48 protein-coding genes, 1 tRNA gene and 1 rRNA gene are annotated in these 51,866 nt (G+C 39.9%); 32 read left to right on the top strand and 18 right to left on the bottom strand.

Going from position 1 to position 51,866, the window contains the following annotated elements; genetic code table 11:
- The 4 genes from rrf to FFM67_RS09255 form a co-directional block, all read left to right on the top strand.
- A 5S ribosomal RNA gene (rrf, locus tag FFM67_RS12605) occupies positions 1–77 on the top strand; the annotation flags it as partial.
- A 231-nt stretch (positions 78–308) separates the two neighbouring features.
- Complete coding sequence (gene rsxC / locus FFM67_RS09265; RefSeq protein ID WP_137614288.1) at positions 309–1,625, top strand: electron transport complex subunit RsxC; 1,317 nt, start codon at positions 309–311, stop codon at positions 1,623–1,625.
- Complete coding sequence (locus tag FFM67_RS09260) at positions 1,625–2,614, top strand: RnfABCDGE type electron transport complex subunit D (protein WP_137614287.1); 990 nt, start codon at positions 1,625–1,627, stop codon at positions 2,612–2,614. Before rsxC ends, FFM67_RS09260 begins: the two co-directional genes overlap by 1 nt.
- Before the next feature lie 156 nt (positions 2,615–2,770).
- Positions 2,771–3,331 carry a histidine phosphatase family protein gene (locus FFM67_RS09255; protein ID WP_137614286.1) on the top strand — a complete coding sequence of 187 codons (561 nt, stop codon included), beginning with the start codon at positions 2,771–2,773 and terminating at the stop codon, positions 3,329–3,331.
- 28 nt (positions 3,332–3,359) lie between these two features.
- Here the strand turns inward: FFM67_RS09255 and FFM67_RS09250 are convergent, their stop codons facing one another.
- From FFM67_RS09250 to FFM67_RS09240, 3 genes are all read right to left on the bottom strand, one after another.
- Positions 3,360–4,265, bottom strand: coding sequence for an L-lactate dehydrogenase (locus FFM67_RS09250; protein WP_137614285.1), 906 nt, complete (start codon positions 4,263–4,265; stop codon positions 3,360–3,362).
- 68 nt (positions 4,266–4,333) lie between these two features.
- Positions 4,334–4,783 carry a class Ib ribonucleoside-diphosphate reductase assembly flavoprotein NrdI gene (nrdI, locus tag FFM67_RS09245; RefSeq protein ID WP_137614284.1) on the bottom strand — a complete coding sequence of 150 codons (450 nt, stop codon included), beginning with the start codon at positions 4,781–4,783 and terminating at the stop codon, positions 4,334–4,336.
- A 511-nt stretch (positions 4,784–5,294) separates the two neighbouring features.
- On the bottom strand, positions 5,295–6,446 hold the full coding sequence (locus FFM67_RS09240) for a hydroxymethylglutaryl-CoA synthase (protein ID WP_137614283.1): 1,152 nt from the start codon (positions 6,444–6,446) through the stop codon (positions 5,295–5,297).
- A gap of 218 nt (positions 6,447–6,664) precedes the next feature.
- Here FFM67_RS09240 and FFM67_RS09235 point away from each other — a divergent pair, with 218 nt between their 5' ends.
- Positions 6,665–9,082, top strand: coding sequence for a hydroxymethylglutaryl-CoA reductase, degradative (locus tag FFM67_RS09235; protein WP_137614282.1), 2,418 nt, complete (start codon positions 6,665–6,667; stop codon positions 9,080–9,082).
- Between the two features lie 92 nt (positions 9,083–9,174).
- Here FFM67_RS09235 and FFM67_RS09230 read toward each other — a convergent pair whose 3' ends face one another.
- Entirely contained in the window at positions 9,175–10,242 is a 1,068-nt protein-coding gene (locus FFM67_RS09230; RefSeq protein ID WP_137614281.1) for an endonuclease/exonuclease/phosphatase family protein, read from the bottom strand.
- Positions 10,243–10,370: 128 nt separating this feature from the next.
- Here FFM67_RS09230 and FFM67_RS09225 point away from each other — a divergent pair, with 128 nt between their 5' ends.
- The gene (locus tag FFM67_RS09225) at positions 10,371–10,952 is read left to right on the top strand and encodes a GNAT family N-acetyltransferase (RefSeq protein WP_137614280.1); all 582 of its coding nucleotides are present in this window, start codon (positions 10,371–10,373) and stop codon (positions 10,950–10,952) included.
- A gap of 46 nt (positions 10,953–10,998) precedes the next feature.
- Here FFM67_RS09225 and FFM67_RS09220 read toward each other — a convergent pair whose 3' ends face one another.
- Entirely contained in the window at positions 10,999–11,520 is a 522-nt protein-coding gene (locus FFM67_RS09220; RefSeq protein ID WP_137614279.1) for an LURP-one-related/scramblase family protein, read from the bottom strand.
- 22 nt (positions 11,521–11,542) lie between these two features.
- Positions 11,543–12,406, bottom strand: a complete 864-nt coding sequence (locus FFM67_RS09215; RefSeq protein ID WP_137614278.1) for a Cof-type HAD-IIB family hydrolase — start codon at positions 12,404–12,406, stop codon at positions 11,543–11,545.
- Positions 12,407–12,557: 151 nt separating this feature from the next.
- Between FFM67_RS09215 and FFM67_RS09210 the strand changes: the two genes are divergently transcribed.
- From FFM67_RS09210 to FFM67_RS09195, 4 genes are all read left to right on the top strand, one after another.
- Positions 12,558–13,238 (top strand): uracil-DNA glycosylase, encoded by a 681-nt coding sequence (locus FFM67_RS09210; protein ID WP_137614277.1) that lies wholly within the window; start codon positions 12,558–12,560, stop codon positions 13,236–13,238.
- Positions 13,239–13,396: 158 nt separating this feature from the next.
- Complete coding sequence (pta, locus tag FFM67_RS09205) at positions 13,397–14,377, top strand: phosphate acetyltransferase (protein WP_137614276.1); 981 nt, start codon at positions 13,397–13,399, stop codon at positions 14,375–14,377.
- Between the two features lie 141 nt (positions 14,378–14,518).
- Positions 14,519–14,986, top strand: a complete 468-nt coding sequence (gene tsaE / locus FFM67_RS09200; protein ID WP_246042969.1) for a tRNA (adenosine(37)-N6)-threonylcarbamoyltransferase complex ATPase subunit type 1 TsaE — start codon at positions 14,519–14,521, stop codon at positions 14,984–14,986.
- Positions 14,983–15,504, top strand: a complete 522-nt coding sequence (locus FFM67_RS09195; protein WP_137614274.1) for a GNAT family N-acetyltransferase — start codon at positions 14,983–14,985, stop codon at positions 15,502–15,504. Before tsaE ends, FFM67_RS09195 begins: the two co-directional genes overlap by 4 nt.
- An 85-nt stretch (positions 15,505–15,589) precedes the next feature.
- On the opposite strand, the gene FFM67_RS09190 is transcribed toward FFM67_RS09195, so the two are convergent.
- Both FFM67_RS09190 and FFM67_RS09185 read right to left on the bottom strand, forming a co-directional pair.
- The gene (locus FFM67_RS09190) at positions 15,590–16,123 is read right to left on the bottom strand and encodes a 3'-5' exonuclease (RefSeq protein ID WP_137614273.1); all 534 of its coding nucleotides are present in this window, start codon (positions 16,121–16,123) and stop codon (positions 15,590–15,592) included.
- Positions 16,124–16,198: 75 nt separating this feature from the next.
- Complete coding sequence (locus FFM67_RS09185; protein WP_137614272.1) at positions 16,199–16,954, bottom strand: exodeoxyribonuclease III; 756 nt, start codon at positions 16,952–16,954, stop codon at positions 16,199–16,201.
- A 119-nt stretch (positions 16,955–17,073) separates the two neighbouring features.
- On the opposite strand from FFM67_RS09185, the gene FFM67_RS09180 reads away from it, so the two are divergent.
- Positions 17,074–17,985, top strand: a complete 912-nt coding sequence (locus FFM67_RS09180) for a Gfo/Idh/MocA family protein (RefSeq protein ID WP_137614271.1) — start codon at positions 17,074–17,076, stop codon at positions 17,983–17,985.
- Between the two features lie 92 nt (positions 17,986–18,077).
- Positions 18,078–18,974 (top strand): UDP-N-acetylmuramate dehydrogenase, encoded by an 897-nt coding sequence (murB, locus tag FFM67_RS09175; protein ID WP_137614289.1) that lies wholly within the window; start codon positions 18,078–18,080, stop codon positions 18,972–18,974.
- A 44-nt stretch (positions 18,975–19,018) separates the two neighbouring features.
- Here the strand turns inward: murB and FFM67_RS09170 are convergent, their stop codons facing one another.
- The 4 genes from FFM67_RS09170 to FFM67_RS09155 form a co-directional block, all read right to left on the bottom strand.
- Positions 19,019–19,642 carry an ECF transporter S component gene (locus FFM67_RS09170; RefSeq protein ID WP_137614270.1) on the bottom strand — a complete coding sequence of 208 codons (624 nt, stop codon included), beginning with the start codon at positions 19,640–19,642 and terminating at the stop codon, positions 19,019–19,021.
- Between the two features lie 2 nt (positions 19,643–19,644).
- Positions 19,645–20,187, bottom strand: a complete 543-nt coding sequence (coaC, locus tag FFM67_RS09165; RefSeq protein WP_137614269.1) for a phosphopantothenoylcysteine decarboxylase — start codon at positions 20,185–20,187, stop codon at positions 19,645–19,647.
- Positions 20,184–20,909, bottom strand: coding sequence for a phosphopantothenate--cysteine ligase (locus FFM67_RS09160; protein WP_137614268.1), 726 nt, complete (start codon positions 20,907–20,909; stop codon positions 20,184–20,186). The genes coaC and FFM67_RS09160 overlap by 4 nt, the downstream gene beginning before the upstream one ends.
- 78 nt (positions 20,910–20,987) lie before the next feature.
- On the bottom strand, positions 20,988–21,974 hold the full coding sequence (locus FFM67_RS09155; RefSeq protein ID WP_137614267.1) for a YhdH/YhfP family quinone oxidoreductase: 987 nt from the start codon (positions 21,972–21,974) through the stop codon (positions 20,988–20,990).
- Positions 21,975–22,318: 344 nt separating this feature from the next.
- Here FFM67_RS09155 and FFM67_RS09150 point away from each other — a divergent pair, with 344 nt between their 5' ends.
- The 5 genes from FFM67_RS09150 to FFM67_RS09130 are packed head-to-tail and all read left to right on the top strand — an operon-like array spanning position 22,319 to position 26,701.
- Complete coding sequence (locus FFM67_RS09150) at positions 22,319–22,861, top strand: helix-turn-helix domain-containing protein (RefSeq protein WP_137614266.1); 543 nt, start codon at positions 22,319–22,321, stop codon at positions 22,859–22,861.
- 17 nt (positions 22,862–22,878) lie between these two features.
- Entirely contained in the window at positions 22,879–23,967 is a 1,089-nt protein-coding gene (locus FFM67_RS09145) for an ABC transporter ATP-binding protein (RefSeq protein ID WP_137614265.1), read from the top strand.
- A 15-nt stretch (positions 23,968–23,982) separates the two neighbouring features.
- On the top strand, positions 23,983–24,792 hold the full coding sequence (locus FFM67_RS09140) for an ABC transporter permease (RefSeq protein WP_137614264.1): 810 nt from the start codon (positions 23,983–23,985) through the stop codon (positions 24,790–24,792).
- Positions 24,789–25,634 (top strand): ABC transporter permease, encoded by an 846-nt coding sequence (locus FFM67_RS09135; RefSeq protein ID WP_137614263.1) that lies wholly within the window; start codon positions 24,789–24,791, stop codon positions 25,632–25,634. The genes FFM67_RS09140 and FFM67_RS09135 overlap by 4 nt, the downstream gene beginning before the upstream one ends.
- The gene (locus FFM67_RS09130; RefSeq protein ID WP_137614262.1) at positions 25,631–26,701 is read left to right on the top strand and encodes an ABC transporter substrate-binding protein; all 1,071 of its coding nucleotides are present in this window, start codon (positions 25,631–25,633) and stop codon (positions 26,699–26,701) included. Before FFM67_RS09135 ends, FFM67_RS09130 begins: the two co-directional genes overlap by 4 nt.
- A gap of 854 nt (positions 26,702–27,555) precedes the next feature.
- On the opposite strand, the gene FFM67_RS09125 is transcribed toward FFM67_RS09130, so the two are convergent.
- Entirely contained in the window at positions 27,556–28,392 is an 837-nt protein-coding gene (locus FFM67_RS09125) for an AraC family transcriptional regulator (protein WP_137614261.1), read from the bottom strand.
- A gap of 130 nt (positions 28,393–28,522) precedes the next feature.
- Here FFM67_RS09125 and FFM67_RS09120 point away from each other — a divergent pair, with 130 nt between their 5' ends.
- The 4 genes from FFM67_RS09120 (at position 28,523) to FFM67_RS09105 (ending at position 35,929) form a co-directional block, all read left to right on the top strand.
- Positions 28,523–30,013 (top strand): amino acid permease, encoded by a 1,491-nt coding sequence (locus tag FFM67_RS09120; protein WP_137614260.1) that lies wholly within the window; start codon positions 28,523–28,525, stop codon positions 30,011–30,013.
- Positions 30,010–33,075 carry a beta-galactosidase subunit alpha gene (gene ebgA, locus FFM67_RS09115; protein WP_137614259.1) on the top strand — a complete coding sequence of 1,022 codons (3,066 nt, stop codon included), beginning with the start codon at positions 30,010–30,012 and terminating at the stop codon, positions 33,073–33,075. The genes FFM67_RS09120 and ebgA overlap by 4 nt, the downstream gene beginning before the upstream one ends.
- Positions 33,076–33,574: 499 nt before the next feature.
- A complete protein-coding gene (locus FFM67_RS09110) occupies positions 33,575–34,336 on the top strand; it encodes a DeoR/GlpR family DNA-binding transcription regulator (RefSeq protein ID WP_137614258.1) in 762 nt (253 codons plus the stop codon).
- A gap of 210 nt (positions 34,337–34,546) precedes the next feature.
- Positions 34,547–35,929 carry a M24 family metallopeptidase gene (locus FFM67_RS09105; RefSeq protein ID WP_137614257.1) on the top strand — a complete coding sequence of 461 codons (1,383 nt, stop codon included), beginning with the start codon at positions 34,547–34,549 and terminating at the stop codon, positions 35,927–35,929.
- Between the two features lie 257 nt (positions 35,930–36,186).
- On the opposite strand, the gene FFM67_RS09100 is transcribed toward FFM67_RS09105, so the two are convergent.
- Positions 36,187–37,038 (bottom strand): MurR/RpiR family transcriptional regulator, encoded by an 852-nt coding sequence (locus tag FFM67_RS09100; RefSeq protein ID WP_137614256.1) that lies wholly within the window; start codon positions 37,036–37,038, stop codon positions 36,187–36,189.
- Between the two features lie 288 nt (positions 37,039–37,326).
- On the opposite strand from FFM67_RS09100, the gene FFM67_RS09095 reads away from it, so the two are divergent.
- The 9 genes from FFM67_RS09095 to FFM67_RS09055 are packed head-to-tail and all read left to right on the top strand — an operon-like array spanning position 37,327 to position 44,876.
- Positions 37,327–38,325, top strand: coding sequence for a D-isomer specific 2-hydroxyacid dehydrogenase family protein (locus FFM67_RS09095; protein WP_137614255.1), 999 nt, complete (start codon positions 37,327–37,329; stop codon positions 38,323–38,325).
- Between the two features lie 39 nt (positions 38,326–38,364).
- Positions 38,365–39,468 (top strand): iron-containing alcohol dehydrogenase family protein, encoded by a 1,104-nt coding sequence (locus FFM67_RS09090; protein WP_137614254.1) that lies wholly within the window; start codon positions 38,365–38,367, stop codon positions 39,466–39,468.
- Positions 39,469–39,480: 12 nt separating this feature from the next.
- Positions 39,481–40,329, top strand: coding sequence for a PTS mannose/fructose/sorbose/N-acetylgalactosamine transporter subunit IIC (locus FFM67_RS09085; RefSeq protein WP_137614253.1), 849 nt, complete (start codon positions 39,481–39,483; stop codon positions 40,327–40,329).
- Positions 40,330–40,359: 30 nt separating this feature from the next.
- Entirely contained in the window at positions 40,360–41,232 is an 873-nt protein-coding gene (locus FFM67_RS09080) for a PTS system mannose/fructose/sorbose family transporter subunit IID (RefSeq protein WP_137614252.1), read from the top strand.
- 22 nt (positions 41,233–41,254) lie between these two features.
- The gene (locus FFM67_RS09075; RefSeq protein ID WP_137614251.1) at positions 41,255–41,761 is read left to right on the top strand and encodes a PTS sugar transporter subunit IIB; all 507 of its coding nucleotides are present in this window, start codon (positions 41,255–41,257) and stop codon (positions 41,759–41,761) included.
- A 41-nt stretch (positions 41,762–41,802) separates the two neighbouring features.
- Positions 41,803–42,675 carry a hypothetical protein gene (locus FFM67_RS09070; protein WP_137614250.1) on the top strand — a complete coding sequence of 291 codons (873 nt, stop codon included), beginning with the start codon at positions 41,803–41,805 and terminating at the stop codon, positions 42,673–42,675.
- 18 nt (positions 42,676–42,693) lie between these two features.
- The gene (locus tag FFM67_RS09065; RefSeq protein WP_137614249.1) at positions 42,694–43,140 is read left to right on the top strand and encodes a PTS sugar transporter subunit IIA; all 447 of its coding nucleotides are present in this window, start codon (positions 42,694–42,696) and stop codon (positions 43,138–43,140) included.
- 20 nt (positions 43,141–43,160) lie between these two features.
- Positions 43,161–44,234: a mannonate dehydratase gene (gene uxuA, locus FFM67_RS09060; RefSeq protein ID WP_137614248.1), complete on the top strand. Its 1,074-nt coding sequence runs from the start codon at positions 43,161–43,163 to the stop codon at positions 44,232–44,234.
- Between the two features lie 9 nt (positions 44,235–44,243).
- Positions 44,244–44,876 (top strand): bifunctional 4-hydroxy-2-oxoglutarate aldolase/2-dehydro-3-deoxy-phosphogluconate aldolase, encoded by a 633-nt coding sequence (locus FFM67_RS09055; RefSeq protein ID WP_137614247.1) that lies wholly within the window; start codon positions 44,244–44,246, stop codon positions 44,874–44,876.
- 53 nt (positions 44,877–44,929) lie between these two features.
- Here FFM67_RS09055 and FFM67_RS09050 read toward each other — a convergent pair whose 3' ends face one another.
- The 3 genes from FFM67_RS09050 to FFM67_RS09040 form a co-directional block, all read right to left on the bottom strand.
- Complete coding sequence (locus tag FFM67_RS09050; protein WP_137614246.1) at positions 44,930–47,296, bottom strand: phosphoketolase family protein; 2,367 nt, start codon at positions 47,294–47,296, stop codon at positions 44,930–44,932.
- 416 nt (positions 47,297–47,712) lie between these two features.
- Positions 47,713–48,375: a C39 family peptidase gene (locus FFM67_RS09045; protein ID WP_137614245.1), complete on the bottom strand. Its 663-nt coding sequence runs from the start codon at positions 48,373–48,375 to the stop codon at positions 47,713–47,715.
- A 68-nt stretch (positions 48,376–48,443) separates the two neighbouring features.
- Positions 48,444–50,363, bottom strand: a complete 1,920-nt coding sequence (locus FFM67_RS09040; RefSeq protein WP_137614244.1) for an ABC-F family ATP-binding cassette domain-containing protein — start codon at positions 50,361–50,363, stop codon at positions 48,444–48,446.
- 202 nt (positions 50,364–50,565) lie between these two features.
- Here FFM67_RS09040 and FFM67_RS09035 point away from each other — a divergent pair, with 202 nt between their 5' ends.
- Positions 50,566–51,204 carry a redox-sensing transcriptional repressor Rex gene (locus FFM67_RS09035; RefSeq protein WP_137614243.1) on the top strand — a complete coding sequence of 213 codons (639 nt, stop codon included), beginning with the start codon at positions 50,566–50,568 and terminating at the stop codon, positions 51,202–51,204.
- 41 nt (positions 51,205–51,245) lie between these two features.
- Here the strand turns inward: FFM67_RS09035 and FFM67_RS09030 are convergent, their stop codons facing one another.
- On the bottom strand, positions 51,246–51,584 hold the full coding sequence (locus FFM67_RS09030; protein ID WP_137614242.1) for a thioredoxin family protein: 339 nt from the start codon (positions 51,582–51,584) through the stop codon (positions 51,246–51,248).
- Between the two features lie 145 nt (positions 51,585–51,729).
- Here FFM67_RS09030 and FFM67_RS09025 point away from each other — a divergent pair.
- A tRNA-Gly gene (locus FFM67_RS09025) sits at positions 51,730–51,800 on the top strand.
- Positions 51,801–51,866 lie beyond the last annotated feature (66 nt).

Below are 51,866 nucleotides of genomic sequence, written 5' to 3'. Positions count from 1 at the left end.
TCGAACACAGAAGTTAAGCTTCTTAGCGCCGATTGTAGTGAGGGGTTGCCCCTTGTGAGATTAGGACGTCGCCACGCAGTTAAGACTATTCAGAATATGGATAGTCTTTTTTTGTTGTTTTAACTTTGCCTAGCTGTGAATACGAATCACGGATAGCTGAATGTGTGGCTTGTATGATAAAGTCACTTAGATTCAATCATCCAATAATTTTTTTACTAAATAGTCCTTTGCTTCAAAGATAAGATATTATTTTTAGCTAGAAAATGTTCATGTTATACTAAAAATAAGAAAAAAAATGGAGGATTTTGATGATGAATCGGACGTTTAAAGGTGGGATTGATCTTCATCAGGATCAAGCTTTGCACCTAAGAGGAATTAATAATTATAAAAGGGTAGAACGTATTTATCCTAAAAAAGTTTATATTCCAATCCAGCAGCATATTGGTGATCCAGCAGAGGTGACTGTTTCAGTTGGTGAGAAGGTTTTTTTAGGTCAAATGATTGCCAAAATGGGTGAGGGGTTGGGAGCTAATATTCATGCCAGTGTTTCGGGGAGGATTGTTGGCATTGAAGAGATCGATCAAGGTCAAGGAGATGAAATGACTTGTATCGTGATCGAAAATGATTTTCAAGAACAACCTGAAAAAATTTATCATGATAAAATTGAAAAATTGGCGCCAGAAACAATTGTTGAAAAAGTGGAAGCTGCAGGAGTAGTCGGTTTAGGTGGAGCGACTTTTCCCAGCCACGTAAAGCTTAATCCCAAAGAGGCTATTCATACGTGTATTTTCAATGGCGCAGAGTGTGAGCCATTGCTTATGGCGGATGCCGCCTTAATGGTAAATCAGGGAGATCAACTAATTAAAGGCTGCAAGCTTGTATTAAAAGCTGTAGGAGCCAATGAGGGAATCATAGCGATTGAAGATGATAAACAAGAGGCAATTGAGGTTATGAAGGAATTATGTAAAGATATTCCAACTCTTTCAGTTATTGAAGTTCCTTCTATATACCCACAAGGAAGCACAGAAATGTTGTTTAAAACAATTACCGGAAAAGAAGGGCCTGCGGGTGGATCAACAAGAGATTTAGGTTACTTGGTCATTAACGTTGCTACAACGGTCGCTGTTTCTGAAGCAATTGATCCAGGCATTCCGTTAAGCTATCGTATTTGTTCTGTGGTAGGAGATGTGATGCAGCAAAAAAATGTTTACTTTCCAATTGGGACTTCGATTCAGGATATGATCGATTTTTGCGGTGGATTTGATGGGGCACCTTCAAAAATTATTACTGGTGGCTTTATGATGGGAAAAACAGTGGATACATTGGCAGCTTCACTAACAAAATCAGCGAATGGCCTGATCGTGATCAATGAAAAGCATGACCAAGATAGTACGCCTAGTCCGTGTATTCTATGCGCTCGCTGTGTAGAAGTTTGCCCAGTAGGTCTGCTACCTCACCAACTTGAAAAAAATTATTTAAAGAAAAATTGGAAGCGGCTGGAAAAGTTATATGTTGAAAGCTGTATTAATTGTGGTTGTTGCACATACATATGCCCGGCTCGTCGTCACTTAGCGGAACATATTGTAGCGGGGCAACAAGAGCTGAAAGAGAGGCGGAAATCGTAATGGAGAAAAGACCGGTGTTTGAAGAAATACGCAGCTCTCGTTATCCTATGATGGAAGCCTCACCCCATTTATTATATCGAGAAAAAACGGATCGCTTGATGAAGTGGGTGCTAATTGCTTTGCTGCCCAGTGTCTTAGCTTCGATTATTTTCTTTGGCTTGCGCTCATTGCTGCTGTATTTAATTTCTGTCGCAACATGCTTAATTGTTGAGCTATTGTGGTTCAAGTTGCGGAAAAATTCTCTGCCAAAAGATTATTCGGTAGTCGTGACAGGTGTATTGTTAGCGATGAGTTTACCAGCGAGTGTTCCCTTGTGGTATCCGATTTTAGGGGGGACAATTGGGATTCTTGTAGCGAAAGAACTATTTGGCGGAATTGGCAGAAACTTATTAAATCCGGCGCTAACTGGGCGTGCCATACTACGTCTAGTGTTTGTAAAAGAGATGTCTGAAAATATTCAACCACGTCCGTTATTTTCCCTCGATGGTTTAGAGGTTGTATCCTCGGCGACGCCCTTAATGGATGCGAAAGCGGGGATAGGACTTTCGGGAGAGCAAATGCTCGACAGCCTGACCGGGTTGATTGCGGGTAAAAATGCAGAGACAGCTGCTATCTTATTGCTTCTAGGCGGAGTATTTTTACTTTACAAAAAGGTCATTACTTGGCAGATTCCCTTCTCCATGATAGGAACGATCATTCTATTGGCTTTCTTTTTTGGAAAAGGAGATCCGACGATCATGTTTGCCCATGTTTTTGGCGGAGCAACGATGTTAGGGGCCTTTTTCATGGCGACGGATTACAGTACGTCACCAACTACTCCCAAAGGTGAAATTATTTATGGTATTTGCTGTGGGGTTTTATTAATGCTGTGGCGTCAATTCAGCTCGATGCCAGAGGGAATGACCTTTATCTTGCTGATTATGAATTGTTTTGTCCCATTGATTGACTATTTAATTATTCCGCGGGCCTACGGGGTTAAAAAGTCCTAATCATTTTCAAAAAAAGTAGACGTTCTTTCATTCTAGTGATAAAGTGGTAGGGTCACTGGCTATTACCAGTTTATTGCGTTGCAATTTTTTGAAAATAGAATGAAATCAGTTTCAACGTTTTTCATTTTTTGAGCTAGATTAGAGAGGGTTGTTATAGTGCTTTACGCTGCAAGACATGGAGAAACAGAATGGAACCATAAAGGAATTATTTCAGGCAGAAGCGATATTGCTTTATCCGAGGTAGGCTATCAACAGGCGGAGCTATTAGCAAAGGAAGTCGCTAATTTATCACAGCCAATCACAAAAATTATTCATTCGCCGCTTCAACGTGCAAAGGAGACCGCACGGATTGTAGCGGAAAATAATAAGCTATCATTGAGCGTTGACGAACGCTTGATTGAATTAGATTATGGTGACTTTGATGGAACGAGTGATCAGCAGTCTGTCTATTTGCAGTTGCGGACCCAGTTTGCGGTGCGTTATCCCAATGGTGAATCACTAATGGATGTCTACGCTCGTATCGTTCCATTGCTAGCGGAGTTAGAGCAAGACCAAGAAAATACCTATTTGTTGGTTTGTCATAATTCTGTGATTCGCGCGATGAAAAATTATTTTGAACCATTGGAGAATGAAAAAGTCTTCAATTATCGGACGCCAAACGCGAAATTGATCTCATTTGATTGGGAGAAAGGCTCAACTATTATTCAAAGTGCTTAAAAGGCTGGACACATTGTCCAGCCTTTTTTTAAATTGTCTCATACATTGCTTTAATCGTTTGGATGGTGAGCTGCCACTTCTTTTTTTCGGCTGCCGTCAGGTTGAGGGGAATTGATTCACTGATTCCTCTAGTTGAAACCTTGGCAGGTGAACCGGCGTAGCATTTCTCATTTGAGTGATAATGACTGACGGGCACGACTAATTGATTATCATTTAAGATTGCTTCAACGATTGCTGCGGCCTGAACGGCGATGCCATAAGAAGTATAGCCCTTTCCGTTGAAGGTGGTCCAACCACCTTTACGTGCTGCTGCATCAAGTTCTGTCCGTTGTTCGCTTGTTAAAGTCTCCGCAACTGGCAGACCACCGATAGTCACAGTGGACCAAGCGACAAATTGACTTTCGCCATGCTCACCGATTACATAACCGTTCACAGAAGTGGGGTGGACGTTGATTTTTTCGCTGACTGCGTGTTTCATCCGGGCGGTGTCCAAGGATGTCCCGGTACCAAAGACGCGTTCTTTAGGAAATCCGGTTAACTCCTGTAAATAGCTGGTAATTACATCGCAAGGATTCGTAATGTTTAAGATAATTCCTTTAAAGCCGGAAGCTTTAATTTTAGGTGCCCATTCTTCTACGATCGTTTTTGTCAAATTCAGCTCAGCAAAGCGATCTGAATTACCATTAAGGATGGAAATGTTCCCAGCAGAAAAGATTAGCACATCGGTGGTGGCTAACTCAGTTAAATCTGGCGCGATCAATTTCACTTGATGCGACTGTTCCATTTGTCCATCGACTAGATCATTTAGTTCAGCTTGAACGAGCTTTGTATTTGTATCAAATAGGACTACTTCATCAACGATTTGTTTAGAAATCAATGTATAAGCAGTGGTGCTGCCAACGTGGCCCACACCAATAATTGCGACTTTTCTCAAATTCTTCACTCCTTTAAAAAAGAATGCTACTTTGATGAGAAAATGTCAATAAAATGATGGGTAAAAAATTAACTTTTTAAAGCAGTTTTTAAACAATTATAGATGCGCTCACAATCTTTGGCAGTCCCCCGTAGTTCATAATCGGCTAAAAAAGGAAATCCGAAGGCCTCGCTATATTGTTTGGCAGTGAGACAGTATTGATAATTAAAATTTTTATTGCCACTACCGACTACGCCGAGACATTTTTGATAGTTAGCCCCATAGTCCAAGTATTCCCGCATGACTTCAGTTAAAATTTCAGTATCGCCATTGTCTACGCCATTCCCGCCTTCGAGGTAAGTAGGAACAAAGGTAAAAAATTCTTCCGCTTCTGTATCGAAGGGACTGTTCTCAGAGATCTCTTTGCTAGTGATCAGTGGGTTTGTAGCGTCTGCTTGATGCTGCTCCGCAGCGTAAGATACTAATTTTTCGACAAAAGCACGGGTGTTTCCTGAAATTGATATATATAAAATATTCATTGAAATCATTCCTTCCATGGAAAACATTGTACCATGAAAAAAAATCGCCAGCAAAAATGCAAACGCTTGCAAAAAATCCGGGAATATGGTATAAAATAGGTGTAAGGGGTAGTATCCCTAAAGTTGTTAAGCATCAAAGCAACATGAAATGAATGGAGGCATTCATTTCAAGAGAGAGTGCCTAAAAGGGCAGGAAGGAAGTAGGGATTTTGATAACTCCTTACCAAGGAATCAAGGTCTAACAGGATGAGAGATGTAGACAGTAGAACCATTTCTCTATTTAATGGTGAGGCTTAGACGAATATTCAATCACAAGAACAAAAACGTTTAAGACCTAGAAAAGAGTGTAAATGTTCCAGAAACTTGGAATGAAACAAACGCCCAGCCATTAGACCTGTTAGACTATTTTTGTGCCTAAAAATAAGAGGTTGTGACAGAAGCTACTTCTGGACAACGTTTATACGTAAATAAGGAGCTGAGACGTGTCCATCTCAGCTCCTTTTGCATCAAATTATTTGTTGTAATAACGAATATCACCATCGATTTTATTGATAGCGAAGTCAGTTCGATCGGAGAAGGTATAGCTACCTCCATCGGTTGGTAATTTTTCGTTGAACATTTTTTCGTATTCTGGAATGGTTAAACGTTTCCGTTGCGCCAACAAAGTACGGTTTTTTTCTGAGGTTAAATAATTTTTGTAATCTTTCATCAAGGTCATGGAGAAAAATTCGCTGACTGCCCCAGAACCATAGCTGAAAAGTCCTACTCTGTCTCCCGCAGCTAACTGGCTATTATCTAACAATGATAATAAACCTAAATAAAGTGAGCCGGTATAAAGATTACCAACTTGCCGGCTGTAAAGAATTGCCTCGTCATAGCGAGCTTCTAAACGTTGTTGTTCTTCCTCCGACATCTCAGGGAAAATGGCCCGCAATGCTTTTCGACCCATCTTAGTATAAGGTAAATGGAAGGTAAGAGCCGCGTAATCTCCACTACTTGTGTGATTCATTTTTTTATTTTGTTCCCAGATGCGCGTGAAAGAATCAATGTAAATTTGATTTGAGAGATGGCCATCGACTAAAGGATAGTCATGACCAGCAGGGCGCCAGAAGTCATAGACATCTTCAGAATAAAAGACGCTATCGTTATTAAAGGCTAAAATATGAGGCTCTTTCGTTACAAGCATTGCGACAGCGCCACAACCTTGCGTGGGTTCCCCCCCGCTGTTTAATCCATATTTAGCGATATCGGCTGCGATCACTAATACTTTTCGGTCAGGATGCAGGCTTACATAATCATGTGCTTGTTGCAAAGCAGCTGTACCGCCATAGCAGGCGTGTTTTATTTCAAATGAACGAGCAAATGGTTGGATATCTAACAGATTATGTATGGTGACGGCAGTGGATTTTGAAAAATCAGTACTTGATTCTGTTCCGACAATGACCATATCGATGTCCTTCTTGTCTTCATCAGTAAGGATTTTTGCAGCGGCACTCGCCCCTAAAGTAACGATGTCTTGGGTCTCAGGGTTAATCGCCATTTGGTCTTGTCCAAGACCAATGTGAAATTTATTTGGATCAGTTTCGCGCGCGTTAGCTAAGTCGGTCATATCGAGATAGTAATTAGGCACGTGAAAACTGATTTTATCAATTCCTATAGTCATATTGCTCCTCCTAGTTCTTATGATAGAATTCATTGTTTGTGGCGGATAGCGATCCGCTAGAGTAAAAAAAGAAATCAAGAAATAGATTTGTTCCTCTTCCATTGGTAAATATATCATAGAAAGGTCAGAATTAGGTGAGTTTGAATCTTAAGAAATTATAAAACTATCTATGCTATACTTACCTATGATTTTTAAACAATTTTATTGGAGGTGCACCCTTGGAAGAAGTAGTCATTTTGAGTGCTGTACGAACACCAATTGGAAGATATAGAGGTAAATTAGCGAGCGTTTCAGCGGTAGAGCTTGGTGCGATCGTGGTGAAAGAAGCAATTAGCCGGGCAGAGATCGCCGGACAAGAAGTGAATCAAGTCTTTATGGGAAATGTCTTACAAGCCGGCAATGGACAAAATGTCGCTCGTCAGGCAGCAGTAAAGGCCGGGCTTGCCTATGAAGTTCCAGCAACGACGATCAATGAAGTCTGCGGGTCGGGATTGAAATCCATTATTTTTGGGATGCAGCAGATCCAGCTTGGTGAAGCTCGGATTGTTGTGGCTGGCGGAACAGAGAATATGTCTCAGGCGCCAAAAGTGACTCGCTTTGATTATGTGACACAGGAATGGCAGGAACCAAAATCTAGCATGATCTATGATGGCTTAACAGATGCATTTAGTGGCAAGCACATGGGGTTAACTGCCGAAAAAGTGGCAGATCAATACCAGATCACTCGCGCGATGCAGGATCAGTTTGCTTATGAGTCACAAATGAAGGCAGCGCAAGCAACTCGTGAAGGAAAGTTTGAGTCAGAAATCGTGGGGGTCCCTCTGCCAGATGGCAGCACATTGTATACCGATGAAGGAATCCGTGCAGATACGACGTTGGAAAAAATCAGCTCGTTAAAGCCGGCCTTTAAAGAAGGCGGCGTAGTGACGGCGGCCAATGCCTCAACGCTAAACGACGGTGCTTCGGCGGTTGTTTTGGCTTCAAAGGCCTATGCGATTGAACAGGGATTGGATTATTTAGCAGTGATTAATGGTTATAGTGAAGTCGGAATCGACCCTAGTATCATGGGTGTTGCACCTATTTCGGCCATCAATCAGCTGCTAAAGAAAGTAAATCAGACCACAGCAGATATCGATCTGTTCCAAATCAATGAGGCTTTCGCGGCAGCGTCAGTGGCGGTGCAAAAAGAGTTAGCTTTGCCGAATGAACGGGTCAATATTTATGGTGGAGCAATTGCCTTGGGTCATCCGATTGGTGCTAGTGGGGCCCGAATCGTGACGACCTTGCTGTCTGAGTTGATACAAGAAGAAAAACAGCGTGGCGTTGCCAGTCTTTGTATCGGCGGCGGCTTAGGCTTGGCTTTAATGGTTACAAAAGCAGAAGATCAGGAGACGGCAAAAAAAAAATTCTATCAGATGACGCAGACGGAACGTTTGGCATTATTGGTTAAAGAAAAAAAGCTGTCAGCTAAAGAAGCAGCACAATTAGCCAGTGAAACAGTTTTACCAGAAAAGATTGCGAATAATTTGATTGAAAATCAACTCAGTGAAGTCTCAATTCCTTTAGGCGTCGCACAAAATTTTGTGATCAATGGTAAAAAAAAAATCATTCCAATGGCAACAGAAGAACCGTCTGTCATTGCGGCAGCTAGTAATGCCGGCAAAATTATTGCCAACGCTGGTGGATTAACAACGCGGGTCATTGGGCAAGCCATGACGGGACAAATCGTTTTACGTAACGTGTCAGATGTAATATCTACTAAAAAACGCCTGCAACACAATGAGACATTATTTTTTAAGACGGCTGAAACGAGTTATCCGTCGATCTACCAAAGAGGCGGCGGATTACGATCAATCGCGATCAGAACTTTTGCGGAAGGGTATCTATCGCTTGATCTTGTGGTAGATACCAAAGACGCGATGGGTGCCAATATTGTGAACACGATGTTAGAGGCGGTCGCTCAAGAAGTACGACAACTATTGCCTGAATCAGAGGTACTGTTTAGCATTTTAAGTAATTATGGGACGGAATCCTTGGTGGAGGCTCGCTGTGAACTACCTTTGAGTCAGATTTCGACTGAATTAGCAGAAAAGATCGCTGCTGCAAGTGATTACAGCAAACTTGATCCTTATCGAGCGGCGACGCATAATAAAGGAATCATGAATGGCGTTGATGCGGTCGTTTTAGCGACCGGAAACGATACCCGAGCAGTGGCAGCGGCCAGTCATGTTTATGCGGCTCGTAACGGTCGTTATGAAGGCTTGAGTGAGTGGGTGATTCAATCGGATAAACTAATTGGCCAGCTAGTCATACCCATGAAAGTCGGAATCGTAGGGGGTGCCACAAAAGTCTTGCCGAAAGCGCAAATTGCTTTAAATCTATTAGAAGTAACTAATGCGGCTGAGCTAGGTGAGATCATTGTAGCAGTAGGCCTCGCCCAAAATTTAGCAGCGATTCGGGCCTTAGTGACAGACGGCATTCAAAAAGGCCATATGGCGATGCAAAGTCGTTCCCTTGCCATTTCGGCAGGGGCGACTGAAAATGAGATTGCTGAAGTAGCCAAACAATTACGTCACTCCGAACGAATGAATTTGGCGACCGCTGAAACAATCATTCAACAGATTCGAGAGGGTTAATCGCTAAAAAAGCCGAGACAATTTTGTCTCGGCTTTTTTTACTCATATTTAGAAGTCGCTTCTATTCCAATTTCTTTAGTCGGAGGCAGCGATTATTTCAAACGGAAATCTAAATAAACTGGATTATGATCAGAATATTGGAACGCCATATCTTTGACGTGGAGATCCTGTACCTGAATGTTGTCTGAAAGTAAGAAACCGTCGATCAAAGTCGTATAGGTGTGCCCTTTTTTATAAGGCTCATTTAAGGCTCGAGCCGAGGGGATTTTCTCTTCAGCTAAATTGCCATTAGGTAGATGAAAACCGGCGGGTAATTGCTCTTTAGGAAACGGATGAGTCCATGTTTCTCGCTTTTTACTTGTATTAAAGACTTCGGGGCTATTGCCTAAAACATCGTGATTATAATCACCGGCCACCATCACATAATTGCCTTTTTGATATTCAGATTCCATTACATCAAAAATCTTTTTTAATTGCGCGGCCTGCACAGAACGGTCCTTTGTAAAGGCAGATAGATGTGTGTTGATAGCAATCAACTCGTGATCTCCTTTGACTGGGATACGACTGACGGTAAACGCGCGATCCAAATCAAAGAATTTATTGAAATTCGTTTCGATCGGTAATGAATAGCGTTTACTGCTGGTGATCTCAGCGTGGCTTAAGGTCACTAAGCCTGACTTGGCTTGACCAATAGGATCTGTAAAAGGATAGAATAAATAAGACGAGTCATAATTTTGCCCATAAAGGCTGTTATAGGCAGGTAAATGCTCTTTCAACCAAGCAACTTCATCGACATGCTGCGAACGATCCCCCAATTGGTCAACTTCTTGATAAAAAGCCAAGGTCGGAGCCACGTCTTTGGTTGTATTGACGATCCCTTGCATATTTTTTTCAACGGTTTTCTTATCATAAGCCCGTGAATATTTTCCACCATCCATAAAAAAGCTATAGCTTGGAGGATAGGCACCATAGCCGATATTGTGGCTCATGGCACGATAGGTTTTATTTGTTTCCAGGACCTCACTGTGCTGGTTATCAGGTTTTAAGGTCAGGTTGTCAGGTAAACGATCATAACTAGCGAACAAATAAATCAAATAGCCGCCAAATACAACGATAATTGCGATGACAATTCCCAAAATAATTTTTAAAATTTTTTTCATTGATAGTCCTCCTCCCTCAATCATAGCAGACTTTTCAGGGATCACAAAGTATCCCCACTTTCGTAAAAATGCGCCTCATGTTACACTAAGTAGGTAGTGTTAAACGTTATTAAAAGAGAGGTTTTAAAATGATTCGATTTGCAAAAAAACAAGATGGCGCAGCGGTAGCTAGATTAATACTGGTTATTTTAAAAGATATGGAACTAGATTTTTTAGAAGAATTTGGTGAAGAGAATGCGTTAAACATAATTGCGGCTTGCTTTACGGACCCAACCTATCGTTTTGGTTATGCCCGTGGCTTGGTGGAAGAGATCGATGGAAAGATCGCTGGTGCAGTCTTTGGTTATCCAGCTAGTCAAGAGGCAATCATTGATCTGCCGCTGCAAAATTATTTGCGTTCACAAGGGATTGAAGAAGAGATCAATATGTTTATTGATCCAGAAGCGTTTCCAAATGAATGGTATTTAGATTCAATCGAGGTAGATGAAGATTATCGCGGACAAGGGATTGGCTCAAAGTTATTAACGGCAGTGGATCGTTTAGCAACTCATGAAGGGGAGACGGTCATTGGCTTAAATGTTGATAAGGCCAATCCTAATGCGAAACGCTTATATTTACGTGATGGGTTTGAGGATGTCGGAGAAATCATGATCAGCGGTCATCAGTATGATCATATGCAACGTGAAGTCAAAAAACGTGATCGCAGTTAAAAAAAATTGAGAAAACAGAGGATGGGCCGCTTAGGCTCATCCTCTGTTAGTTTTGCGAAAAAGTAATCTCAAAAGTAGTTTCTTTTTTTCTATGTTTAGTGCGATTGTAGAGCCAGTAATCCATGACGGCTGCGACACAGATACAAACGGGTGCATCGGCAGGTTCATTGACATCTAGGGCATAGTAATCACCGGTCAATAAGGTTGCTTTGTCCATCGTCATGACGGGCTGATTAAAGTGATTGATTTTATATTGATGATTATAAATATCTCCATAAACAGCCCAATGAAGCTGCTGGATGTAGTAAAAATCCCCTGGCCAATGAAAAATTTTATGAAGCACACCGACTTTAGTATGATCCTGATAAATTTCAAATTTGCGGCCGAGAATCACGCTAGCTTGCTTGATATAAGCCACGATCTGCCCATCCATCGCATAGAGTGACAGTACATTGCCCTTACGTCCCCAGTGACCTACCATTAAATAGAGTGGGACACCTTTACTATCTTTTACAATCGTACGTGTCACCGAGCTTAATTGTTTTTCTTGAATAAAAAATTCGGTCATGTTGATTCACACCTTTGTTTTATCACTCAGAAAGGATTTTTTCGATTGCCGTTGCGACACCATTTTCTTCATTCGTATCCGTGACGTGTTTCGCGATCTTTTTAATTTCTAAAGCGGCATTGGCCATCGCATAGCTGTTGCCGGCATAAGTCAGCATTGAGACATCGTTGAAATTATCGCCAAAGGCCATGACTTCGTCTGAAGTAAAGCCGCGTTGCTCAGCGAATTGTTTCAAGGCGATTCCTTTTTGGGCATTGACATGATTGATTTCAATATTGGTTAATTCAGAAGCCGCAATGGCCAGGTCACCGATTTTTTCTAATTCGATTGTGACTTCTTTTAACAGTTCTGGGCCATTTTTATCAAAAGCGATGATCTTCAAGACGTCTTCGCCAGTTTCTTTTAACGTTTGGCGAATATTCTCCACATAATCGATTGGTGTCAAGGTCAAATGATCTGAGGAAGCGGCAATCGCCATTTTTTTCGATAGTTCAGGATCTCTGCTTAGTAGATGTTCTGAAACAAATTCAATCCGCTTGGAATGGTTCTCTGAATAGACATGCTCTGCAGTGAAAATCTCGTAGTACAAGCCAGCCGTTTCAATTGCATCCATTACGGCGAGCGTTTTTTCTAGACCAATAGGAATCGTGAAAATTGTTTCACGTTGGGCATTCACCACGTGAGCACCATTTAATAAAATCATCGGTACATGGATCTTCGCCTCGTCTAAAGAGATCTTTGCATGACTCATTCCACGACCGGTTGCTGTAATAAACTCAATTCCTTGTGCTCGAGCTTTTTTGATGGCTTCGATATTGGCTGTCGGAACCCGCATATGATTATTTAATAATGTCCCGTCCATATCGGAGGCAATAAGTTTGATCAAAATTGTTCACCTAGCTTTCTTATCATTCACCGATAGTGTACCATAATCCCAGAGAGGATAACCATGTCGGATTTATTCTTAAAAAAGAATTAGCTGAGTAATTGAAAAATTTGCAATAAGCCAACAAAAAAATTCATTAGGAGTGTACGCTATGAAAGAAATCATCCACAATGAGTGGCAAACTGTTCTAGCAGACCAATTCCAAGCGCCGTATTATTTGAAGCTGCGAGAATTTTTAAAAGATGAATACCAGACACAAAAAATTCATCCGGATATGTATCATATGTTTGAAGCTTTGGAATTGACGCCTTATGATCAAGTGAAAGTCGTGATTCTAGGGCAGGACCCTTATCATGGTGTGGATCAAGCCCACGGCCTTTCATTTTCAGTTCAGCCTGGGGTTAAGATTCCACCGTCTTTGCGGAATATTTATAAAGAAATGGAAAGTGATCTTGGAATCCCACCGGTTCAACACGGAAATTTAGTTAGCTGGGCCAAGCAAGGGGTACTGTTGCTGAACACCGTGTTGACGGTCAGGGAAGGTCAGGCTTATTCTCATCGGGGACAGGGCTGGGAGCAATTAACAGATGCTATTATCGAACGCTTGAATGAGCGGGAAAAACCAATCGTGTTTATTTTATGGGGCAAGCCGGCTCAAGAAAAAATAAAAATGATCGATACTACAAAACACGCGGTGATCAAGTCAGTTCATCCATCGCCATTGTCGGCACATCGCGGCTTCTTTGGATCAAAACCATTTTCCCAAACCAATCAAATCTTGCAAGAATGGAACGAGCAGCCGATCGATTGGCAACTGCCTGAAACAGTGTAGTATGACAACGTTTTCTGTTATAGACACAGATTGTGAAAAGGTTCTTCATTCAAGTTTATTGGATTCTAATTAGTAGTACAGATGTTTTATTCTGTCCTTTTCTTTTCTTGTGAATTGTTGTATGATAAGTAAGAAATAAATTTCTGGAGGGTTTTATCGTGGATCTATTTGATAGTTTAAAATTTAAGATTATTCGCCGTAACATTAAAGTGGCATTTCCTGAAGCAACGGACGCACGGATTTTAGGTGCCGCTGCACGTCTAAGAGCGGAGGAACTAGTAGAACCAATCTTGATCGGAAACGTGAATGAAGTTGAAAAAGCTGCGAATGCTCGTGGAATCGCTTTAGGTAATTTTACGATTATTGATCCAGATCATTTTGATCGTTGGGATGAAATGGTGGAAGCATTTGTTGAACGCCGTAAAGGTAAAGTAACCAAAGAAGATGCTGAAAAAATTCTTAAAGATGAAAACTACTTCGGCACAATGCTGACATACATGGGCATCACTGATGGAATGGTTTCTGGTGCGATCCACTCAACAGGGGATACTGTACGTCCAGCGTTACAAATCATTAAAACAAAACCTGGTATCAGCCGGACAAGCGGTGCTTTCTTAATGGTTCGCGGCCGTGACCAAGAGAAATACTTGTTCTCTGACTGTGCCATCAATGTGAATCCAAATGCGCAAGAATTAGCAGAAATCGCTGTCGAATCAGCAAAAACTGCTGAACTATTCGATATTGAACCTAAAGTTGCTATGATGAGCTTCTCAACTAAAGGCTCTGCCAAATCACCTGAGGTAGACAAAGTGGCAGAAGCAACCAAAATTGCACAAGAATTAGCTCCTGATTATTTAATCGACGGTGAATTACAGTTTGATGCCGCTTATATTCCTGGTGTGGCACAATTAAAAGCACCTGAATCAAAAGTTGCTGGACAAGCGACAGTCTTTGTTTTCCCAGAATTACAATCAGGAAACATCGGCTACAAAATTGCACAACGCTTCGGTGGCTTTGAAGCAATTGGACCAATCTTACAAGGCTTGAACAAACCAATCTCAGACCTTTCTCGTGGTTCAAACGAAGAAGATGTGTACAAATTATCTATTATTACCGCAGCTCAAACATTGATGAACTAAGTTTTATTCATTAAATAGAACAAACAGTAAGGCAAGAATCCATTTTAGGTTTCTTGCTTTTTTTGGGTTTATATCACGAATTCCTTTTCTCATAGCCCACAAATCGGTATACTGATGGGTGTAGAAAAGAGGGGGATCAGCGTGATAACGTTAATAAATACAGCAACAACGGAAGAATTAGGAAAGATCATTGGCGCAGCGGCGGAACCTAGCGATAATTTAGTCTTGACCGGTGATCTCGGTGCGGGAAAAACAACTTTGACGAAGGGAATTGCTTTAGGGCTAGGGATCGATCAAATGATCAAAAGTCCGACGTATACGATCATTCGCGAATATCAGCAAGGGCGTTTGCCACTCTATCATATGGACGTGTATCGAATCGAAGGGGGAGCGGACGATCTCGGTTTAGATGACTATTTTGAAGGTGATGGGCTTTCAGTGATCGAGTGGGGCCGACAATTAGGGGACTACGTACCGGAAGATTATTTGGAGCTGATTCTTTCAAAGGATGAAGGAGATGAAAATCTACGCCGGGTCGAATTAACGCCCCATGGAACAGCGGCGGAAAACTTTCAAGCGCGCATCATGAAAGCGTGGGAAGAAAAATGAGTGAGGTAGAGATTACTTTACGTGAAGCGATTCCAGCAGATGCAAAAGCGCTATTAAAAGTTAGCCGCCAAATCGCAAAAGAGACAGATTTTTTAATCATGGATGAAGTGGGATTAGGGCTTAGCGAAGAATTATTGAGTCTACAGCTAGCTGATCTCTACGAAAGTGAAAATAATTTGTTATTAGTCGCGTTAGCAGATGAAAAAATTGTCGGACTGGCTTCTGTCAAAGCAGCACCAGAATTTACAGTGGCTCATATTGGCGAGCTGGGGATCAGTGTCTTAAAAGAGTTTTGGGGGATTGGTTTAGGCTCTGCATTATTGGATGAGGCAATCTATTGGAGCGAAACCGTTTCACCATTAGCACGATTAGAATTGACTGTGCAAAAAAGAAATGAACGAGCGATCCGCTTGTATCAAAAATTTGGTTTTGAGACGGAAGCAATTATGCACCGAGGGGCACGAGATGCGCAAGGAGTGTTCTTGGATGTTTTATTAATGAGTAAAATGATCGACTGAAGAAGTTGAGAAAGAAGTTATTTCTGAGCCACGGTTGTATGTAAATAGAAGCTGGGATTCTATTAATATCCCAGCTCCGGTTTCATCACATCGGTAAGACTAATTTTTTTAACGGATCAACCCCAAAATGATCTTCTTGGTAAAGCAGAATCTTCGCACAGGCACGGCTATCTTCTAACGCATCGTGGTGATGCTCCAAAGGGATCGCCAATTCGTCACAGACCGTGTTTAAACGATGATTCGGCATCTCAGGAAATAGCTTACGGCTTGTCCGCACAGTACAAAGGGAAAGATAGGATGGCTGCTGAATGTGATAGTAATCGAGACAGCCTGCTAAAACTTTCGTATCAAAGCCAGCGTTATGAGCGACAATCAAGCGATTTTCTTGATAGTATTGTTTAATTTCTTGCCACACGTCTGGGAATTTGGGTGCGTCTGCCACATTTTCGGGATGAATTCCGTGAATTTGAATATTTTTCCAGAAGAAGTCCGTCTCTGGTTTGATCAACGAATAGTATTCACCGACGATTTGACTATTTTTTACCATAACTAGGGCTAACGAGCAGGCGCTATGTGCCTCGTAAGTCGCTGTTTCAAAGTCCATTGCGATAAAATTCAATTGATTCACCTCTTCTCCATTGTTTTAACCTATTTTTTTCTTTGTATCCGAGTTAATGGACCAGCATTACTCTTTTTAAAGAGTAATGTCTAATTCAACAGGGCAATGGTCACTGCCAAAAATTTCTGTATGGATTTTCGCGTCTTGCAACTTGTCTTTCAAATCTTCGGATACAACAAAATAGTCGATCCGCCATCCGGCATTGTTTTTGCGGGCATTGAAGCGGTAGCTCCACCAAGAATAGATGCCTGCTTGATCGGGATAGAAGTGACGGAAGGTATCAATGTAGCCGTTCTCTAATAAGATACTGAATTTTTCACGTTCCTGCGGAGTAAAGCCGGCATTTTTCTGATTGGTCTTCCAATTTTTTAAATCGATGTTTTCGTGAGCAACATTCAAATCACCACAAAAGATCACCGGTTTCTTTTCCTTTAGGCCATTGAGATAATTTAGGAAGGCTTCTTCCCAAGCCATTCGATAGTCCAATCGCTTTAATTCATTTTGCGAATTTGGCGTGTAACAAGTGATGACAAAATATTCGGGGTATTCCAGCGTGATCAGGCGACCTTCTTGATCGTGTTCCTCAATACCTAAACCATAGGTAACATTCATTGGTTCGTGCTTGGTAAAAATGGCCGTACCAGAGTAGCCTTTTTTCTCGGCATAATTCCAATACTCATAATAGCCAGGTAGATCCATCTCGATTTGACCAGCTTGTAGTTTGGTTTCTTGTAGACAGAAAAAATCAGCATCCAATTTATTGAAGTCTTCCATAAAATTCTTTTTCATCACGGCGCGTAAGCCGTTGACGTTCCAAGAAATTAATTTCATTATCCATTCCTCCGTAACATTTGAGATGAGTTCATTGTAACGAAAAAAGGCAATAAAGCAAAGTTGCCAGTCTAACAGTTCAGTATAAAATAGAAACGATTAAAAAGGAGTTTTTAACTATGAAAATCGGAGTCATCGGCATCGGGGGTATTGCCCAAAAAGCCTATTTGCCAACCTACGCGAAAATGCGTGATCAGGCAGAATTTATTTTTGCTACGCGAAACGAAGCAACACGTCAAAAAATTGCGGATGAGTATAGTTTTGCCAAAACAGTTGCTACCATTGACGAGCTTTTAGCGGAAGAAATCACCGCTTGTTTTATTCATGCAGCGACAAAGGTTCATTTCGAGCTGGCAAAAAAATGTTTGGAGGCTGGTGTAGCGGTTTTCATGGATAAGCCGGTTAGTGAAAGCTATCAAGAAGTTCAAGCGCTGGATGACTTAGCTAAAGAAAAGCAACTGTTATTTATGGTAGGGTTTAATCGTAGGTTTGCACCCATGGTCGAGCAGTTGAAACAGTTGCCAGAAAAACGAGTCATTCAGTTGCAGAAAAATGAGCCAAATCATGCCATGGATACGCAATATGGTATCTATGATTTATTTATTCATTTAGTGGATACAGCCGTGTACTTACTGGATGACGAGATCATGAGCGTTCATTCTAAGCTTCGCGAAGAAAAAGGGCAGATGGTTTATGCGCAAATGCAACTTTCCACCGCTACAACTGAATGTATTTTATCGATGGATCTTATGAGTGGTGGTAAGCTGGAACGCTATCAAGTCAGCTCACCAGAACAAACGATGATTTTAGAACAGCTGACGGATTTAAGGATCAAACGGGGACAGATAGAAGAAGTGCCACGCTTTGGTGATTGGACCACGACTTTAGAAAAACGCGGCTTCCAACAATTAGTCCAAACATTTATTGCGGCTTTGCAGAGGAAGTCTATTGATTTACGTCAAGAAAATGTTCTACTTAGTCATGAATTATGTGCCCAAATGTTGCGTCAGCATATTCGTCATCAACTATAAGGGTGGTAAGATTTTTTACCACGTGCTAAAATAGCAAAGATGTTGAAAAATTTATCCGTATCGAAGGAGAAGGGCTTATCAAAGTGAAAACAATGGAGTTAACGAAGGCTTTACCTAATTTGAAAATCCTTTTGGATGAACCTTTAATGAATTACACCTTTACAAAAACCGGCGGTCCCGTGGACGCTCTAGCATTTCCCAAAGACAACAATGATGTGAAAGCATTAGTGGATTATTGTCGTGAACAGGCTATTCCGTGGATCGTGTTAGGCAATGCCAGTAATTTGATCGTCAGAGATGGCGGTATTCGCGGGGTAGTGATCATGTTAACAGAAATGACCACAATTCGGGTCGAAGAAAACGTAATTACGGCGCAGGCAGGGGCGAAATTGATCGATACCACCTATGTGGCATTGGATCATTCCTTGACCGGCTTTGAATTTGCCTGTGGAATTCCCGGAAGTATCGGGGGGGCGGTCTTTATGAACGCCGGCGCGTATGATGGACAACTACAAGATGTTTTTGAATCAGCGGATATTTTATTAGCCGATGGCACCATTGAAACATGGACCAACAGTGATATGCATTTTGCTTATCGTCACTCAACTGTTCAAGAACAACCAGCTATCGTGTTAGCCGCTCGCTTTACACTAGCGGCTGGTGACACGGTTCAAATCGAAAAACGAATGAAGGAGCTGACTGAACTGCGTCAGTTGAAACAACCGCTGGAATACCCATCATGCGGCAGTGTTTTCAAACGGCCAGTGGGTCATTTCACTGGAAAATTAATTCAAGATGCGGGTTTACAGGGCTTAGTCTGGGGCGGCGCGCAAATATCTGAGAAACATGCAGGCTTCATTGTGAATATAAACAATGCAACAGCGACAGATTACATTGAATTGATTGCCCATATCCAAAAAACGATCAAAGAAAAATTTGATGTGACTTTAGACACCGAAGTCCGGATCATTGGTGAAGAGCCTAAATAAAAAATACTTGCTAGAAAGCTGAAATAGTTTCTAGCAAGTATTTTTTATTTTTTCATTAAACGTAATAATACGGAGCAAACGCCCATCGTTGCGATGCCGGCGACGATGGCTTCGACTAAGCCGCTACCGAAAATAATGCCTAAGATGACGCCATAGACGGCGTTGGCAGTCACCTGTAATACGTCGGCGTAACTGTCTTTAAAGAAAAAGAAAATCAAGTTCATGACTAAGATCGTGTTTGTCATCGACCCCGCCAAGCCAGCAATGAATAGACTAACGGGTCGGGCTTTTTCTTTCATGAAAGGATGCAATCCTTTATAGACAAAGTAAGGAATGACCCCAATCAAAATGCGAGGGACAATTGCGACGATGACAGCCCGCCAGTCGCCATGATTCGTCAATGGATTGGCGATAAAAGGTGAAAAGACAAAGGACATCGGTGTGATGACCACCGTGGCACGAGCCAAGCTGATCACGCCGAAGACGGTACCTAGTCCAGCACCAATCCTTGGACCTAAAATAATCGAGGCGATGATCACCGGAATATGCATGGTGGTAGCATTGATTGGCCCGATGGGAATAAAACCAAGCGGGGTCACCGCTAAAATAATCATGATGGCTAAAAACATAGCAGTCAAAGTAAAGCTTTTAACATTTTGGTCTTTCATAGTTACTCCTTTAATGTCGTATTTACAGCATGAATAATATCTGTAATGTCCGCTAACGCGCCACGGCCATAATCTCCGCAAGCCAACAAGGCTTCTCGCGGTTCGATTTCTTGGTAGCCAACTTCTTTCAAGGTCGTCAGGTTTCTTTGGACGATCGGGTTTTGATACATATACGTATTCATTGCTGGCGCGATGATTTTTGGTGTCTCAGGTAATAAGGCTAAAGCAACGGTTGATAATAAATCATCGGCAATACCGTTCGCTAGTTTTCCAACAGTGTTAGCAGAAGCAGGAGCAACTAAAAATAAATCGGCCGCTTTGGCTAAAGCGATGTGGTTGATCAAGGCCACATCTGGTTCCTCCATCACATCAAGATGAACCCGGCGATGGGAGAGGGATTGAATCGTCAAAGGAGTAATAAATTCGGTACTGCTTTTGGTCATGATCACATCGACTTTATATCCCATTTTAGTTAATTGATTGGTGATGTCAGCTGCTTTATAAGCAGAGATACTGCCGCTGATACCTAACAAAATAGTTTTCATTTCTTTTCCTCCAACTCCATGACTTCTTTTTTTATTAATTCAGCAATCTCTGTTTTGGTATGAGCCTCTTTGACTTTTTGCTGCTGATTGATAAGATAGCCGTGATGTTTTTCACCGTGAATTTCGGTTAAGTCATTGGCTAAAATAAAATCAGCATGGTTTTTTTCGAGGCTCTTTTTCGCTACATTCAATAATTCGATCATTGGTACATCTACCAACAGCTTAAAGCCAACTAAGATCGTGTCAGGCTGTAATTGTTTGATCAATGAAATGATTTTAGGATTTTTTTTCAAAACGATCACTAAATGATCAGTGTCAGAAGAAATTTTTTTCTCAGTCCGCTGCGCATCAAGCTTGGCTAGTTCTGTTGGCAAATCACTTGGCTGTTTAGCGATGGCTATTTCTAAATCTTCAAGTGTGACGGAGCTTTCTGGTGTGAAATCACTGACCGCCATACTATGGATGACTGCCTCATAATTATTTTCAGACATTAACTCTTTTAGCATTCGTTCTAAATCTGCGGTTGATTCAATATAGTGAGGATGGATCGTCTCGCCTTCGACATTGACCGCCTGCCGGGTCGTGATTAGATCGATTGTTGCACCGTCCGCAGCGAAGGTTTCGGCAATTGCTTTACCTAGTTTGCCACTGGAATGATTCGTGATGGCCCGTACATCGTCGATTTTTTCGGATGTTCCCCCGGAAGTAATGAGAATTCTCATACTTGATTTCCTCCTAGTTCAATAATAAAGCATTCATTTTTTTAAAACACCATGTCTATTTCTTCTAATCAAAGTGGATTAAGCTTCTAAATCAACAATGGTTCGACCAATATGTTTGCCAGCTAACAGTGCATCTGCGACAGCTGGAACTTGTTCTAACGTAATTTCTTGGACAGATATGTCTGCTGGTAAAGTCCATTCGTCAGCCATTTTTTGCCAAAGCTTTTGTCTCTGATTCATGGAAGCTTCCACTGAGTCGATGCCTAATAAATTAACACCTCGCAGAATAAATGGCAAGACCGTCGTTGTTAACTTGATTCCACCAGCATTGCCACATAAAGCTAGGCTACCACCATAATTAACGAAAGGTAAAACTTTGGCCAATGTGTCACCTCCGACTGTATCTACGACAAAATCAGTGAGTTGTTTATTTAACGGACGATTTTTTTCTGGAAATAATTCGGTTGGTGAGACGACAGAGGTTGCCCCCAATTTGGTCAAATAATCTTTTTGATCTTCTTTGCGGCTTAAAGCAATGATTTCTTTGCAGCCGATTTGTTTTAGAAAGTGAATGGCAAAGCTGCCAACACCACCGGTTGCCCCAGTTACAAGAACACGACTATCAGAGGTCAATCCGTGCATCTGCAAAGCATCCACGGCAAGAGCAGCGGTGAAGCCGGCGGTTCCAAAGGTCATTACTTGTTTTTCATCTAGACCCGCGGGGATTTTCACACACCAAGCGGCTGGTACGACTTGCAGTTGACTTAAGCCGCCGTCTTGTTTCACGCCTAAGCCATAGCCGGTAATCAAAACGGAATCACCTAGTTGAAAGTTTGGGTCATTTGAAGTCAAAATTTTCCCGGCAAGGTCGATCCCTGGTGTCATTGGATAATCACGGAGCACGCCTGTATTAGCTTTTGTGGCTAAGGCATCTTTATAGTTGATACTAGAATAACGAACAGCAATTAAAACTTCGCCTTCGCTAATCTCAGGCTTTTCAAAGGTTTCTATTTCAGTGTGAACGGTCTCATCACTTAATACTCGTAAACGACGATATTCAGTCATATTATCCCTCCTAAAATTAAAAAAACAATGCAATCAATCATCCTAAAATATGGGAAATTCAAAAGTTAAAAATCCCCGACTAGTAATAGTAATACGCTTATTAAAGCCGAATTATCATTAATCGTTTTAAAAAGCAGCAGACAATTCGGTTACTATATATCTTAGCGGAAATGAAGGAAAAAGCAAACTTCTTTCCTTCCTATTTAACCAAGGAAAACACAAAAGAAAATTCTTTCAAAATGCTTGATTTTTAGATAAAACTTCGTATACTAGAAAAGGTGCTATTAAACAACAAGTTTACTAATAGAAAACTTGTTTTATAAAAACAATTAGAGGAGACAACCATGGAGATCGGCGAGAAGCTGCGTAATTTGAGAATTCAAAAAAATTTGACACAAGAAGAGCTAGGCGAACGAACAGATCTATCCAAGGGATACATCTCTCAATTAGAACGCGACCTAAGTTCTCCTTCAATGGAGACTTTTTTTGATATTTTAGAAGTTTTAGGCATCACTCCCGCAGAATTTTTCAAGCAAAAAACGGGGGACCGAAAAATCGTTTATACAGATGAGGACACAACTTTTTATAGTGATGAAGAACATGGCTATCATATTAAGTGGTTGATTCCTGAATCTAACGAAAAAGAGATGGAGCCGATTTTATTAACCTTAGATAAAAAAGGTCAGTATAAACAATTTACTCCGTCACTCTCTGAAACGTTCATTTATGTCTTAGAGGGAAAAGTCGCTTTGCAATTTGGCGAAACTTTATATCAAGCAGAACAAGGGGAAAGCATTTATTATGAGGCAAGCAAACCCCACCGGCTACAAAATCAGGCGGCGGGGATTAGTAAAGTATTAATCGTCGCAACAGAATCCTATTTATAGAAGAAGGACGTGAAGTCATGGCAAACACAATTATTTCTTTTAAAGATGTCGTCAAACAATACGACGAAGATGATCCGGTATTAAAAAAAATAAACTTTGATATTGAGGAAGGGCGTTTTTATACGTTATTGGGACCTTCAGGCTGTGGAAAAACAACGATTTTAAGAATTATCGCTGGTTTTACAGATGTGAGTGAGGGGGATATTTTTTTTGAGGGGAAACGGATGAATGAGATCCCCGCTAATAAACGCCAAGTCAATACCGTCTTTCAAGACTATGCCTTGTTTCCTCATATGAATGTTTTTGATAATGTCGCTTTTGGATTGAAAATCAAAAAAATGTCTAAAAAGGATATCGAGAAAAACGTTTTAGAAGCCTTGAAACTAGTTCAATTGCCTGGCTATGAAAATCGCGAGATCACTGAAATGTCTGGTGGGCAGCGACAACGGGTTGCAATTGCTCGCGCCATTGTCAATGAGCCTAAAATTTTATTATTAGATGAACCTTTGTCTGCGTTAGACTTAAAATTGCGGACAGATATGCAATACGAATTACGAGCACTCCAAAAACGTCTGGGGATTACGTTTATTTTCGTGACCCACGACCAAGAAGAAGCCTTGGCGATGAGTGATGAAATTTTTGTTATGAATAAAGGGAAGATCGTGCAAAGTGGGACACCAGTTGATATTTACGATGAACCGATCAATCATTTTGTGGCGGATTTTGTTGGAGAGAGTAATATTGTTGCCGGTGAGATGGTTGAAGACAACCTAGTGAAATTTGTCGGCAAGACGTTTGAATGTGTTGATGGTGGAATGCGCCCTAATGAACCGGTAGAAGTGGTTTTACGCCCGGAAGATTTAAGCTTAACGACACCAGAAAACGGCAAATTAGTTGTGACTGTCGATACGCAATTGTTCCGTGGTGTGCATTATGAAATGAATTGTATTGACGCGGATGGCAACGAGTGGATGGTGCATTCCACTAAAAAAGCCAAAAAAGGCAGTAAGGTTGGCTTGTCCTTTGAACCAGAAGATATCCACGTGATGCGTTTCAACGAAAGTGAAGAAGATTTTGAAGCGCGTTTAGACAGCTATGAGGATTAGAAAGGGGAGTATGTAATGAAAAATATGCGTCGTTTTTACTCTATCCCATATTTTTTCTGGCTATTGTTTTTTGTCATCGCACCGGTTATCTTGATTATTTATCAATCTTTCTTTGATATGAATGGTCATTTTACTCTAGCCAATTACCATACGTATTTGACCTCGAAAACCTATTTGATGATGACGGTCAATTCGGTACTGTTTGCTTTCTTAATTACTTTGATGACACTTTTGATCAGCTATCCAACAGCTTATTTTTTAGCAAAGTTAAAGCATCGGCAATTATTATTGCTATTAGTCATTTTGCCAACGTGGATTAATTTACTATTGAAAGCTTATGCCTTTATCGGAATTTTCAGTGCCAATGGGTCAGTCAATGATTTTTTAAGTTTTATTGGAATCGGACAAAAGCAGCTTTTGTTCACCGACTTTAGTTTTATGTTTGTCGCGGCTTACATCGAGTTACCTTTTATGATCATGCCGATTTTCAATGCATTAGAAGAAATCAATCCTTCTCTGATCAGTGCCAGTCGCGATCTTGGAGCGAATAGTGTGGATACATTTCGTCGTGTGATCTTTCCACTGTCGCTGAATGGGGTAAAAAGTGGCGTTCAGGCTGTCTTCATCCCGTCACTTTCTTTATTCATGTTGACTCGTTTAATCGGCGGAAATCGAGTGATTACATTAGGAACAGCGATTGAAGAACATTTCTTGGTGACACAAAACTGGGGAATGGGTTCGACGATTGGTGTGATCTTGATTGTTGCGATGTTTATCGTAATGATGCTGACAGGTGAGAAAAGAAAAGGAGGTCGGGTGAAATGAGAAGAAGCAAGTTTTCTTGGTCAACTATTTATTTGATTTTTGTGTTTGTCTTATTGTATATTCCGATTTTCTATTTGATTTTTTATTCCTTTAATCAAGGTGGAAATATGAGTTCTTTTACCGGCTTCACGTGGGAACACTATCAAAATTTGTTTTCAGATCGTCGTTTAATTAGTATTGTCGTGCAAACATTTGTCTTAGCGTTTTTATCCGCTCTACTAGCCACTGTGATTGGAACTTTTGGCGCAATGGGAATTTATTATACGAGGAAACGCAATTCACGGAATATGCTATTAGGACTGAATAATATTTTAATGGTGTCACCCGACGTTATTATCGGTGCTAGCTTTTTGATTTTGTTCACCATGCTAGGAGGCGTCTTGAAAAACTTCCAGCTGGGCTTTGTCAGTGTCTTGTTGTCCCATGTCGCCTTTAGTATTCCAATCGTCGTGTTGATGGTTTTGCCGAAGCTAAAGGAAATGAATGATTCCATGATCGACGCGGCACGAGATTTAGGGGCTAATAATTTTCAAGTGTTAAGCAATATTATTTTGCCCTTTTTAACACCGGGAATTATTGCGGGTTATTTCATGGCCTTTACTTATTCACTGGATGATTTCGCTGTGACCTTCTTTGTAACTGGTAATGGCTTCACGACGCTATCTGTGGAAATTTATTCGCGGGCACGGCAAGGAATCAGTTTAGAAATTAATGCCTTATCGACCCTCGTATTTATTTTCTCTTTAGTTTTAGTCGTGGGGTATTACTTTATCAGCCGCGATACGTCGAAAAAAGCGCGGAAACGAAAACGAGAATTTGAGGAGGTGGCGGTACTCAAATGAGAAAGCTGCAGTCCTTTATTATTGGCGTCGTCGCTATCATTCTATTGCTGACCTTCGTCGTGGTACGTTTAAATCATTCCTCTAATGCAGGCTCTAAAGTGCTGAATATCTATAATTGGGGCGACTACATCGATCCTGATTTGATCAAACAATTTGAAAAAGAATACGGCTATAAAGTCAATTACGAAACCTTTGACTCAAATGAAGCGATGGAAGCCAAGATCAAGCAAGGCGGGACCGCCTATGACATCGCGATCCCCAGTGAATACATGATCCAAAAAATGAAAAAAGAAAAATTGTTGCTGCCGTTGGATCATACAAAGATTCACGGCTTAGAAAATATTGATTCGCGCTTTCTAGATTTGGATTTTGACAAGAACAACCAATACTCGATTCCCTATTTCTGGGGCACATTAGGGATCGTTTATAATGATAAGTTTGTTTCCGGTGATAAGATCAAACATTGGGAAGATTTGTGGCGGCCGGAATTAAAAAATAATATCATGCTGATTGATGGCGCACGGGAAGTGATGGGGCTCTCGTTGACCACACTAGGCTATTCCATTAATAGTAAAAAGATGCCTCAATTAAATCAAGCTATCAACAAATTAAGTAGCTTAACTCCCAATGTTAAAGCGATTGTCGCTGATGAAATCAAGATGTATATGGCAAACGAAGAAAGTGCGGTAGCGGTGACCTTCTCCGGTGAAGCAGCCGACATGATGGCAGAAAATAAGCACCTGCACTATGTGATCCCACCAGAAGGATCGAATCTCTGGTTTGATAATATCGTGATCCCTAAGACTTCTAAGAACAAAACGGGGGCATACGACTTTATCAACTTTATGCTGAAACCAGAAAATGCCAAACAAAATGCTGAATACATCGGCTATTCGACCCCTAATAAAAAGGCCTTGGCCATGTTGCCAAACAGTATTTCTAGCGACAAACAATTCTATCCAGATGACGAAACAATTAGTCATTTGGAAGTCTATAAAGATTTAGGACCGAAGTATTTGGGGATTTATAATGATTTGTATTTGGAGTTTAAGATGTATCGGAAATAATGGTAAAACTTAGTAAAAATGGGGATTTATCAACGTTCTAAAGAGCTTAAAATCGTCCTTTTTCTATCTGAGTTTTCCAATCTTCTACCAAAAGCGGCTGAAAAGCCGCTTTTTTTGTGTTATTTTATTTTTTTCTACCAAAATTTTCTACCGGAGAAAAGGAAGTTAGATTGTTGATACAATATTTTAGTGGAAACAATTTCAGTTATCAAGAATGATATAAAATCTTTATTTGAAGACTTATAGCAGCTGATATTCAATGAACAATTCTGTAATGATAAGCAAAACTTTACTTCAAAGCCTAATAATCTGGGTGTGGATATTTTTTCGTCTAGTGTCAGTTGTTCTAAGGTAGAAGGATGGATTAGAAAATTATTACATACTATTCACATGATTTAGAGATTTTCTATTTGCATTGTAATAAGGATATAAATACAGATGCATGAGAATATTGAAATTGTGAAGACTTACTAAAACTATTGGTATTGAAGTAAAAATAATCGCCAATAACGCTATTATTTAATATCTTAACTGAAACAAAGAAAGAACTTTGCTTTTTCTGAAGAATTCTAAGATGCTAAAAATTACTAAGGAAAAGAAAAATGAAGCGATCACTGAACGCAAAGCATTAAAAAATATCTTTTGATGAGAGCAAGTTGCTCTCTAGTGCTTTTATCACTAGAGTTAAATCTTATAAACTTGTTAGCAAATACAACTCACCATTTGAGATGCTAAAAAATAGTTATTTACCTGACTTGTCGGATCGTTGTTAGACAATAAAAAGGTTAACCCAGACAAATAGTCCTCAGGAGTGGGACACTCATGAGGACTTCTTATGCTCTGAATGAAAACAATCAATTAATAATAAATTGTTTGCGATAGGTGGAAGGAGAGTTACCTAATTTAGCATGAAAAAATTTAGAAAAATATGAGGAGGAAGAGAATCCCGTTTCATAAGCTATTTCAGTGATAGTCAATGAACTTTTTCGTAACAAAGAACAAGCTTTTTGCATTTTTAATTCCTGGATATATTCACTAGGGCCCATACCTTTGTGGGTCTTAAATAGTTTATATAAATATGTTCGATCGATGTTATTGAATTTTGAAATTTGATTGATGCTAATATTTTCAGACATAGTGTCGTCGATGTAACTTAGGATGTTCTTAAATAAAATTTCACTCTGTGACAGGTGATTTGTCTTCAAATTAATATGGTCGATCGTGTCGAACAGAATAAATGAAGAGGCGTTTGTACGAAAAAGATTGCCTCTTTTGAATTCGTCATAGATATCCTGAAAAAGAACATCCATTTTATGATCAAAGGAGCTACTAATAACACAATTATGTTTATCCAATTTCATTTTAGAAAAATAATCGGCAACTAAATTACCAGAAAAACCAACCCATCTATATTGCCAAGGGTTGTCACGATTTGGATAATAAACATTTTTACAATTTGAAGGAATAATAAAAAAATCTCCTGCAGTAATTTTTCGTTCCGGAAAAAAAGGAGTCGATAAAAATCCTTCTCCTGAGATACAATAATGGAGCACCCAATAATTGATCGGTGCGTACTCCATAGGCTTGGTTGAGCGACATTTCTCATAACCAACCTCACAAATATTAAACTCTGAACTTAAATTATTATTATTTGTTAAGATACTGATTTCTTTTTCTAATGAGCTGTACATAAAAATCCTCCTCAATAATTAATTTCCAAGAGGCAACATATTTACAAGTATCTGGAAACATTTCTTATTTTTTATACCATGAAAGCGCTATAAAATCAAAGTGTAAATAAAACTTGAAAGGATGTTTGAGATGGAAAATTCTAATTCGAGACAACGCTTGGGATCGGTTGCTTTAATGTTGATGACTTTTTCGGCGGTCTTTGCTTTTCCTAGCATTGTCAACAATAGTATTCAAATTGGCTTGTCAACAATCCCCGGATATTTGTTTGGTAGTATCTTTTATTTTTTACCTTTTATTTTGATGATCGCAGAATTCGCTTCTGCTAATTCAGGAAAGGAATCGGGGGTTCACAGTTGGCTACAATCTGTTCTAGGTGAAAAATGGGCCTTTTTAGGTGCTTGGTCTTATTTCTTTGTTAATCTATTTTTCTTTTGTTCGTTATTGCCAAATACGTTGATTTACGGTTCCTATGCTTTTGTAGGAGCCAATGTGTTTCAAGGCGGAAACAGCACGATTATTATCGCAGGTATTTCGATTGTGCTATTTTGGCTAATGACTTGGGTCTGTATTAAGGGCGTATCGTGGATTTCGAAGGTTACAAGTTTTGCTGGGAGTGCTCGTTTGTTCATGGGGGTTGCTTTTGTTGTATTAGCTTTTATCGTTGTTTTTGGTTTTGGCAAAGAGCCAGCTCAGGAATTTACAATGCAAGCGATTAAGCCAAGTTTTAACTGGACCTTTTTCATGACGATGGCTTGGATTTTGCAGGCTGTCGGTGGCGGTGAGAGTATTGGTGTGTACATTAAGGACGTGAAGGGAGGAAATAAAACCTTCGTTCGTACAATGATTGGCGCAACGGTTGCTGTTGGAATTATGTACGTTTTGGGGGCTGTAGCAGTTGGTTTTGTCGTGCCAACAGATGTTCTAAAGGGGAATTTCTCAAATGGTATTTTTGATATATTTAAAATTTTAGGTACGCATTTCAATATTCCTAGTAGTGTGATGGTACGACTCGTTGGATTAATTCTATTTATCGGTAGTCTTGGATCACTAGCACTGTGGACTGCAGCACCTGTGAAGGTCTTTTTCTCGGAAATTCCAGAAGGTGTCTTTGGGAAATGGTTGGTTAGAACCAATGAAGAAGGAAATCCTACAAATGCTTTAATCGTACAAGGGTTTATCGTTACGATGCTATTAATCATTCCGGCATTAGGCATCGGCAACATGGACAGTTTTCTTTCAACATTGATCAATATGACAGCTTCTACATCTCTGTTACCGATATTATTTTTATTAGTCGCATACATTGGGTTACGTTTAAAAAAAGATGCTATGCCTCGCAGTTTCCGATTCGGCAGCCGGTCATTTGGGATATTTGCAGGAATCGTCTTGCTGCTGATTTTCATTTTCGTCTTTTTCATGTCTACGGTTCCTGATCCGCAGCTGATAAGAGCAGAAATGAATGGAACCTTGCCGGCTGGCGAAGCCAGTCCGATTGGAATGCTTCTATATAATGTTGTTGGATTAGTAGTATTTATGGGCTTCGCTTGGATTTGCTGGAATCGTTATGAAAGAAAATCTGTTCTTGGAAAAGGAACAAACGTAGAGGTGACAGGTAAATGAAAACTTGGGAAAACTATCAATTAGATCATATCAATCGGTTAGAACCGCGTGCACATTTTTTAACTTTCCCTACTAAAGAGAAAGCAGTATTAAATGAAAATAAATACACACATGCGTTTAAAAATCTGAATGGGATTTGGAAGTTTTTACTACTTGATGCACCTGAATACAGTCCTACCAACTTTTATGAGCCAGATTTTGATACGAAAGAGATGTTTGATATTAAAGTGCCTGGAAATTGGCAGGTCCAAGGTTATGGCAAGATGCATTATTCTGATTTATGGTATAACTTTCCGATAAATCCGCCGTATGTTCCAACAGAAAATCCGACTGGAATCTATAAGCGGCAATTTACCATTGATGAAAGCTTTAATGGTAAGAAAATTATTTTACGTTTTTGTGGTGTAGATTCAGCTTTCCACATTTGGGTGAATGGCCATGAGGTCGGCTATAGCAAGGGTGCTAGAAATGAATCCGAGTTTGATATTACCGAACTTGTTCAGAAAGAAACCACAAATGATTTAACGGTGCGAGTTTACCAATGGTCTGACGGGACGTATTTAGAAGATCAAGATATGTGGTGGCTTAGTGGAATCTTTAGAGATGTAGAATTACTGGGAGTTCCTTATGCTGGGATTAACGATTTCACTATAACAGCTGATTTAGATGACGAATATAGAAGCGGTCTATTGGATCTATCATTCAAGCTACGTGAGGAAAAAGGGCAACAAATTAAGGTGGAGTTGACTGACCCTGCTGGTAAAAGAGTGTTGAGTCAAGAAATAGCAAGCGGACAAAGCCGTCTACATTTAGAAATACCGGATGTTGCCCATTGGACAGCTGAAACACCAGAGTTATATCAACTATTGATTTCTGTTTATGAAGCCGAAAATTTAGTAGAAGTTATTCCTCAAAAAGTCGGTTTTAGAAATATTCAATTAGCTGGTGAGGTTTTCTTAGTGAATGGCGTGGCAATCAAATTTAAAGGTGTTAATCGCCATGATTACAATCCTAGAAATGGTCGAGTTGTTTCAAAAGAGGAAATTGAACAAGATATTATTTTGATGAAGCAGTTCAACATCAATGCTGTTCGAACTAGTCACTATCCGGCTTCTTATTATCTTTACGACCTATGTGACGAATATGGAATGTATGTAATTGACGAAACAGATTTGGAATGTCATGGCTTTGAATTAACTGGGAAATACGATTGGATCAGCAATGATCCAGAGTGGGAAACTGCGTATGTTTCGCGGATGGTCAGAATGATTGAACGGGATAAAAATCATCCTTCTATTCTTTTTTGGTCATTAGGAAACGAATCTGCTTTTGGTTGTAATTTTGTTAAAATGACAGAGATTGCAAAAGAAAAAGATCCTTCTCGTTTGGTTCATTATGAAGGTGATTTTGAAGTAGAGGCAGCGGATATTTATTCGACTATGTATACGTGGTTGGAGCATCCTACGAAGAAGCCTTTGATGGAAACAGTCATTGCAGAGTCAAAAAAACCGCATATTTTATGCGAATATGGTCACGCAATGGGCAATGGGCCGGGAAACTTAAAAGAATATCAAGACCTCTTTTATGCCCACGATAAGTTGCAGGGTGGATTCATTTGGGAATGGTTTGACCATGGAATTGAATCGTACACAGAAGAAGGCGAAAAGTATTACCGCTATGGTGGAGACTTTGGAGATGACCCTTCTAATAAAGACTTTTGTATTGATGGGCTGCTGATGCCTGATCGGACGCCTTCACCAAGTTTATATGAATACAAAAAAGTAATTGAACCTATATTGACGACAGCTATCGATCTACACAAAGGTGAGATTGAGTTGCTGAGTCGCTTTGATTTCCAGAATCTACAAATGTTTGACTTGTATTATTCGATCATCGAGGATGAAAAAATAATTGAGGATGGAACGATAGCGTTGCCATCAATTCCAGCTCGTACATCGGCAAATTTGAAACTTCCTTATCATGTGGATTTTGCTCCTAAACCTGGTGCGAGCTACTTTTTAAACCTATCTTATCAATTGAAGGATGCGACTTCTTATGCACCAAAAGGATATGAACTAGCGTCCGCAAATTATGAACTTCCGTTAAAAACAGCTGGAATCAAAGTTGATCTTAGCGGGAAACTGCAGATCAAAGAATCTGAAACAAATGTAACAATTCTTGGTTCAAACTTCTCTGTCACCTTTGATACGGTCAGAGGAACGCTAAAACAATTAATTCGTGATGGTCAAACGATTATTGAGCGAGGGCCCAAGTTTACGATGTGGCGAGCACCAATCAGTAATGATATGGAAATCATCGATGAAATGAAGAAAAAATATTTCCTACATTTAGAGCATGAAATCGTGAACACCTTCGAATGGAAAGAAAATGATCAATCGATTCAAATCGTTGTCAAAACGATCAATTCTACGACAAATAGCGCTTGGCATTACAAGTGTACGTATACTTACACTATTTGCGGTAGCGGAGATATCTTATTTAACATAGAAGGTACACCTAGTGGAAAAATCGATACTGCGCCAAATATGTTGCCGCGCTTAGGTGTGTCTATGCATGTAAATAAAGATTTAGATCAAGTGAAATATCTAGGGCGAGGACCGCGAGAAAATTATGCGGATTCAAAAGAAGCTGGTTATCTAGGGGTCTATAGCTCAACGGTAGGGGATATGTTTACCAACTATGTTGTTCCTCAAGCAAATGGGAATAGGATGGATACCCGATGGGTGGGACTAACAGATGATCGTGGACAAGGTTTGTTTGCCTCGACGAATGACAGCTTTAATTTTAGTACTTCTTATTATGAAGAGCGTGACCTGGATAATGCCAAACATACTTGTGATTTGACTGAACGGGACTATGTTGTTGTAAATATCGATTATAAGCAAAACGCATTAGGAAGTTACTCTTGTGGCCAATGGCAATTAGAGAAATATCGTACGACGTTTGAAGCCTTCAAGCTTTCTTTCCGTTTATCGGCATTTAATGTAAAAGAGGCAGATGCTCTTTCGTTATCTCATGAAATGATTGAATTACCAAAATAACATTCAAATACTTTTGTACCAGTGCTTTAAGCTGATTTGCTATCGTTTAAGATGTATCGGAAATAAGGACAACTCGGGTGTCGGTTTAAAAGGATTAGGATGAAAAAATAATCCAGCTGATTTTTGATCTACTAGTATATTGGGTTTAACAAAATAAATGTTTAACATAAAAAGAATCTTGAGTATGAGCCATCCTCTAAAAGTTAGATTTTTATTCTAATTTTTGAGGGGTGGCTCATACTCGTGTTTTTTTCAGTGCCTTTCAAGAGGTTCTAAAAAAGTGATACATATACTCTAGAATTATGAAAATGAAACGTTTTCAAAAATGCTGAGTAGACTAATAGAAGAGGTCTAAATTGATGAGAATCAAACGACATTTAATGGATCCACGGATCGCTTGAAATCTGGTTTCATCTGAATGAAACTCTTAAAAAGATTACATGAGTAGGTGACCATGTTAAAATAGATTTTAGTGTAAAGCGTTGAGGAGGAACCCACGTTGAATCAAAGACAACGGCAAGAATGGATTGCTGAAAAAGTAAAAATAAAAGGTAGCATCACTAGCGCTGAAATTGCTGAAGAGTTTGGCATCTCTAAAATGACAGTGGGGAGAGATTTCAAGGAATTAGAATCTCGCGGGGTGATTCAGCTTTTTCATGGCGGAGCGATGTATAAGGATTCCAATATTTTGGAGTATCCGATCTCAGTCAAGTCGGATTTATTCGTCAACGAAAAAAAACGGATCGGTCAAAGGGCTGCGGAAGAAATTAGTGATGGCAGTTCGGTCTTTTTGGAGACAGGCACGACGGTTCTTCATGTTGCGTTAGAACTCACGCAGAAGATTGGCTGTAATTATTACACCAATTCGTTACTAGTTATGAATCATCTTTCAAAGGTAGAAAATTTAAGTTTGCATTCAGTTCCAGGTAAGTACAGAGAATTATCCGGCGGTTTTTTAGGAATGGAAACACAAAATTATATGAATCATTTATCGTTTGATTATTGCGTTATCGGTGCAGAAGCCGTGGATTCCAATGGCCGGGTAAGTCTGCATAGTGAAGAGGATGCCTTTACAAAGCAAGCGGTGATGGCAAGAAGCAAAAAGAAAATTTTGGTTTTTGACCGAAGTAAAATTGCCCAAAATTATTTATATGGGATTGGTTTTATTCATGATTTTGATACAGTGATTACTGATTATTCAGAGATCTTTGATTTTTTTGCAAATGATCGTGAGTCAGGTGGGAATATTTTAGTAGTCTAGCCAATTAGTTTTTTGTTACTAGAAATAATCGCTGATAGAGTAGTCAAAACATTATCCAAAAATCGTTGGATAATGTTTTTTTATTTTAAGCTCTGGTAATTTGTTTTAAAAAGTTATTAATGAAGTGTAAATATGTTACTATGTGTTATAAGATGATTCCTGTGAGAAAGTTCAGATATAGTTAGAAGACCCTATAAAAGGAGAGAAATTATGCGAATAATTACCAAGAAAATTGTGCAGCCAGAATTAACAAAGAACATCGTTCCTATCGAGTTATCAGATGAAACGATGGCTAAACGAAAACAAGCTTTACTCGTGGCGATGGAGGAAAAGAAAATTGATACGGTAGTAATTTATGGGGATCGAGAACATGGATCGAACTTCGAATACTTCACTGGGTTTATTCCGCGGTTTGAAGAAGCACTATTAGTGATTCATCAAACTGGGCAGGCCTTTTTATTACTGGGTAATGAAAATACAAAGATGGTACAACATGCTAGATTGGAAACCCAATTGATTCATGTCCCATTCTTTTCTCTACCCAATCAGCCAATGGAGGATGATGCTTCTTTCAAAGATTATTTGACAGAAGCTGGAATCGAAAAAGGACAAAAGGTAGCAGTGATTGGTTGGAAAAATTTCACCTCAACCGTTGAAAACAATCAAAAATTATTTGATTTGCCTTATTTTATTGTTGATAGCTTAAAGCAGGTGATTAATGATGAAGCATGCTTAATTAATGGTGCTGATTTGTTGATTGGAGCGAGTAATGGAATACGTACGATAAATAACGCAAATGAGATTGCTCACTACGAATATGGAGCAACGTTAGCGGGCATGGGCATCTTAAATACGATGAATAGTGTTGAGCTGGGAAAGACCGAATTAGAATTGGCAGGAAACTTGGCACAATTTGGTCAGCCGAATACAATCACAACCATTTGTGCGTCAGGCACTCGTTTTACGAATGCGACGCTGTATCCAAGGAACAAACAAGTTGAGTTGGGAGAGACTTTTTCGACCTCTGTGGGTTATAAAGGCGGCCTATCAAGTCGTGCGGCGTATGTCGCCCAAATTAAGTCAGACTTGCCGGAAGCCGTGTGGGATTATGAAGAGCAGGTAGCGAAACCATACTATTCTGCTTTTTGTACGTGGCTAGAAAAAATCCATATCGGAATGGCAGCCGGTAAACTTTATGAAGCGATTGAAACGGCCTTGCCTCAAGCCGACTATCATTGGGAATTGAATCCAGGTCATTTCGTCGCGGATGAAGAATGGATGTCGTCACCGTTTTCAAAAAAGAGCAACGCTGAAATCAAAAGCGGTCAGCTTTTTCAGATTGATATTATCCCGAAAGTAGCGGGTTACGGTGGAGCTAGCTGTGAGGATGGCGTGGCGATTGCCGATAGTGAATTGCGTTATGCGTTGGAAACTGAGTATCCTGAAGTCTGGGAGCGAATGGTTCGCAGACGAACGTATTTAAAGCAGGTGCTAGGGATCAAACTTAGAGAAGAAATTCTACCGTTAAATGATGTCTTGGCTTACTATCGACCTTATTTATTGGATCGTGAAACGGCCTTTTGCAAAGAATAATTTTTAATGAAGGACAAGCCAGAGTGTATTAGTGATTGCAATACCATAGTTTTATAAAAGGATTCCTGATGGATTACTAACCTGAGTAATCCATCAGGAATTTTTTCTATTACCTTATGAATGGTAAAAAAATAAAAATGAGCTTTTTAGCCGCTTAGTCGGTTGAGACAGTGAAAGCAGGTAAACTTAAGCTATGGAGAAAGTCATAAAAAAATCACCTCCAAATAGTATTTTCAACTATTTCGGAGGTGAGGGTTTTATTTTTCCTTTATTCCTAGGATGACACTTCGGACTTTTGTGATTGTATCTTGCGCCTGTTCACGATTATTGAACATCAGTATGACGAAAAGTGAATCAATAATGCTTAATTGCGCGATTCGCGAGGCAAGTGCTTCAGACCGAAATTCAATTTCTTCCGAGATCGAGATAAAAACGACATCACCCAATTTTGCTAATGGTGAATTTGCTTGACTAGTTACTACGATTATTTTGGCGCCGGCTTTCTTAGCTGCTTCCGCGATGTGGATCGTCTCTTTGGACTTTCCTGAATGGGAGATCAAAATCGCGCAATCTGCTTGTGTTAACAAAGAGGCTTCCATCAACTGAATATGATAGTCCGTACTGTGTCCTACCGGAATAGGAGAGCGCAAAAACTTATGATAGGCATCTGTAGCGACGATCTCAGAGCCGCCGACACCAAAAAAATAAAGTCTTCTAGATTCGGAAATCAGCTTGATCGCTTTATTTAAATCTGCTTCCTTTAAAAGTTTCCTCGTATCCGTTAATGTTTTCATATTTGAATCAAAAACTTTTTCAGCCATTACTAAAACAGAATCGTCTTTCTGAACGTTTTCATGGATCGTAACAGCGGACAAATCATTCTCCTGTTTTAATAAAGCCAACTTAAAATCTTTGAACCCACTATATCCTAGCGTTTTAGTAAATTGAAAAAAAGTTGAATCAGCAATTCCTAGCTCGATGGAGAGATCACTGATTGAACTGTGAGCAACTTTGTCTGGATTTTCTAATACGTAGGTGGCAATAGCCTGCTCTTTAGGACTGAAATCCTCATATAGCGACTTAATCTGTAAATTAATCGGGCTAGACATGTCCACAACTCCTTTGTAAAGTAAGTGATACTCATAAGATACTAGGTAATTATAAATAAATCAATAAAAATATTTTTTATTTTTTGTATTTACAAAAAAATATTTTTTTGTATAATGAAGACAGACAGATGAATACGGTATCAGAAATCGGTTTCCTGGAATTTTTTGTCAGTTTTTAGGATTTTTAAGAAAGGAATGACTCTAAAAAGAAAGAAAGTACCATTTTTAGGCGTGGGAGAAAATTTGTTGCGTATGGATGGGTAAGGAAGTTTAAAAGGAGTTTATTAAATGGAAAAATACAAAATTGCGATTGTGAATTCAAGTAGTTTCGGGAAAATTTTTCATGATCAGTTGGAGCGACTAAAGCAAATTGGTGAGGTGAATTCATTTACAGTTGATGGGGAGGTCGGCGGAAAAGAATTAGCGGAGCTGTTGCAGGGCTACAATATCGTTATTGCAAGTGTCACACCATTTTTCACGAAGGAATTTTTTGATCATAAAGATGAACTTATATTAATTACTAGACATGGTATTGGTTATAACAATATTAATCTTGATGCAGCGCAAGAACATGATACCCTTGTTTCGATTATCCCAGCTCTAGTAGAACGAGACGCAGTAGCAGAAAATAATATTACCAATTTATTAGCCCTTTTAAGAAAAACAGTTGAAGCTGATTTGAGTGTGAAGAATGACAACTGGGAGGATCGAGCAAATTTTGTTGGTCGAACATTGTTCAATAAAACCGTTGGCGTCATTGGTGTGGGAAATACCGGAAGCTGCGTAGTAGAAACATTGCGTAATGGGTTCCGCTGCAACGTATTAGCGTATGATCCGTATAAGTCAGCGTTACACATTGAAAGCTATGGGGCGAAAAAAGTCGATCTACCCCAGCTATTAAAAGAAGCGGACATAATTTGTCTATGCGCCAGCTTGAACGAAGAGAATTATCACATGATCTCAACAGAAGAAATCGCCCAAATGAAAGACAATGTCTACATTTCTAACAGTGCACGAGGTGCCTTAATCGATGAAAAAGCGGCTATCAAAGGATTGAAATCAGGAAAAATCGCCGGACTTGCGACGGATGTCTTGGAAGAAGAACCAGGTCGGCGGGATCATCCGTATTTAACTTTTGCCAATGTCGTAATGACACCGCATACTTCGGCATATACAATGGAATGCTTACAAGAAATGGGCGCTAAATGTCTGCGGGATATTGAGGATGTCGTCACTGGAAAAATTCCTGAACGAGCAGTTCAGCCATATAGTAAATCTTTCAGTTAAGAATTAGTAAATTTTAGGATTTGTGAAAGGGGGAAAGCAATGTTAACAGATTTGAAGGTCAAAGTTGGCCCACAATTTTATCGCTATCATGTTGGCGCAATCGAATTTGTACCAGATATTTTAAAAGAATTCTCAGCTAAAAACATTTTAGTCGTTCATGGACAGATTTCTTTTGAGAAAGCAAAACCGTATCTAAGTTTCCTTGATGCGTCTGAGTACCATTTTCACTTTCTGCAATACACTGGAGAGTGCAGCTACTATGGAGCAGCGCGAATTGTTGATTACGTTGAGGAACATCAGATTGATTTTATCATTGGTGTCGGCGGTGGAAAGCTGACGGACCTAGTGGGCTATGCGGCACATCGGTTGAATACTAATTTTGGTATGATTCCAACACTAGCGAGTAACTGTGCGCCGTGGACGCCACTTTCGGTAATGTATAAAGAGACTGGTGAATCAGAAGGTAAGACAGAACACTTTTTACGGCAAGCAGCTTTTCTAATCACAGACCCGGAGCTGGTTGTAGATGCACCGATAGAATATTTTGTCGCTGGGCTCGCGGATACGTTAGCTAAATGGTATGAATCAGATGCAATCTTGCAGCAAGATCATTTGCGTTGCGAACCCTTTTTACAAGTAGCAACCTATACGACGGTGCTGTGTAAGGAAGCAATCCTAAATGATTCAACCAAGGCCATTCACGATATGAAAGCGGGGCTTGCGACGGAAGAATTTATTCATTTATCAGAAATCGTTTTTGCAGTTGCTGGATTAGTTGGCGGATTAGGCGATAAATACGCTAGAAATGCGATCGCCCATGCGATGCACGATGCCATGAGTAAATATCTTCCCGCTAGTCATAACTATTTACATGGTGAAAAAGTGGCCTATGGTATTTTTTATCAACTAGCGGTTGAAGAAAAATGGGAACAGATCAAGGCGCTTTTGCCTTTTTATCGGGAACTGAATTTACCGATGTCATTGCAGCAAATGGAGTTATTTCCCACTGACAAGGCAGTCATCGATCAGATCGTAGAATTTGTAGATTCGAAGGATAAGGTACATTTATTACCCATCCCGATTACGAAGAATTTATTGAAGGAATCAATGTTTCAATTAGAAAAATATATAAGTACACATTAGAAGGAGGAAATTATGAATACTTTGAGTGTAACGCAGAGTCTGTTGATTGCTTTATGGGTCGCTGCAGTAATGTCACGTTGGCTAGGAGGAGGAGCTACCTTAACCTTGCGCTTTTCACCATTAATGACCGGATTAGTTGTCGGGATTGTAATGGGAGATGTTGCTCAAGCAATGATCGTTACGGCAGCTTTGCAAATGATTTATATGGGGGTCTTCTCACCGGGTGGTTCAATGCCGGCGGAACCGTCAATTGCGGCGGCGATCGCAGTACCAGTCGCCTTGTTAGGAAACTTAAAACCCGAAGCAGCGATCGCGGTTGCTGTTCCAGTTGGTTTGTTAGGAAGCTATTTGTATCAGTTCCGTTTCTTCATTAATACTTTCTTAGGGAAGTACACCGATAAAGCGGTGGAAGATTTGAATGCAAAAGCAATGAAACGCTCGATTATTTTATACCCAACGTTGGCATCATTTGTTTTATTTGTACCGTTAGTGTTCATTGCCCTATTTTTAGGCGCACCAATTATCGCAGATGTCATTAACGCGTTGGAAGGCACTGTAGTGATTCATATTCTAGAGGTTGTCGGTGGCGGATTAGCCGCGATCGGGATCGCAACAACTGTATATGTTATTGGTCGGAAAGATTATATGGTCTTTTTCTTCCTTGCGTATTTCATGAGTGTGGTATTGAAATCACTAGAAATCACAATGGTTACTTACGCGATCTTTGGCATCTTGATTGCCTTGATCTTCGTTCAATCACAAAAGGGCGGCAAAGGAACGCCACCAGCTGCTGAATCTGCAGGAGACGGATCAAGTACTTCTTTTGACGATGACGACGATGATTACGATGACGGGTTCTAATTAGGAAGCCATTTATAGGAGGGAAAGATAATGACGGAAGAAGTTTCGACAAATCAAGTATCAAATAATAATCTAGCACCTGAAGAGATTACTAGTAAAGATGTAACCAAAGCATATCTTAGATGGCATTTCGCCAATGAGATTCCTCATTCTTTTGAACGCTATTTAGCACCGTCGCTACTTTATGCGATGATGCCGATCTTGAAGAAATTATACAAAAATGATGATGATTTAAAAGCAGCCTACAAGCGTCAACTGCTATTCTTTAATACTCAGCTAAGTTGGGGTGGTGGTGTTATCACCGGGTTGATGTCATCAATGGAACAACAACGTGCAGAAGAAGAGTATCAGAAAAAAGAGATCTTGATGCAAGATGATTTGATGTACAACACAAAAGCAGGTTTGATGGGAGCGTTAGCTGGAATTGGTGATGCCATCGACTCAGGAACGGTTCAATATATCTTTATTGCGATCGCTGTTCCATGGGCACAACAAGGAAGTGCATTAGGGGCCTTGTTCCCATTTGTCTGCTTTGCCATTTACCAAGCAGCTTTAGGAGTCTTCTTTGCGAGACAATCGTTCACAATGGGACGTAACGCAACAGGTCTGATGCAAAGTACTGGCGTTCAAACTGCAATCGAAGCACTGTCAGTTCTTGGTTTATTCATGATGGGTATTTTGGCCGGCAATTATGTCAAAGTAGAATCTACTTTGAAGTTTGCAATCTCAGGCCGGAAATTCGTTATTCAAGAAATTCTTGATCAGATTGTTCCAGGAATTTTACCTTTGGCAGTCGTTATGGGTGTCTATTGGTTCTATACGAAAAAAGGATTAAAGGTTACGCAGGCCTTGCTTTGGCTAACCTTGATTTTAATTATTCTAGCCGGAGTTGGAATTTTATAAAAAATAGAAGGAAGTGTTTAAGATGGGCGTAATTAACTTAGCTCGAGTAGATGAGCGTTTGATTCATGGACAAGTAATGATGACTCTTTCACAAAAAAGTGGCGTAAATTCAATCTTTGTAGTAGATGAAGTGGTGGCAAAAGATAAATTTATGCGTGAATTGTACAAGAATGCAGGTGGACGGACAGGGCAAAAAACAATCGTGATCACACCGGAAAAAGCAAAGTTTTATTGGGATGAATTTAATTTTAAAGAATATAACTGCATCTTAATCACCAAAACAGTAGGTGTTATCTATGACTTAGTGAAACATGGGGTACCGATGAAGGAATTAAACATTGGCGGGATTGCGCAAAAAGATCCTGAGAAGGATTTACTGGTAACTAAATCAGTTTATCTTAATAAAGAGGATGCGGAAAGACTAAAAGATATGAATGAAAACTATGGTGTAGAGGATATTTATTTCCAAGCGACGCCATCCGCACCAAAATCAAGTTTAAATGATGTCTTGAAACAATTTGGGCTTTAAGATCAATTAACCCAAACCGATAAAAACAGGAGGAGAAATCGTTGGATCAGACAGAGGTATTTAAAGATTGGTTGTTTCGTTACCAATATATCTATCGCTTGCGGCGTACCGAAAAGAGTAAAAAAAGATTTCTAACAGCGCTAGTGACAGACATTGCAAAATTACGTGAAGATATACGCGTAGTAGAATACAACCAGCAAAAGAAATACGCGGCAAGAAACGTCTATGTAGGAAATCTTAAGAAGGCCAATCGCGTCATTTGTACGAGCTATGACACACCTCCTGAAAGCATCGGTTCGTATCATTTATTTGATCGGAAAGACCAGGCGAAGAAAACGACCACTTTTATTTTGCTGAGTACACTGGTGACAATTGCTATAGGTGCTCTAGGGACAGTGGTCTATATGCGTATTTCTCCAGATTCTTTTCAATTTAATTCTTTGAGTACCCTTTTAATAGTGGCGATTTATGCCGGTTATTTTGCTCTATTTGGGAAAATAACGAAAGGATTATCTACTCGAAAAACACTGGTGCGGAATACATCATCGATTTTAGCGATGTTAAAAATGATTGCAGAAAATAATCAAGGAACGGTTGCCTATGCCTTTTTAGATGAAGGCAGTTATGGGAATGCGGGACTTGAAGAATTGCAAAGCCAAGTCAAAGGCAGCTGCAAGATTTATTATTTGGACAGTGTGGGCGCTTCGGCACCGCTGCATTTAGTGGGCAAGTTCCCAAATACCAAGATGGATCATGAAAAAGTAACGTATCATGCATCAAATGAAAAAGTCAGCTATCTTTTCAGTGCGCGAATCGACCAGAAGGATCAATCTTTTTATCTCGCGAAAGCTGATTTAAAAGAGAAAAAAATCAATATGGAAAATGTTTCTCTGGTTGCGGATTTGCTGCAATAAAAAATCAGGAGGGCCGCTATGTTAGGAATCGTAATTGCAACACATGGAAAATTAAGTGATGGCTTGAAAGATGCTGCAGAAGTCATCATAGGAGAAACAAATAATATCGTAACCGTCAATCTAAATGCAGGAGACGATGTTCAAGCTTTAGGTGGAAAGATCAAAAACGCGATTAATGAAGTAAATCAAGACGCTGGTGTGATGGTTTTGACGGATTTAGTCAGCGCAAGTCCTTATAATCAAGCTGTTTTAGTTACCAATGAGTTAGACAGCAAAGTGCAAGAAAAAGTGTATGTCATCGGTGGTGTGAATCTGCCAATGTTGTTAGAAACGATCAATCACCAGATTTTAAGTACACCGGTAGAAGAAATTGCGGAAGCAGTTGTTGCTCAAGGAGCAGGCAGCTTAAGCAGTTGGCATATTTCGGAGGTTGCTGAAGGTGAAGACGATGAGGATGATTTTTAAACAAACAGGAGGCTGGATAAATGAAGTGGGGCTTTAGGTGGTATGGAGAGCAAGGTGACTCCATTACAGCAAATGATATCCGACAAATTCCCGGAATTAATGGGATTGTTGGAACGTTATTAAACAAACTTCCAGGCGATGTCTGGGAAGTTGCAGAGATCCAGGAATTAAAGGATTCGATCGAAAAAGAAAAAATCGAATTACTAGGGATTGAAAGTGTCGCGATTCATGATGCGATCAAAGCAGGTACCTCAGAACGCGATCACTACATTGACAATTATATTCAAACTATCCGCAATTTAGCGGAGTGCGGCGTTCATTTGATTTGCTACAGCTTTAAACCAATTTTTGGTTGGGCCAAAACAACCTTGAATTATGAAAATGAAGATGGTAGTTTGGCGCTATTGTATGATCAAGCCGTGGTAGATAATATGGAACCAGGAGATATGTACAAGTTAATCAGCAGCCAATCAAAAGGTTTCCAGCTTTCTGGCTGGGAAGAAGAGCGTCTGAATAAATTCAATTCATTAGTTGAGATGTATGAAGGTGTTACCGAAGATGTTTTATTTGAAAATTTAAAGTATTTTTTGGAAAGAATTATCCCGGTTTGTGAAGAAACGGATGTCAAAATGGGGATTCATCCGGATGATCCACCTTGGGAAATTTTTGGCTTCCCACGAATTACAAAGAATCTTTCAGACTTGAAACGAATCACTAGTATGGTGGACTCTCCTTACAACGGGATCACACTTTGTACAGGTGCCTTAGGAGCGGACCCCAATAATGATATGGTGAAGATCATTCATGAAGTAGGTAACCGGATCAATTTCGTTCATTTCCGTAATGTAGAATTTTTAGGTGAACGTAAATTTAAAGAAACAGCGCATTTGTCAACGGAAGGCTCTTTAGATATGTACGCAATAATGGAAGCCTTAATCGAGGTTGGTTTTGATGGCGTGATTCGTCCGGATCACGGTCGTACACTGTGGGGAGAAGTTGCAAGGCCTGGTTACGGATTGTATGACCGCGCGATGGGAATCACTTATATGCAAGGCCTACACGAAGCGATCACTAAAGCAAAAGCCAGAAAGTGAGAGAATAAAATGTCGCAAAATGTTTATCAAACACTAGAAGAAGTGAAGTTATTACCTCTTTATACTGCCACTGACTTAAGCTATATACCTAAAGTTGAGGAAATTTTAGTAGAAAATCACGTGCCTTTGATTGAAGTGACGTTTCGCAGCAAATTAGCCGGTGAAGCCATCAAACAATTGTCTGCTTCCGGAAAATTATTAGTAGGAGCAGGAACTGTTCGGACATTGAAGGAAGTAAAAATTGCAATTGAAAATGGTGCAACTTTTATTGTTTCTCCATCTGTGGTACCTGAAGTAATCGAGTATTGTTTAGAGCAAGAAATCCCAATTTTTCCTGGAACGGCAACACCAACGGATATTCAGCAGGCCGCAAGTTATGGAATAAAAACAGTTAAGTTTTTTCCTGCAGATATTTATGGTGGTTTGAAAGCGATCAATGCGCTAAGCGGACCTTTCTATGATATTAAATTTTTACCAACCGGTGGGATCAACGAAGAGAATTTTCTAGAATACATTGAAAATCCAAATGTTGTAGGCATTGGTGGTTCCTTCATTTTGTCTGAAAAAGTGATTATGGAAGATAATGGTGTCAAAATGAATCAGATCCTCCAATCCTTAGTAGAAAAAATCAATAAGTTATAATACACAAAGAAGTCCCTAGAGCAAAATTCGCTCTAGGGACTTCTTGTATAGTTTTATTTATTTAGTGGTGCCCATTGCCAATCATCAACTAAAGGAAGATCCTTTCCTTCTGAACGAATGAAATCGTGATGGGTTTGTAAGGTTTTATCCATTGTTTCTGCAAATTCTGCGGCTTTTTCGCCAAAGACAGCGTTGGCAGCATCTTGTGCTAAATGGAAACGATCCAACTCACTAAAGACACGCATATCAAATGGTGTAGTTATGTCACCATTTTCACGATAACCATGAATTTTAAGGTTATGGTTGTGACGATCAAAGAAGATATCACGAATCATATTTTCATAGCCATGGAAGGCAAAGACGACTGGTTTATCTGTCGTAAACAACTCATCGAATTCTTCATCGCTTAATCCGCGAGGATCAATGTTTGGATGACGAAGCTTCAAGATATCGACAACATTGATGAAACGAATTTTTAGCTCAGGAAATTCGTTATTAAGGATGCTTACAGCGGCTAAAGCTTCCAAGTTAGGTTCTGTTCCAGCTGCTGCAATGACTAAATCGGGTTCACTATCACCATCGGTGCTGGCCCAATCGATGACTTTCAAGCCTTTATCGACTAATTCTTCAGCTTCTTCAACCGAATAGAACTGTGGACGTGGATGCTTACTTGAAACAATCAAATTGATGACTTGTTCGTCTTGCATTGCTTTATCCATGACGGCCATTAAGCTATTGGCATCTGCTGGCAAATATTCACGAATAAATTCTGGTTTTTTCTCAGCCAAGTGAGTCAATACACCAGGATCTTGGTGGGTATACCCGTTATGGTCTTGTTGGAAAACAGTCGATGTTGAGATCACATTCAATGAAGGGTAGTGCTTGCGCCATGAATGGGCGCTGGCTTTACGCATCCATTTGAAATGTTGAGTTAACATTGAATCCACTACACGCAAGAATGATTCGTAGCTGGCAAAGAAGCCGTGACGGCCTGTTAAGACATAGCCTTCTAAGAAGCCTTCTGCTTGATGTTCGGACAATTGTCCGTCAATCACGCGGCCGACAGAAGATTGCCATTCATCTGTACTGTTTTTCGGTTCCATCCATTGACGATCCGTTACTTCGAAGACCTTGTTCAAACGGTTTGATTTGGTTTCATCTGGTCCAAAAATCCGGAAGTTGTTTGGATTGTTTTTAATCATATCGCGGGCTTGTCCACCAAAGACGATCATGTCTTGAGCAACGACAGCTCCAGGCATAGAAGTATCGATGGCTAAAGCTTTCCAATCCGGCATATTTATAGGTTTTGGATCAATTCCGCCGTTGGTAATAGGGTTCGTTGACATCCGATGTTCGCCTTTTGGAGAAAGTTCTTTGACTTCATCGACAACTCTCCCGTTTTTATCAAATAATTCTTCTGGACGATAAGATTTCAGCCAGGCTACTAATTTATCTGCGTGCTCCATATGTTCGGAATCAACAGGGATTGGAACTTGATGGGCACGGAAAGTTCCGGCAATTTGATCGTCATCCCATGTTTCAGGACCAGTCCAACCTTTTGGTGTGCGGTAAAGAATCACTGGCCAATGAGGCATTTCTGCATCTTCAGCTTTGCCTTTACGTGCTTCGGTTTGAATTGTTTTGATTTCTTCGATGACTGTATCTAACGTTTTTGCCATTAATGGATGAACTTTTTTAGGATCGTTGCCTTCAACAAAGTAAGGTTTCCAGCCCATTCCTTCAAAATATTTGGTCAAATCTTCATCACTTTTACGTGAAAGGATGGTTGGATTTGAAATTTTCCCGCCATTTAAGTAAAGAATCGGTAAGACAGCCCCATCATTTACAGGGTTAATGAACGTATTTGAGAACCAACCAGCGGCTAATGGTCCTGTTTCTGATTCACCATCACCAACGACCGTTGCAGCGATCACGTCTGGATTATCTAAGATTGCACCGGTAGCATGAGAAAGGGAATAGCCTAATTCGCCGCCTTCGTGGATGGATCCAGGTGTTTCAGGTGCCGCATGTGAAGCGATCCCGCCAGGAAATGAGAACATTTTGAATAGACGTTTCAAGCCGGCTTCATCTTCAGTTACTTCAGGATAAATTTCAGTGTAGCTTCCATCGATATAGGAATTTGAAACCATGACTTGTCCGCCGTGGCCAGGACCTTCAATATAAAACATATTTAAGTCATATTTATTAATAACCCGATTTAAATGAGCATAAAGGAAATTTTGACCGGCAATTGTTCCCCAGTGGCCGATTGGATGAGTTTTTAAATCTTCTTTTTGCAACGGCCGACGTAGTAAGGGGTTATCCTTCAAATACATTTGTGCAACAGAAATATAGTTGGCTGTTCGCCACCACGCATCGATCTTGTCTAAATATTCTTGTGAGTCTATGTTGATTGACATAAAAATCCTCCTCTTTAAGTAAAAAATACTTTAAAGTTTACACCCACAATATACCTGTTAAATCAAAATATGTAAACCTTTTTTTAGTACTTTTTACATTAATTAGCTAAGGTTATTTTTAAGATAACGCATATAATTTAGTGGGTTGCTGATGCAATCAATCGAAATTCTAACTTAATAACAATAATAAATAGTAAATGAATCGTTTATATTTTTATAAACGCTTTAGGTATGTACTCTTAAAGCTAAAAAAAGGAATCAGCTTCATACTTTCGCCATAAATTATTCTATCTTTAGCTAAAAAAGCTCACTGCTTTTTCAAATCTATCCTTTATGATGGAGTTACCCTAAAAAATATCTTTTTCCTCTGTAAAAGCAGACCCCCACAAAATAGAGCGGACGCATTTGCGTCCGCTCTATTTTGTGTATGCCCAAGCATTTGCCAGTTGAGGCATTAAATGGTCTAATGAATATTTTTGTCGATAATGTCCTTTTAATGGACTATCGTTAGGATCATAAATGATGAGTTGATCACTTTGAATATCTTTTTTTATGACCATAATGTGACCCACATCGGTAAATTCGCCGGGTTTAACGGAAATTACAATCGGTTGGTTTTGATTCAGATGTTGTTGAATCGTCGTCTGATTTTTTCCAAGCTCGTTCATCGTTAGCCCATAATTATGAGCAAAAGCAGGGAAGATAGACCAGGCTGTTCCTTGTCCGGTTTGATAGTAACGATTGCCGCTCCACTGCAACACTTCGGTGGGATAAACGGTTCGATGCTCCGAATAAGATAAGATCATAGCTAAAGAGGTAATAGCACATCCATTCATCGCCAAGTTGTTTTCATCCGATCCATTGCCATAGACGGTGTCCTTCCAGCGAGGGTCGGTTTGGAGCAGCAGCGGGAAATCTTGTCCATGTTCTTGCAAGTACTGATTGGCTGTTTCTGAGAAATCTTGCTGGCTGTCAGCATTGCTATTTATATTTAAAAAGCGCATGGCAAAGATACCTAAACTTGCCATGATTAAAATAGATCCTAGAAAAATTGAAACCGGACGTCTTCGCCGTATCATAAAAAAACACCTCCACTCCTTCATTAAAGCGAAAAAGGAGGGCGGTGTCATCGGTCAAAAGTTGTAAATTATTCGAATTCTTCTAATTCCATACTCAGCTCTTCCCAACTGGCTAATTGTTCTTCCTGCTCAGCTTTCTTTGCTTCAAGCTCATTAGTCAATTCCAGCAGTTGGACATGATTATTCAAGATATCCGACTGGCTCATCTGTGTTTCCAGCAGATCAATCTTTTCATCCAAGTTGGATAAATTTTCTTCAATGGCTTCGATCTTACGTTTTAAACTACGAATTAATTTTTGCTGTTCTTTGTCTTGATAGAATTTTTTCTTTGGTTCAGCAACTGGCGTTTCCTCTTTTGCTAAAAGCTCCGCTAATTCTTCTTCTTCTCGTTTCTTCTCCAAATAATAATCATAATCGCCTAGATACAGTTTGCTACCTTCTGGTGAAAGCTCGATGACTTTATTGGCGATCCGATTGATAAAGTAGCGGTCATGAGAAACGAACAACAGCGTACCTTGATAATCAATCAAGGCATTTTCCAACACTTCTTTATTGTCGATATCTAAATGGTTTGTTGGTTCATCAAGAATCAAAAAATTTTCTTTGTTCATCGAAAGCTTGGCTAATGCCACACGAGCTTTTTCACCACCGCTTAATAAAGGAATCGTCTTTTCTACGTCCTCACCACTAAAAAGAAAGCCACCTAAGACAGAGCGAATATCTTTTTCCGGTGTGGTTGGATGTTCATCCCACAACTCGGCTAAAATCGTTTTATTGCCATCCAGATCGGCTTGGCCTTGATCGTAATAGCCGATGGAGACATTGGTCCCAAAGTGAGGCTCGCCTTTAATGAAGGGAAGCTGTCCAATTAAAGATTTCAACAAGGTTGATTTGCCGATTCCGTTCGGTCCAACTAGCGCAATGGCGTCTTCGCGGCGTACATCTAGATCAATCGGTTCAGCCAATGTTTCGGCATAGCCAATCGCCGCTTCTTCCACTTGTAAAACGACATTGCCGGAAACTTTGTCGATGTCAAACATAAACGTAGCCGATTTTTCTTTGCCATCAGGCCGATCCAGCCGATCCATTTTTTCCAACGTTTTTCGTCGGCTTTGGGCTCGCTTGGTGGTGGAAGCCCGAACAAGATTACGAGCAACAAAATCTTCAAGTTTGTCAATCTCGGTTTGCTGCTTTTCATAGGCTTTCCAGTCACTCGCTAATTGCGCAGCTTTTAAATCAAGGTAACGAGAGTAGTTCCCTGTATAATGGCGAATCTTATGGCGAGAAATTTCATAGATTTCATTTACGACCCGATCTAAGAAATATCGGTCATGAGAGACGATTAATAGAGCACCGGAATAGCTTTGCAAATAATCCTCTAGCCAAGCCAATGTTTCAATGTCTAAATGGTTCGTTGGTTCATCGAGAATCAAGATATCAGGTCGTACCAGCAGCATCCGGGCAAGGGCTAAACGGGTTTTTTGGCCGCCGGATAAGGTGCTGATTTCTTTGTCATAAAAGCTTTCATCAAACTTAAATCCGTGCAAAACACTACGGATTTCATTTTCATACCCATAGCCATTTTGATCATTAAAATCATGTTGTAACTGATCGTATTCCTTCAATAAAGAAGCATAACGGTTCTCACTTTCCGGGGTCTCACCGATTGCAACCTCCACTTCACGCATTCGTGCTTCCATCTTACGAACGCCTTCAAACGCCTTCAACATCTCGTTCCAGACAGTTTCATTCGAATCCAATCCAGTATCTTGCGCCAAATAGCCTAAGGTTGCTTGCTTATTTTTAATGATTTGACCAGCATCAGGAGCTTCGATGTCTGCGATAATCTTCAACAAAGTCGACTTTCCAGCACCGTTGCGGCCAACTAAGCCGATACGACCTTTACTGGCGATTTCCAGATGAATATTTTCAAATAATGTATCCGCACCAAAATAGCGGGCGATTTGATTTGCTTGTAATAAAATCATTTATTTTCTTCCTTAAATTTATTTTTCCGAATAGCTTCAGTCTACCATATTTTAAAAAGTGACGCGATTGAAGCAGTCATTTTTATTATATCGTGATTTTTTTCACAAATTTTGAGCAAGAGCGTTGCAATTTACCTAACATTCTTGCTATTATAGTTCAGTAATCAACATTTACGAAATTTTTTGTAAAAGGAGAGTTATTGTGAAAGAACATTCAATCCCAAAAGCAACTGTCAAACGACTACCGTTGTACTATCGGTATTTACGTATATTGAATAACGCTGGCAAAACGAAAGTGTCATCAACTGAGTTAAGTGAGGCAATCCAAGTAGATAGCGCGACGATCCGCCGTGATTTCTCTTATTTCGGTGAACTTGGAAAACGTGGATATGGGTACGACGTAGAAGATTTGATGCATTTCTTTGGAAAAATTTTGAACGACGACCAATTAACCAACGTGGCTTTAGTCGGTGTCGGTAACTTAGGGAGTGCCTTGTTAAAATTTAAATTCCACCAAAGCAATAGCATTCGTGTTAGCTGTGCCTTTGATATCAAAGAGGATATCGTTGGCCGCATTGTGGACGGTATTCCTGTTTATCCGTTGGACAATATGGTGGAGCAAATCAAATTACAACAAATTGAGATTGCTATTTTGACATTACCAGCCCAACAAGCGCAACAAGTGGTGGATCAATTGGTGGCTGCCGGTATCAAAGGTATCTTAAACTTTACAGCCGCTCGTTTGACAGCACCCGATAATATTATTATCCAAAGTGTCGATCTAACCAATGAATTACAAACATTGATCTATTTCTTGCACCATAATACAGACAACAAATAAAAAGACTGAGCCTTGACTCAGTCTTTTTATTTGTTAATACATTATTTAAATAGGGCTTGATAATCGATTTCTTCTGATTGTTTCGGCAGCTGCTGCAATAATTTTTCCAATGAATGAAAATCAATAAAGCGCGCTTGACGAGCGATCTCTTTACCTTCATGGTAGACTAGAACGGCTGGAACGGTTAAGACTTCAAAAAAGCCAGCCAATTCCGGTTCTTGCATAATGTCCAAGTGATAATAGGGAATCTCAAATTCCTGCGCAAGTTTGCGTGCCCTGGGCTCATCTACGTGACAAATGCTACATGTTTCTGAAGAGATGAAGACGATTGTGTTGGCTTCGTCTTTAAAAGCCTCTTGAAAGGCTGCTAAAGTTTCCATGGGTAAGACTCCTTTATAAACCGATCTGAAAGAACGATTCTATTTATCTGTAAGATAGTCAGTATTGGTTAAATTGTCAATTGTATTGTTTGGGATAAATGGTTGTTAGATTTAATAAAAAGCGTTATACTCTCTATTGTACTATGCGGGTGTAGTTTAGTGGTAAAACAGAAGCTTCCCAAGCTTCCGTCGCGAGTTCGATTCTCGTCACCCGCTTCCTTAAAGAACGTTGAACCCTTGATATATAAGGGTTTCTAACGTTCTTATTTTTTTGATTACACA

It is taken from the genome of Enterococcus viikkiensis (assembly GCF_005405345.1).
Lineage (GTDB): Bacteria > Bacillota > Bacilli > Lactobacillales > Enterococcaceae > Enterococcus_A > Enterococcus_A viikkiensis.
The sequence above is the reverse complement of the archived record's forward strand: the minus strand, read 5'-3'. Positions and strand labels throughout refer to the sequence as shown.

Coding starts and splice junctions, on each gene's coding strand:
- uxuA (WP_137614248.1), top strand. CDS start 43,161: ATGAAGTGGGGCTTTAGGTGGTATGGAGAGCAAGGTGACTCCATTACA.
- FFM67_RS09125 (WP_137614261.1), bottom strand. CDS start 28,392: ATGTACAGCTCATTAGAAAAAGAAATCAGTATCTTAACAAATAATAAT.
- FFM67_RS09130 (WP_137614262.1), top strand. CDS start 25,631: ATGAGAAAGCTGCAGTCCTTTATTATTGGCGTCGTCGCTATCATTCTA.
- FFM67_RS09170 (WP_137614270.1), bottom strand. CDS start 19,642: ATGAAAGACCAAAATGTTAAAAGCTTTACTTTGACTGCTATGTTTTTA.
- FFM67_RS09240 (WP_137614283.1), bottom strand. CDS start 6,446: ATGACTATAGGAATTGATAAAATCAGTTTTCACGTGCCTAATTACTAT.
- FFM67_RS09260 (WP_137614287.1), top strand. CDS start 1,625: ATGGAGAAAAGACCGGTGTTTGAAGAAATACGCAGCTCTCGTTATCCT.
- FFM67_RS09030 (WP_137614242.1), bottom strand. CDS start 51,584: ATGGAAACTTTAGCAGCCTTTCAAGAGGCTTTTAAAGACGAAGCCAAC.
- FFM67_RS09045 (WP_137614245.1), bottom strand. CDS start 48,375: ATGATACGGCGAAGACGTCCGGTTTCAATTTTTCTAGGATCTATTTTA.
- FFM67_RS09080 (WP_137614252.1), top strand. CDS start 40,360: ATGACGGAAGAAGTTTCGACAAATCAAGTATCAAATAATAATCTAGCA.
- FFM67_RS09065 (WP_137614249.1), top strand. CDS start 42,694: ATGTTAGGAATCGTAATTGCAACACATGGAAAATTAAGTGATGGCTTG.
- FFM67_RS09090 (WP_137614254.1), top strand. CDS start 38,365: ATGTTAACAGATTTGAAGGTCAAAGTTGGCCCACAATTTTATCGCTAT.
- murB (WP_137614289.1), top strand. CDS start 18,078: ATGGAGTTAACGAAGGCTTTACCTAATTTGAAAATCCTTTTGGATGAA.
- rsxC (WP_137614288.1), top strand. CDS start 309: ATGATGAATCGGACGTTTAAAGGTGGGATTGATCTTCATCAGGATCAA.
- FFM67_RS09040 (WP_137614244.1), bottom strand. CDS start 50,363: ATGATTTTATTACAAGCAAATCAAATCGCCCGCTATTTTGGTGCGGAT.
- FFM67_RS09085 (WP_137614253.1), top strand. CDS start 39,481: ATGAATACTTTGAGTGTAACGCAGAGTCTGTTGATTGCTTTATGGGTC.
- FFM67_RS09185 (WP_137614272.1), bottom strand. CDS start 16,954: ATGAAATTAATTTCTTGGAACGTCAACGGCTTACGCGCCGTGATGAAA.
- FFM67_RS09195 (WP_137614274.1), top strand. CDS start 14,983: ATGAGTGAGGTAGAGATTACTTTACGTGAAGCGATTCCAGCAGATGCA.
- FFM67_RS09050 (WP_137614246.1), bottom strand. CDS start 47,296: ATGTCAATCAACATAGACTCACAAGAATATTTAGACAAGATCGATGCG.
- FFM67_RS09140 (WP_137614264.1), top strand. CDS start 23,983: ATGAAAAATATGCGTCGTTTTTACTCTATCCCATATTTTTTCTGGCTA.
- FFM67_RS09220 (WP_137614279.1), bottom strand. CDS start 11,520: ATGACCGAATTTTTTATTCAAGAAAAACAATTAAGCTCGGTGACACGT.
- FFM67_RS09105 (WP_137614257.1), top strand. CDS start 34,547: ATGCGAATAATTACCAAGAAAATTGTGCAGCCAGAATTAACAAAGAAC.
- FFM67_RS09095 (WP_137614255.1), top strand. CDS start 37,327: ATGGAAAAATACAAAATTGCGATTGTGAATTCAAGTAGTTTCGGGAAA.
- FFM67_RS09160 (WP_137614268.1), bottom strand. CDS start 20,909: ATGAGAATTCTCATTACTTCCGGGGGAACATCCGAAAAAATCGACGAT.
- FFM67_RS09135 (WP_137614263.1), top strand. CDS start 24,789: ATGAGAAGAAGCAAGTTTTCTTGGTCAACTATTTATTTGATTTTTGTG.
- FFM67_RS09150 (WP_137614266.1), top strand. CDS start 22,319: ATGGAGATCGGCGAGAAGCTGCGTAATTTGAGAATTCAAAAAAATTTG.
- FFM67_RS09100 (WP_137614256.1), bottom strand. CDS start 37,038: ATGTCTAGCCCGATTAATTTACAGATTAAGTCGCTATATGAGGATTTC.
- FFM67_RS09075 (WP_137614251.1), top strand. CDS start 41,255: ATGGGCGTAATTAACTTAGCTCGAGTAGATGAGCGTTTGATTCATGGA.
- FFM67_RS09225 (WP_137614280.1), top strand. CDS start 10,371: ATGATTCGATTTGCAAAAAAACAAGATGGCGCAGCGGTAGCTAGATTA.
- FFM67_RS09155 (WP_137614267.1), bottom strand. CDS start 21,974: ATGACTGAATATCGTCGTTTACGAGTATTAAGTGATGAGACCGTTCAC.
- FFM67_RS09145 (WP_137614265.1), top strand. CDS start 22,879: ATGGCAAACACAATTATTTCTTTTAAAGATGTCGTCAAACAATACGAC.
- coaC (WP_137614269.1), bottom strand. CDS start 20,187: ATGAAAACTATTTTGTTAGGTATCAGCGGCAGTATCTCTGCTTATAAA.
- nrdI (WP_137614284.1), bottom strand. CDS start 4,783: ATGAATATTTTATATATATCAATTTCAGGAAACACCCGTGCTTTTGTC.
- FFM67_RS09210 (WP_137614277.1), top strand. CDS start 12,558: ATGAAAGAAATCATCCACAATGAGTGGCAAACTGTTCTAGCAGACCAA.
- FFM67_RS09180 (WP_137614271.1), top strand. CDS start 17,074: ATGAAAATCGGAGTCATCGGCATCGGGGGTATTGCCCAAAAAGCCTAT.
- FFM67_RS09055 (WP_137614247.1), top strand. CDS start 44,244: ATGTCGCAAAATGTTTATCAAACACTAGAAGAAGTGAAGTTATTACCT.
- FFM67_RS09230 (WP_137614281.1), bottom strand. CDS start 10,242: ATGAAAAAAATTTTAAAAATTATTTTGGGAATTGTCATCGCAATTATC.
- FFM67_RS09120 (WP_137614260.1), top strand. CDS start 28,523: ATGGAAAATTCTAATTCGAGACAACGCTTGGGATCGGTTGCTTTAATG.
- ebgA (WP_137614259.1), top strand. CDS start 30,010: ATGAAAACTTGGGAAAACTATCAATTAGATCATATCAATCGGTTAGAA.